This is a genomic window from Mucilaginibacter gotjawali (assembly GCF_002355435.1).
Taxonomy (GTDB): Bacteria; Bacteroidota; Bacteroidia; order Sphingobacteriales; family Sphingobacteriaceae; genus Mucilaginibacter; species Mucilaginibacter gotjawali.
On record NZ_AP017313.1, the window covers coordinates 5,645,769 to 5,703,439 of the forward strand.

The 57,671-nt window shown below is 43.1% G+C and carries 48 protein-coding genes and 1 tRNA gene (1 of these 49 only partly in view); 22 read left to right on the forward strand and 27 right to left on the reverse strand.

Annotated features, from left to right (window positions below; all coding sequences use genetic code 11):
• Nucleotides 1-797: 797 nt before the first annotated feature.
• The 4 genes from MgSA37_RS24885 to MgSA37_RS24900 all read left to right on the forward strand — a co-directional run bounded on the left by MgSA37_RS24885 (nucleotide 798) and on the right by MgSA37_RS24900 (nucleotide 4,147).
• Nucleotides 798-1,535, forward strand: a complete 738-nt coding sequence (locus MgSA37_RS24885) for an intradiol ring-cleavage dioxygenase (RefSeq protein WP_157750728.1) — start codon at nucleotides 798-800, stop codon at nucleotides 1,533-1,535.
• A 26-nt stretch (nucleotides 1,536-1,561) separates the two neighbouring features.
• Entirely contained in the window at nucleotides 1,562-2,098 is a 537-nt protein-coding gene (locus tag MgSA37_RS24890) for a hypothetical protein (RefSeq protein ID WP_096356082.1), read from the forward strand.
• Nucleotides 2,099-2,213: 115 nt separating this feature from the next.
• On the forward strand, nucleotides 2,214-2,573 hold the full coding sequence (locus tag MgSA37_RS24895; RefSeq protein ID WP_096356084.1) for a hypothetical protein: 360 nt from the start codon (nucleotides 2,214-2,216) through the stop codon (nucleotides 2,571-2,573).
• Nucleotides 2,477-4,147, forward strand: coding sequence for a gliding motility-associated C-terminal domain-containing protein (locus MgSA37_RS24900; protein ID WP_157750730.1), 1,671 nt, complete (start codon nucleotides 2,477-2,479; stop codon nucleotides 4,145-4,147). The genes MgSA37_RS24895 and MgSA37_RS24900 overlap by 97 nt, the downstream gene beginning before the upstream one ends.
• Before the next feature lie 159 nt (nucleotides 4,148-4,306).
• Here MgSA37_RS24900 and porM read toward each other — a convergent pair whose 3' ends face one another.
• The 5 genes from porM to porK all read right to left on the reverse strand — a co-directional run bounded on the left by porM (nucleotide 4,307) and on the right by porK (nucleotide 9,699).
• The gene (porM, locus tag MgSA37_RS24905; RefSeq protein ID WP_096356088.1) at nucleotides 4,307-5,842 is read right to left on the reverse strand and encodes a type IX secretion system motor protein PorM/GldM; all 1,536 of its coding nucleotides are present in this window, start codon (nucleotides 5,840-5,842) and stop codon (nucleotides 4,307-4,309) included.
• A 205-nt stretch (nucleotides 5,843-6,047) separates the two neighbouring features.
• A complete protein-coding gene (gene porL / locus MgSA37_RS24910; protein WP_096356090.1) occupies nucleotides 6,048-6,851 on the reverse strand; it encodes a type IX secretion system motor protein PorL/GldL in 804 nt (267 codons plus the stop codon).
• A gap of 25 nt (nucleotides 6,852-6,876) precedes the next feature.
• Entirely contained in the window at nucleotides 6,877-7,503 is a 627-nt protein-coding gene (locus tag MgSA37_RS24915; RefSeq protein ID WP_096356092.1) for a hypothetical protein, read from the reverse strand.
• Nucleotides 7,500-8,411 carry a hypothetical protein gene (locus MgSA37_RS24920; RefSeq protein WP_096356094.1) on the reverse strand — a complete coding sequence of 304 codons (912 nt, stop codon included), beginning with the start codon at nucleotides 8,409-8,411 and terminating at the stop codon, nucleotides 7,500-7,502. The genes MgSA37_RS24915 and MgSA37_RS24920 overlap by 4 nt, the downstream gene beginning before the upstream one ends.
• A gap of 4 nt (nucleotides 8,412-8,415) precedes the next feature.
• Nucleotides 8,416-9,699, reverse strand: a complete 1,284-nt coding sequence (gene porK / locus MgSA37_RS24925; protein ID WP_096356096.1) for a T9SS ring complex lipoprotein PorK/GldK — start codon at nucleotides 9,697-9,699, stop codon at nucleotides 8,416-8,418.
• A gap of 484 nt (nucleotides 9,700-10,183) precedes the next feature.
• Here porK and MgSA37_RS24930 point away from each other — a divergent pair, with 484 nt between their 5' ends.
• The 12 genes from MgSA37_RS24930 to MgSA37_RS29255 all read left to right on the forward strand — a co-directional run bounded on the left by MgSA37_RS24930 (nucleotide 10,184) and on the right by MgSA37_RS29255 (nucleotide 22,514).
• Nucleotides 10,184-11,338 carry a sensor histidine kinase gene (locus MgSA37_RS24930; RefSeq protein ID WP_096356098.1) on the forward strand — a complete coding sequence of 385 codons (1,155 nt, stop codon included), beginning with the start codon at nucleotides 10,184-10,186 and terminating at the stop codon, nucleotides 11,336-11,338.
• Nucleotides 11,339-11,355: 17 nt separating this feature from the next.
• Nucleotides 11,356-12,054 (forward strand): LytR/AlgR family response regulator transcription factor, encoded by a 699-nt coding sequence (locus MgSA37_RS24935; RefSeq protein ID WP_096356100.1) that lies wholly within the window; start codon nucleotides 11,356-11,358, stop codon nucleotides 12,052-12,054.
• A gap of 186 nt (nucleotides 12,055-12,240) precedes the next feature.
• Nucleotides 12,241-12,618, forward strand: a complete 378-nt coding sequence (locus tag MgSA37_RS24940; protein WP_096356102.1) for a response regulator — start codon at nucleotides 12,241-12,243, stop codon at nucleotides 12,616-12,618.
• 53 nt (nucleotides 12,619-12,671) lie between these two features.
• Nucleotides 12,672-12,932 carry a PqqD family protein gene (locus MgSA37_RS24945; protein WP_096356104.1) on the forward strand — a complete coding sequence of 87 codons (261 nt, stop codon included), beginning with the start codon at nucleotides 12,672-12,674 and terminating at the stop codon, nucleotides 12,930-12,932.
• Nucleotides 12,919-13,974 (forward strand): ATP-grasp domain-containing protein, encoded by a 1,056-nt coding sequence (locus MgSA37_RS24950; protein WP_096356106.1) that lies wholly within the window; start codon nucleotides 12,919-12,921, stop codon nucleotides 13,972-13,974. The genes MgSA37_RS24945 and MgSA37_RS24950 overlap by 14 nt, the downstream gene beginning before the upstream one ends.
• Before the next feature lie 13 nt (nucleotides 13,975-13,987).
• A complete protein-coding gene (locus MgSA37_RS24955) occupies nucleotides 13,988-15,334 on the forward strand; it encodes a type III PLP-dependent enzyme domain-containing protein (protein ID WP_096356108.1) in 1,347 nt (448 codons plus the stop codon).
• 3 nt (nucleotides 15,335-15,337) lie between these two features.
• Entirely contained in the window at nucleotides 15,338-17,500 is a 2,163-nt protein-coding gene (locus MgSA37_RS29600) for an urea transporter (protein ID WP_096356109.1), read from the forward strand.
• A gap of 20 nt (nucleotides 17,501-17,520) precedes the next feature.
• A complete protein-coding gene (locus MgSA37_RS24965; RefSeq protein WP_096356111.1) occupies nucleotides 17,521-18,660 on the forward strand; it encodes a hypothetical protein in 1,140 nt (379 codons plus the stop codon).
• Nucleotides 18,648-19,268, forward strand: coding sequence for a tetratricopeptide repeat protein (locus tag MgSA37_RS24970; RefSeq protein WP_096356113.1), 621 nt, complete (start codon nucleotides 18,648-18,650; stop codon nucleotides 19,266-19,268). The genes MgSA37_RS24965 and MgSA37_RS24970 overlap by 13 nt, the downstream gene beginning before the upstream one ends.
• A 159-nt stretch (nucleotides 19,269-19,427) precedes the next feature.
• Nucleotides 19,428-20,348, forward strand: a complete 921-nt coding sequence (locus MgSA37_RS24975; protein ID WP_096356115.1) for a hypothetical protein — start codon at nucleotides 19,428-19,430, stop codon at nucleotides 20,346-20,348.
• 133 nt (nucleotides 20,349-20,481) lie between these two features.
• Entirely contained in the window at nucleotides 20,482-22,188 is a 1,707-nt protein-coding gene (locus tag MgSA37_RS24980; protein WP_232010727.1) for a glycoside hydrolase family 65 protein, read from the forward strand.
• A gap of 14 nt (nucleotides 22,189-22,202) precedes the next feature.
• Complete coding sequence (locus tag MgSA37_RS29255; protein ID WP_232010728.1) at nucleotides 22,203-22,514, forward strand: hypothetical protein; 312 nt, start codon at nucleotides 22,203-22,205, stop codon at nucleotides 22,512-22,514.
• 982 nt (nucleotides 22,515-23,496) lie between these two features.
• Here MgSA37_RS29255 and MgSA37_RS24985 read toward each other — a convergent pair.
• Entirely contained in the window at nucleotides 23,497-24,936 is a 1,440-nt protein-coding gene (locus MgSA37_RS24985; RefSeq protein WP_157750731.1) for a HEPN domain-containing protein, read from the reverse strand.
• A gap of 139 nt (nucleotides 24,937-25,075) precedes the next feature.
• Between MgSA37_RS24985 and MgSA37_RS24990 the strand changes: the two genes are divergently transcribed.
• A complete protein-coding gene (locus MgSA37_RS24990) occupies nucleotides 25,076-25,489 on the forward strand; it encodes a helix-turn-helix domain-containing protein (RefSeq protein WP_096356119.1) in 414 nt (137 codons plus the stop codon).
• A 252-nt stretch (nucleotides 25,490-25,741) separates the two neighbouring features.
• Here MgSA37_RS24990 and MgSA37_RS24995 read toward each other — a convergent pair whose 3' ends face one another.
• The 15 genes from MgSA37_RS24995 to metG form a co-directional block, all read right to left on the reverse strand.
• The gene (locus tag MgSA37_RS24995) at nucleotides 25,742-26,167 is read right to left on the reverse strand and encodes a hypothetical protein (RefSeq protein WP_096356121.1); all 426 of its coding nucleotides are present in this window, start codon (nucleotides 26,165-26,167) and stop codon (nucleotides 25,742-25,744) included.
• A gap of 93 nt (nucleotides 26,168-26,260) precedes the next feature.
• Complete coding sequence (locus MgSA37_RS25000; RefSeq protein ID WP_096356123.1) at nucleotides 26,261-27,265, reverse strand: relaxase/mobilization nuclease domain-containing protein; 1,005 nt, start codon at nucleotides 27,263-27,265, stop codon at nucleotides 26,261-26,263.
• On the reverse strand, nucleotides 27,255-27,650 hold the full coding sequence (locus MgSA37_RS25005; RefSeq protein WP_096356125.1) for a plasmid mobilization protein: 396 nt from the start codon (nucleotides 27,648-27,650) through the stop codon (nucleotides 27,255-27,257). The genes MgSA37_RS25000 and MgSA37_RS25005 overlap by 11 nt, the downstream gene beginning before the upstream one ends.
• 284 nt (nucleotides 27,651-27,934) lie before the next feature.
• Nucleotides 27,935-28,234 (reverse strand): hypothetical protein, encoded by a 300-nt coding sequence (locus MgSA37_RS25010; protein ID WP_096356127.1) that lies wholly within the window; start codon nucleotides 28,232-28,234, stop codon nucleotides 27,935-27,937.
• On the reverse strand, nucleotides 28,231-28,500 hold the full coding sequence (locus MgSA37_RS25015; protein WP_096356129.1) for a helix-turn-helix domain-containing protein: 270 nt from the start codon (nucleotides 28,498-28,500) through the stop codon (nucleotides 28,231-28,233). The genes MgSA37_RS25010 and MgSA37_RS25015 overlap by 4 nt, the downstream gene beginning before the upstream one ends.
• 195 nt (nucleotides 28,501-28,695) lie before the next feature.
• Nucleotides 28,696-29,481, reverse strand: coding sequence for a hypothetical protein (locus MgSA37_RS25020; protein ID WP_096356131.1), 786 nt, complete (start codon nucleotides 29,479-29,481; stop codon nucleotides 28,696-28,698).
• Nucleotides 29,482-29,763: 282 nt separating this feature from the next.
• Nucleotides 29,764-32,268, reverse strand: a complete 2,505-nt coding sequence (locus MgSA37_RS25025; protein ID WP_096356133.1) for a class I SAM-dependent methyltransferase — start codon at nucleotides 32,266-32,268, stop codon at nucleotides 29,764-29,766.
• A complete protein-coding gene (locus tag MgSA37_RS25030) occupies nucleotides 32,252-34,789 on the reverse strand; it encodes a diguanylate cyclase domain-containing protein (RefSeq protein ID WP_096356135.1) in 2,538 nt (845 codons plus the stop codon). Before MgSA37_RS25030 ends, MgSA37_RS25025 begins: the two co-directional genes overlap by 17 nt.
• On the reverse strand, nucleotides 34,782-35,705 hold the full coding sequence (locus MgSA37_RS25035; RefSeq protein WP_096356137.1) for an HAD-IIB family hydrolase: 924 nt from the start codon (nucleotides 35,703-35,705) through the stop codon (nucleotides 34,782-34,784). The genes MgSA37_RS25030 and MgSA37_RS25035 overlap by 8 nt, the downstream gene beginning before the upstream one ends.
• Nucleotides 35,686-36,699: a DNA adenine methylase gene (locus MgSA37_RS25040; protein ID WP_096356139.1), complete on the reverse strand. Its 1,014-nt coding sequence runs from the start codon at nucleotides 36,697-36,699 to the stop codon at nucleotides 35,686-35,688. Before MgSA37_RS25040 ends, MgSA37_RS25035 begins: the two co-directional genes overlap by 20 nt.
• Before the next feature lie 30 nt (nucleotides 36,700-36,729).
• Nucleotides 36,730-37,749, reverse strand: a complete 1,020-nt coding sequence (locus MgSA37_RS25045; protein ID WP_096356141.1) for a CBASS cGAMP-activated phospholipase — start codon at nucleotides 37,747-37,749, stop codon at nucleotides 36,730-36,732.
• A 561-nt stretch (nucleotides 37,750-38,310) separates the two neighbouring features.
• A complete protein-coding gene (locus tag MgSA37_RS25050; RefSeq protein WP_096356143.1) occupies nucleotides 38,311-38,838 on the reverse strand; it encodes an ORF6N domain-containing protein in 528 nt (175 codons plus the stop codon).
• Between the two features lie 58 nt (nucleotides 38,839-38,896).
• On the reverse strand, nucleotides 38,897-40,114 hold the full coding sequence (locus MgSA37_RS25055; protein ID WP_096357732.1) for a site-specific integrase: 1,218 nt from the start codon (nucleotides 40,112-40,114) through the stop codon (nucleotides 38,897-38,899).
• 253 nt (nucleotides 40,115-40,367) lie between these two features.
• Nucleotides 40,368-40,439 (reverse strand) — tRNA-Arg (locus tag MgSA37_RS25060).
• Between the two features lie 480 nt (nucleotides 40,440-40,919).
• Nucleotides 40,920-42,992 (reverse strand): methionine--tRNA ligase, encoded by a 2,073-nt coding sequence (gene metG, locus MgSA37_RS25065; protein WP_096356145.1) that lies wholly within the window; start codon nucleotides 42,990-42,992, stop codon nucleotides 40,920-40,922.
• 112 nt (nucleotides 42,993-43,104) lie between these two features.
• Here metG and MgSA37_RS25070 point away from each other — a divergent pair, with 112 nt between their 5' ends.
• Both MgSA37_RS25070 and MgSA37_RS25075 read left to right on the forward strand, forming a co-directional pair.
• Complete coding sequence (locus tag MgSA37_RS25070) at nucleotides 43,105-44,052, forward strand: S66 peptidase family protein (RefSeq protein WP_096356147.1); 948 nt, start codon at nucleotides 43,105-43,107, stop codon at nucleotides 44,050-44,052.
• 20 nt (nucleotides 44,053-44,072) lie between these two features.
• On the forward strand, nucleotides 44,073-44,480 hold the full coding sequence (locus MgSA37_RS25075) for a DoxX family protein (protein WP_096356149.1): 408 nt from the start codon (nucleotides 44,073-44,075) through the stop codon (nucleotides 44,478-44,480).
• Nucleotides 44,481-44,549: 69 nt separating this feature from the next.
• Here the strand turns inward: MgSA37_RS25075 and MgSA37_RS28430 are convergent, their stop codons facing one another.
• The 6 genes from MgSA37_RS28430 to MgSA37_RS25100 all read right to left on the reverse strand — a co-directional run bounded on the left by MgSA37_RS28430 (nucleotide 44,550) and on the right by MgSA37_RS25100 (nucleotide 52,909).
• On the reverse strand, nucleotides 44,550-44,762 hold the full coding sequence (locus tag MgSA37_RS28430) for a hypothetical protein (RefSeq protein ID WP_157750732.1): 213 nt from the start codon (nucleotides 44,760-44,762) through the stop codon (nucleotides 44,550-44,552).
• 215 nt (nucleotides 44,763-44,977) lie between these two features.
• Nucleotides 44,978-45,679 carry a hypothetical protein gene (locus tag MgSA37_RS25080; protein ID WP_096356151.1) on the reverse strand — a complete coding sequence of 234 codons (702 nt, stop codon included), beginning with the start codon at nucleotides 45,677-45,679 and terminating at the stop codon, nucleotides 44,978-44,980.
• A gap of 276 nt (nucleotides 45,680-45,955) precedes the next feature.
• On the reverse strand, nucleotides 45,956-46,939 hold the full coding sequence (locus tag MgSA37_RS25085; protein WP_096356153.1) for a carboxypeptidase-like regulatory domain-containing protein: 984 nt from the start codon (nucleotides 46,937-46,939) through the stop codon (nucleotides 45,956-45,958).
• Between the two features lie 260 nt (nucleotides 46,940-47,199).
• A complete protein-coding gene (locus MgSA37_RS25090; RefSeq protein ID WP_096356155.1) occupies nucleotides 47,200-48,141 on the reverse strand; it encodes a DUF1735 domain-containing protein in 942 nt (313 codons plus the stop codon).
• 26 nt (nucleotides 48,142-48,167) lie between these two features.
• Nucleotides 48,168-49,709: a SusD/RagB family nutrient-binding outer membrane lipoprotein gene (locus tag MgSA37_RS25095; RefSeq protein ID WP_096356157.1), complete on the reverse strand. Its 1,542-nt coding sequence runs from the start codon at nucleotides 49,707-49,709 to the stop codon at nucleotides 48,168-48,170.
• 11 nt (nucleotides 49,710-49,720) lie between these two features.
• The gene (locus MgSA37_RS25100; RefSeq protein ID WP_096356159.1) at nucleotides 49,721-52,909 is read right to left on the reverse strand and encodes a SusC/RagA family TonB-linked outer membrane protein; all 3,189 of its coding nucleotides are present in this window, start codon (nucleotides 52,907-52,909) and stop codon (nucleotides 49,721-49,723) included.
• A 184-nt stretch (nucleotides 52,910-53,093) separates the two neighbouring features.
• Here MgSA37_RS25100 and MgSA37_RS25105 point away from each other — a divergent pair, with 184 nt between their 5' ends.
• From MgSA37_RS25105 to MgSA37_RS25115, 3 genes are all read left to right on the forward strand, one after another.
• The gene (locus MgSA37_RS25105; protein WP_096356161.1) at nucleotides 53,094-53,426 is read left to right on the forward strand and encodes a PadR family transcriptional regulator; all 333 of its coding nucleotides are present in this window, start codon (nucleotides 53,094-53,096) and stop codon (nucleotides 53,424-53,426) included.
• A 143-nt stretch (nucleotides 53,427-53,569) separates the two neighbouring features.
• Complete coding sequence (locus tag MgSA37_RS25110; protein WP_096356163.1) at nucleotides 53,570-55,216, forward strand: PspC domain-containing protein; 1,647 nt, start codon at nucleotides 53,570-53,572, stop codon at nucleotides 55,214-55,216.
• Nucleotides 55,217-55,757: 541 nt separating this feature from the next.
• On the forward strand, nucleotides 55,758-57,671 hold the 5' portion of the coding sequence (locus MgSA37_RS25115; RefSeq protein ID WP_096356165.1) for an outer membrane beta-barrel family protein. It continues 543 nt past the right edge of the window; 1,914 of the gene's 2,457 nt are visible here — the first part of the coding sequence; its start codon is at nucleotides 55,758-55,760; its stop codon lies off the right edge, out of view.

A 57,671-nucleotide genomic window follows, 5' to 3' on the forward strand; every position in this document is an offset into this window, starting at 1 on the left:
TTGCCAAGCGCTGTAACTATAGACTACTTTACCTTTTTCATCCGACGAGAATCGGACTGCATTCTCAAATCGCTGACTTTCAATATTATATTGCGGAATAAATTACGTACTGACCGAATTACTCACCGCTTTTTTGATACAGATTAATTGCAAATCTTAGGATATAAAGGTACATTATTCATATGATTTTCACAAGGAAAAGACGGTTCAAAAATCAATCATTTGTGAGTTGAGAAGGCGATAGCGTTTTGAAGGCGAATGAAGTCTATTTACAGAAAATGCTCGAAAGGTTCATCATCTTAGGGGAACCGAACACGATATGTTCTCCATGGTTTACGATATTATTAATGTTTCCCAAATTGCGACGCACCGAATTGATAAACATTTTTATATGGAATAATTACAAATCTTACAATATAAAAATACAAAATCCCCTAAACCGTTCCAACCCTAATGAGATATTTTTTTGGTGATAATACAATTGTGTAATTTAAGATTAACAGCCTTGCTAATGAGAATCTGGTAGAAATGCTGCCCCCTTTTTGGCTTTTTTCGAACCAAATGTTGAAAATTTTAAATTAATTGCTGCGATTGAGGGTTCGTTACTGGCTGTTTCATAATGTATTGACAACTTTTGAAGACCGCATACAGCAGCCACTGGAAAAGTTACTTTTTCTTTTAGCCAAGACCGCATATTTAATCCTAAGTAAACGTTCATCGATACATTGTCCCGGATCATCGATACAAAAGAAAGGCCAAACATTGGGTTGCTTAATTTTATATCAATAATTAAGTTTATGGAACGAAAAAAATTTCTGAAAGCATTTGCACTTGCTGCCGCAGCCGGGCCGATGATTATTGATAGCTGCAAAAAAGATTCCTCCGGCGGCAGCTCTTCAACAAGTTCAACCACAACTACAACCTCCTCTTCCGGTTGTATTGTAACCGCCACCGAAACGGAAGGGCCATACCCATATCCTGGTGGTGAACTAACCAACCCGCTTGACAGGTCGGATATCACCGAAAGCCTTGCCGGCATACCACTTTCACTTACTATACAGGTGGTTAATGCTGATAGTAGTTGCGCGGTAGTTGAAAACGCGAGGGTTGATATATGGCATTGCAATAAGGACGGCTATTATTCAGGATATGCTAACCAACCAGGAATTTCGGGCACTTTAAGTTATACCGGTAAAACGTTTTTGCGCGGGTACCAGCTAACCGACGCTACCGGACAGGTAAAGTTTACAACTATCTATCCAGGCTGGTATACCGGCAGGGCTACCCATATCCATTTTGAGGTTTATGTAAACAATGTGATGAAAAAAACAACCCAGATCGCCTTTCCGCAGGCTATTAATGACGCAGTTGATGTATCAACCCTGTATGCCGGATTGGGTGTAAACCCGGTCACGAATTCAGCCGATACCATTTTTGGCGATTCGGCAACTGATCTTGCCAATGAAACCATCATCCTTTCAGGAAGTATCGCCAAAGGTTATTCCGGGACTTATACCATCGGCCTGGCATTATAGTTTGTTTAAGCTTTAATCATTAAATAATGATCCGAGGAAAAATTAAATTGGTTTATAAACAGGAGATTGGCGAAAAAACTGAAAGCGATTTTGAAAAAGCGATCTTCAAGGCGTCCTACCACGAGTTTTTGCTAAAATCGCAGGCATATAACCCCGGTCGGCGATTTAAAACATTTAAAGAAATGCAGGAGGCAGACGGCCGCGCAAATTCCCTTCATTATAAGCTCAGCTTTTCGGTATTGTACTTTATATCACAGCTCAACAATACAATGCCCGTGATAAAAGACAACCTGGGGAACAAATTATGTTTTGAAACACCCCGATTTGAATTGATCGCGTCGCATACAGAAGATATTTCGCAGCATAAAGTGGCAGTTTATTACGAAACCGGGACACTAACCCTGCTGGAGTTTATGGGTGAATATCTCCTTTTATCATACAGCAATAAAGCCGAAAATGAAGCGATGGGCACGTTTGTGGTAAAAATACAGCCCAACCTCTCTATACTAAACTACCAGGGAATAGCACATCCGCAAATGGCGTGGATTGCAAGCCAGCAATAGCATTTTTCATCTACCTATGAAAAGCTTTCATAACTACAATTAATCTACCGGGCGTCTGTACAGCAATGTGCAGGCGCTTATTTGCTGAAAAGCTTTATCAAAACTGGTGTTATCAATGGGAATGAATCTGTACAAAAAATTAAAACTATTAATTGCTGTTAATATCGCTGGCTTTCTTTTAACTTTTAACGCAACCAATAGCAGCGCTCAAAGTCTTGGCGACCCCGTAGTTGATATTACGTTTGGCTCAGGTACAGCAATACATGCTGGAGCTTTAGCAGCCGACTCAGGTTCCACAAGCTATACGTATACCTCGGCAGACTTTCCGAGCGACGGCTACTATACCATTGAAAATACAACCAACTCACCTAATGTTTGGTGGACCACCACCGACCATACCGGAAATACCGGGGGCTACATGATGGTGGTAAACGCCAGCGTATCAAAAACAGATTTTTTTATAAGCGCGAGGTAGATAACCTGTGCGGCGGCACTACTTACCAGTTTTCGGCATGGGTTGGTAACCTGTTGCGGTATAGTGATATAAGCCCGCCTGATATTACTTTTTCCATTGAAACCACCGCCGGTGTCGTGATCCAAAGCTATGACACCGGTCCGGTTGCCCAGCGGACGAGCAGTTTTAAATGGATCCAGTATGCTTTTAATTTCACCCTGCCCGCAGGCACCGGCAACGTGGTCATTAAAATGACCAACAACAGTAACGGCGGCGCCCCGGCCAACGACCTGGCGCTGGATGATATAACTTTCAGACCGTACGGACCTTCGCTGGTAGCTGGTTTTGGTTCAACTACTACCGCGACATCAATAACCGAATGCGCAGGTCAAACCAAATCCTATACTTTAAGCGCAACGGCGCCAACTGGCTATACTACACCGGCATACCAATGGCAGGTAAATACAGGCAGCGGCTGGAAGGATATAACCGGCGCAACCAAATTGTCCTATACCGCTTCGCCAACCACCGAAGGCACCTATGAATACAGGCTGGCGACGGCAGAAGCAACCAATATCAGTTCAGAAAGCTGCCGGGTGGTTTCCAACGTCCTCACCATTACCATTGATTCGGCGCCAACAGTTACAGCATCATCAAACTCCCCGGTTTGTACGGGCAATACGTTAAGTTTAACCTCCACAAGCGGCACCACTTATAGCTGGACGGGGCCAAACGGATTTACATCAACCCGGCAAAATCCAACCATTACAAATATTACAACCGCCGCCGCGGGCGATTATAAAGTTACCGTAACTACAGGCAATTGCAGCGCAAGCGCCACCACCACGGTAAGTGTATATGCACAGCCTACCGCCAATGCCGGTAGCGATGTTACCATCTGCGAGGGCGACAATACCACGTTAAGCGCCAGCGGCGGCACCGGTTATAGCTGGTCGCCGACAACGGGGCTTTCGGACCCCAATATCGCCAACCCGGTGGCCAGCCCAACGGATACGACTACTTATACCGTAACCGTTAGCAACAGCAATGCCTGCACCGCTACGGCTTCTGTGGTGGTAAATGTGCTGCAAAAACCCATCGCCAAAGCAACCGCCTATGAGGAAATAACACAGGGCCAGTCCGTAACGTTAAACGGCATAGCCAAAGGAACAGCCGTAGCCTATTACTGGACACCGAATGAATATTTAAGCAGCGATACTGTGCTGCACCCGGTAGCTACTCCTCCTGAAGACATCACCTACACCCTTCACGTAACGTCAACAGTGGGTTGCGGCAGCGAAGCAACTGCGGATGTTTTTATAAGGGTATATAAAGCTATCACGATACCAAACACGTTTACGCCGAACAACGATGGCATTAATGATGCCTGGAATATTACAGCATTGGACACCTACCCTCAATCTGTCACCCAGGTTTTTGATCGCTATGGAGGCATCGTTTTTAAAAGTACCGGCTATACGAAAGCATGGGATGGTACTTATAATAATAGGCCGGTAGCTGCAGGGACCTACTATTATATCATCGACCTGAAAAATGGGAAAAAGTATTCGGGGTGGGTATGTGTTTTAAGATAAGCGCAAAACTTTATTTTAAGGTTTTGGATCCAAAGAAATTGGATTTATGTTGATCCTATTAATACTGATTTGAAAAGAAAGTAGCCATCTCACATTTATTGGAGATGGCCGCTCTGGTTAGGCTATTTTCATAGAGACCCCGGCAAATTAGTATTCTTTTCAATTCGCTGTTAACGCAACGGGCGCCAGCTGACGTGGTGAACCATCGGGCCCCACTGCTATGATATTATCAAAAATGACATGCGAACCTGGTTTAATAGTATTCAGCGAGGCCCTCATCTCGTCATTTAGACTATTACCATTTGTTACCTGTACGGTTGCACTTTCACGCGGGTTGGCAATGATCATGCTGAATTTTGTGATCCTGAAGCGTGTATCAAAGTCGAAATTATCCAGCGTGGCATAAATAGCATCCTGCGCTTTTAGAGCCACGGTAGGTACCCCACCTCCTGAACGCCCTGAGAACCGCGCAACCGGGTCGGGGATTCTTTTCGCCCTGAATTTAGTACTGCTTAATACCTGGCTTTTGCCAGGCGAGACCTCCGCTGAAACAGTAACCGTTAAAGCGCCGGGATTATAAACTTTTGCAATGTATTTACCGCCCGAGCCATTCAGCGATCCGGAAGACATGCTAACCCTGATATTTTTCGACGGAATACCCGGAACCGACACCGAAACCGGGTTATCCACACCAATATAAAACACATTCATCTTATCAGGCGATACCACTGCGGATGGCCGGGCCACCATGTACTGCTGTTCGGGCGTGGTGTATGTTTTAATGCTACCATCGGTTTGTTTTACCGATATGGTTCCTTTCCAGCTAAAAACGCCTTCCCTCGAGGTATTGACATTATACTCACCCCGGCCATCGGACACATTTATCGGCGAACCGTCAACTTGTATTTCCGGATTAGCCTTTGAATCATAAGCGGTTAAAAAAACCTGTGCTTTGTATGGCTGGCCCTGGATGAGGTAAGAAGTAGGCGCAACGGCTACCGCCTCAAACTTATCCAGGTTTACAACTGCCTGGTCCATTTTCCCGAGGATTTTCTTTACCACCTCCGATTCGGCGTTTTTGTTATCCGCCTGGATCTTTGAAAGAATGGTAAAGGTAGCGGTTAAGGGCACGCCTTCGCCAAAATTCAGCTCCTCCCAGGTGCGGATACTGCCTGAATGATTAACCGGATCATCGGCGCTTAGAGTAAACGAAACCTGTTTGCCATCTTCGCTGCCCAAAAGTTGCTTTAACTTTTCGCGGGTGTCATTTATTTTTTCTTTCAGCGCGAAGGCCCGTTTTTTATTGATCATCACATTATAACCAATATCCAGGTTATCGCGTTCCTTCAAATCGCCGGTACTTTGATCGTAACCATCGCCCTGTTCCGTCAACTCCTTTTTGATATCCACGATATAATCATTCAGGTCCTGGGTTATCTTCTCGGCGTCTTTGGCTTTTTCATAGATCGGTTTTGCCCTCTCGGGCGATTCTTTGAGCCGTGTTTGCTCAAAGGTTTTAAATAATTGCTGTACTGATGTGCCCACGTTATTGGCGGAAGCGGTAAGACTGTCGTTTATAGTTTTAAACGCATCTAAAATTGTCTCCGATACATTGAGGGCCAGCATTGCCAATAAAACCAGGTACATAATATTGATCATCTTTTGCCTGGTTGTTTCTTTTCCTGCAGCAGCCATATCTTTTAATTTTAATTGTTAATAATCAGGTGATTTAAATAGCCTGGATTTTCGTCTTGATTGTTCGAATTTTGCGATTCTTTTGGCGGGAGTCAATCTCCGCAGAGTTGATTCATACGGACATTGCTCCGCCTGTCCACCCTCATTTCCGCAAGCGAAAAAGAGCGTAGCTGCAATTTTTTTAATTCTCCGAACACTCCTGATTTTACATCCGTGGCTGGGTCATGGCCGACAGCATATTGGCATAAAGTACATTCAACGATGAGATGTTTTTGGCCAGCTTATTCACTTCATCCTTAAACAGGCGGCTGTCATCTGCCGATTCGTTCAGGTTTTTAAGGGTATTGCTCAAGCCCTGGTAAAAATGGTTGATCTGCCTCAGGTTGCTGTCGGCTCCATTTAATTCTGCCTCATAAAGGGAATTTAACTGCGATAAATTGAAAGTTAGTTTGGATACCTGCTGGTGGTAGGCGTTCGCATCGTTACTGCTGTTGGCTATAGCAGCCAGCCCGGCAGAAGCCCGCTCAAATGCAATCCCCAGCAAGTCGAATTTTGATGCTGCATGCTGCAGTTTGTTTGAAAAGTCATCCGTAGCCAGCGAAACATCTACGATATTATTGATGCTATCCAGTTTATGGGTAAACCTTTTTAAACCTTCGCCAAGCCCATTGATGGCCTCGGGCGTAACGTCGGCATTCTTTAACAGGCTGTCAAGTGCAGCTGTTTGTCCTGTTGGCATTTCTACTACTCTGCCCCCGGCCACCGGCAACGCACCGTCATAATCAACGGCAAGTTCAGGATATACTTTTTCCCATTCCGGGTCTTGCACAGGCGGGAAAAACCCGAGCGTAAAAAACATTAATGCTTCTACAGTTAGGCCAAGCCCTATCATATTGGTGCCCATTACACCGCCCCAGTGATTTATTTTAAACATGGCGCCAAGAATTACTACGCTTGCTCCCCATGAGATAGCGATATGCAGCCAATTGATTTTTTTAGTCTTTTTCATTTTTTTAAGTTTAATTGTTATTGGATCAGAATTTAATGTAGATGGTTGCCCCTGCGTTCAGGCCGGGTAAAAGCCCGCGCATCCCTGTACTTACCTTATCGGCTTTATTTTGGTATGTTGATGTTGCTGCACTGGTCGGGATAAACCAACCGAAATCCGTGCGCAGGCCTAGGTTATCGGATATGCGGATATTACCCAGCCCTGTGCCAATGTATGGCCTGAATTTGGACATGTAGATATAATAATCGGGCAGCGAACCTATACCCTGCCTGTATACAGTATTTGAAAAATAATAGCTTACCCCTGTTGAAACGAACCATTTGCGGGCAAACCAATCGGTTCTTCCGTATAGCGGCTGCCAGTCGACGATGGCATAAACAGATGTGCGGTCAAGTTGCACCGTTCTGTTATTATATTGAAAACTCAGGTCGGCAGTAGTACTGAACCCCACCCTGGCGTTCAAAAATCTGAGGAAACTTTCGCTGCCCTGTATCCCAAAACCCTGTGTACCCAGCTGAAGGCCGACAGATGCTTTTGGAAATGCGGTGTAATCGGGCAGTACCTGGGCGTTTGCTTTTCCTATTATGGTGAGTAATGCTATTATTAACAGCATTTTTATAAACTCTTTAACTAAATTAATTTGCCTTTTCATTTTGCAGCCTCCTTTTTACTGTCATTAACCCGCGCTATCTTCTTATCGTCGATACCCTTAGGGTTTTTCCAGATATTCTTTCTCAATTCATTTAATTTTTGTTCGATCTTCAGCGCTTCCGGGCTGCCCGGATCAAGCTGCGCCGTTTGCGATCCGGATGGAGAAAACTCCTTTACCAGGCTCGCGGCGAACTTGTGCTGCATAAACACATCGTCGAGGGTGATATTGAAGATGCCTTTATCAGCATCGCTTACATCCTCCTGCACCAGGGCATACCGCAGCTGCGGGAAATAAAGCCAGAATGCCGGTGTGTTTGACATATTTGCCGGCAAGCCTGCCGAACTGCCGATAGACATCAAAGGCGCCAGCCCTATAATCCTTATATCAACGCGCCCCCGCTGCTTGTCGAAAAACACATCCTCTTCAATCCTGAATTTGGTGATCACATCCGGGTTAAACTCGTTGAGCACCATTTTTGAAGACACCTGGTTACCGTCCTTATCAAACTTTGGCACCAGTACCGAATCGGCAAAGCGCTCTTTCGCCTGCTTTGCATTCAGTTTCTTTTTATAGTCATTGCTCATATAAGGAGTGAGTTTCCCTTTTGCTATGCCTTTTAAAACACTTTCCATCAGCGAGTGGCCTGGTATGGTTAAAATGGCATTGCCGGTATCCGTAAGATCGATAATGCGCCATACCTTTGCATAGAGCCGCACGTTGGCCGGATTCATTTTAGGGTACGGAAACGGCCTTGCCTGGCTCAGATCGGCCGACTTAATGTTTTCGTCATAGGCCGGCAGGGTGTCTGTTAAGGTGCTGTCGGCTAAAGAGGTTTGGGCAAAACCCGTTTTAAAACATAGTGCCAGCACAAACAGCGTTGCTGTTATTATTTTTTCTACTTTTTTCATATTCTTAGTTTTTAGCGTATTTCCGTGTTTTTACCTGTTCTCCGGTTAATTCAAAAGCGGCCATCACGCACCTGAAACCGATATAGGAATGTGCTGCATCCTGGTCGTCAAAGTTCCTGGTGTCGGTGTTCAGCATCTCGCCATTATCTTTCCACGAGCCGCCGCGAACCACCTTGCGTTTCATTAGTGGGGGATCTTTTTCGTTGGCATCATAAAGCAAAGCCGGGTTAAGGTCGTTCACCAATTGCGATGAAGAGGGGCTGTAGGCATCAAGCGTCCACTCAGATACGTTACCGGCCATGTTATACAAGCCAAAGGCATTGGGCGTATAGGAGGTTACCGGCAGGGTAAATGTTGACCCATCGCTGGAATAGCTCCCCTCGCCCTGCTTAAAGTTTAACGAAAGCTGATCCTTTCCGTTTTTATCCACAGTCGTCATCACCGTATGAATGACCGTGTCCGACGGATCTGTTTTAGCTTCGGCCGCATATTGCCACTGTGCTTCGGTAGGCAGGCTGAAACTCAGCTTAAAATTCCGCAGGTTTGGGTTATTTTTGATCAGCACTTTTAGCTGTGTGCCTCTCCAGTCGGCATAGGCACGGGCCTGTTTCCAGCTCACGCCAACCACCGGGTTATATTCATAAATCTTATTGGTGAAATAATTAGCATCCATCACCGTCATTTGCGCGTTCGGAAAATCAGCCGACCAAACCGACTCATGCGGATAAACAGCTACGGTATCCATGGTATACTCGCTATTTTTTATGCCATCCATCCGCACGTAATAAAACCGGTATTTAAGCAAAGCCGGATCGGGCATCCGGGCGCCATTGATCATAGTCATCATAGGCGCCAGCTTGTCTTTTATTTCAGCGGGCGCCTTTTTCCAGAGGGGGCTGATCTTTTCAACTTTGCTCCAGTCTATCATTCTTTGTTCTTTATGGGTTGCCCCCACCGTAGCCCCGGTTGACGGCAGAAAGAACGAATCATCGTGCAGGTAATCTGTAATAGCAACCGAATCAGCAACCCAGTTTACAAATGCCTGGTATTGTTTGTTATTAACTTCGGTTTTATCAATAAAAAAAGCGCTTACGCTTACTTTTCGCTGCTCGGCTTTATCATCGTTCAGCATTTTGTAATAAAAAGTACCTGAAGGGATGTACACCATGCCTATTGGTGGTATAAGAGACTTTGCAGCAACTGCACGGGTGTTTGGCGTATTATATAAATTACGCTGGCAGGCGCTGAGCAACAGCAGCAGACCTGTTATTTGAGCATATTTTCTCATTCGACAAATGGATTAATGGGTGAAACAATAAGTCAGAATGATATCATACGCATCTTTTATATGGTGTTAAACAATAACCAAATGTGCCGGTAGCGTTTTATTAAACCATCAAAATATCGATTAAACAATTGAATTTGCCGACCAATTAATTAATGAAATTCTGATGAAACGCATTCGTCTATACAAAAGGCCCGTTCGCCGATAGATCGTTGGCACGACAGTTATTTACGATGATTTTTGAATCGCAAACCCTGCAATTGTGTTTGAGAGTGGATTGTTGGGGAATGTTTCGTTTTTCATAAGTGGGCGCCTGTAGGAGTGCAGGCGCTTTTTTATATCAAACAAATACGAAACGTAAAATATACCGTAATAAAACAATAGCCCCTTATTTGTTGCGGTTTGATTTTAATAATTAACTATAAAAGCAGGATGAAACAAAAAATACTTAAAGCAAAAGCTATTTTTGATATTTATAAAACATAAAATGTTTCGTTCAAAAGCAACCACTTTCTTTATTCACTCGGCTGGCTGGCTCATCTTCCTTGGCTTTCCGCTTCTATTTATGAATAAAACCCAGGAACATCTTACCAACAGTTTTTTTGTATTGCTATCCCCGTTCTACTGGTTGTTTTGTTTAACTTATATTTTTATGTTTTACTTAAATGCATGGTACCTGGTACCGCAATTTGTATTTAAAAAGAAATATTTTTTATATGGAATAATTGTACTTACCCTATCCGGATGCGTATATTATATACAACCTTTTGATAATTTGCTGGGGCATAACCTGCTTAAAAATTCAAAACCAAATACAGTGGTGGCCGGGGCTGACAGTGCAGCCATTAATGCCAAAAACCTTCCTTTTGGGCCTTTGCCGCACCAGGACCTGCGCATGGAGGATCCCCGATTTAAACCATCCAACCACGTCATTTTCATACATCAGTCAGGTAATATTGATATGGTGGGTTTGTTCATCTTTATTATCGTGATGGGCCTGAGCATTGCGGTAGCCACCGTACAAAAATGGCAGCTTACAGAAAAAGTGGTGGTTAAAGCGCAGGCAGAAAAGGCGCATGCCGAACTCTCCTTTTTAAAGGCACAGATCAACCCGCACTTCCTGTTCAATACCCTGAATAATATTTACGCGCTATCGGTAACCAAGAGCGAAAAAACGCCCGAAAGCATCATGAAGCTATCGAACATCATGCGCTATGTTACGGACGAGGTGACGGAGGATCTGGTTTCGCTGAAAAGTGAAATTGACTGTATTAACGATTATATCGACCTGCAAAAACTGCGCATCGGTAAAAAGATCAAGATCAACTTTATATTGGCCGGCGATATCAAAAATCAAAGGATAGCGCCGCTGGTGTTGATGACGTTTATTGAAAATGTATTTAAATACGGCATCAGTAAACACCATAACGCCACCATTACCATTAAACTGATGGTGGAAGAAACCAAACTCATTTTCTTTTGCCAGAATATCATCTTTGAAAAAGGCGCAAACAGCAACCGTAAAGGGATCGGGATCGCCAATACAAAACAACGCCTGGAGCATATGTACCCGGGCAAACATACGCTGGAGATCAGCCGGGATAGCGGTTTGTTTACTGTACGATTAGAAATTGTTTATTAACACCAAAAACACCTTGTATGCAGTTAAAATGTATAGCCATTGATGATGAGCCTTTGGCGATAGAGATCTTAAAAAGGCATATTTCGGAATTTCCGGATCTCAAATTAGTTCAAACTTTTGAGGATGCCATTTCGGGAGCTGAGTTTTTAAAGCACCAAAAGGTTGACCTGATCTTTATTGATATTGATATGCCTGATATTACAGGGATCGACCTTGTACGCTCCCTTACCACAAAACCGATGGTTATTTTTACCACCGCTTATAAAAAATTCGCTTTTGAAGGTTTTGAACTGGAAGCCCTGGATTATTTATTAAAACCAATAAGTATTGAACGGTTTTCGGCAGCTGTAAATAAAGCGCTGGATTATGCAAAATACAAAAACACCGAAGGTAAGGAAGAAGCGGATGCATCGATATACGTTCATTCGGAATACCGGATGATAAAGATCGACCTGAAAGAGATTCAATATATTGAAAGCATGCAGGATTATGTGAAGATCTACCTCAGCAATATTGAAAGGCCGGTGTTAACCCTTATGTCGTTAAAAGGCATTCTTGAAAAGTTGCCGACCGGCGATTTCGTAAGAATCCACCGGAGTTATGCCGTGGCAAAAAAGCAGGTAATATCCATCCACAACCGCAAAGTAAAGCTTAAAACGGCTGAGTTACCTGTGGGAAACAACTATGCCGATTTTATAAAAGAATGGTCGAAATAAGCCTCACCCTAAACCCCTCTCCAAAGGAGAGGGGCTTAAAAAAGGACAGTAAAAGCCCTCTCCAAAGGAGAGGGTGGGGTGAGGCAAAGCCATTTCATCGGCAAATTAGTCCGGTTCGCCGACACATTATTTTTATTTGAAAGTTATAGCCGCACCTTTATGTAAAGTATTTAAAGCGATAACATTATGGGAATATTAGCCAAACAAAAACGGATATTGATACTTGACAACGGTGGCCGTATGTTATCCGTCGTTAATGAAATTATGCAATACGGTGATTTTGATGTGCATACTGTTTATGACCCGAACACGGTTTTTGATAAGGCAAGCCTCCTGCTTCCTGACCTGATTATTTTGGATTACTTATTATTAAACAATGAGTGTGAACTGGTTTGCAGGGATATTAAAGAAGATGACCATTTAAAGAACATCCCGGTTATTGTGGTAACCGCATACAAAAACAAAAAAGTACGGTCAGACGCTTACAAGTGCGATGCTATATTTTTAAAACCTGTTGACATGCAACTGTTCGCCCCCCGGATCGATTACTTAATGGCATCCTGATATTTCGTAAAAACATTACATTTATACCCTGAAATTGAGCAGGCAAAAGCAGAATGAAACTAAAGAAAAATATTGCTACAAGCGAAAGCGGTTTTATATTTAACCCCGCTACGGGCGATTCTTTTTCCGGCAATGCCATGGCTTCAAACGTTTTGCTTGCCATGAAGAATGGCGATACAGAAGCCCTTATCAAACAAAATATATTACAAAAATACGAGGTTAGCCCTGAACAACTGGACCGCGACTGGGATGATTGGATAGTACAGTTAAAAGAAGCTAATTTGCTGGAATCGGGAACCTATGACAGCAAATAAATATAAGAACCTGTGTATTGGCGTAACCGGACTTAACGCAAATGATAACCCCGGGCCCGGCGTAGCTGTGATCAGGGCTTTAAAAGAAGGGCTGGGTATCGGCGTTAAAATTATAGGGTTGTCGTACGAGTCGTTAGAGCCCGGTATTTATATGCATTACCTGGTAAATAAAACCTACCAGGTACCCTACCCCACTGCCGGTACAGAGAGCCTTATCGAACGGATTTGCCAGATTCATGAAAAGGAAGGCTTGGATATGATCATCCCTAATTTTGATGCCGAGTTGTATAATTTTATAAAGATAGCGCCGCAACTAAAAAAAATGGGGATACATACCCTTTTGCCCGCCATCGACCAGCTTTTAATGCGGGATAAGGTAAACCTGGCGGCATTTGGGCGACAAAAAAACTTTTATGTTCCGGCAGATCATCAATTAACAACCGAAGCAGATTTAAAAGCGGCGGCTGAGGAATTGAAATTCCCGCTCGTAATTAAAGGAAAGTTTTACGGGGCTACAGTGGCTTATACATTTACTGCTGCATTAAACGCTTTTCATCAAATAGGATCTGCCTGGGGATACCCCGTCATCGCCCAGCAATACATCAAAGGAACAGAAATCAACATAGCCGCTTTGGGCGATGGCAAAGGGAACAATATCAGTATTGTGCCCATGCGCAAATTGTATATTACCGATAAAGGCAAAGCCTGGGCGGGGGTTACTATTGAGGACCCTGCGCTGATAAAACTGGCAAATAGTTTTGCAAAGGCCACAAAATGGAACGGACCCTACGAAATGGAAATTATGAGAGATGGCGAGGATCGCCTTTTCATTCTCGAAATTAACCCCCGGTTCCCGGCATGGATCTACCTTGCTGCCGCTGCCGGGCAAAACCAACCCGTTTCGCTGGTTAAAATGGCTATGGGCGAAGAGATTATCCCCTTTAACGAGTACGAGGCCGGTAAATTATTTATCAGGCACTCATGGGACCATGTGGTGGATATTTCGGAGTTTCAGCAATTTTCGGCCCGGGGCGAACTATAAAAAAACTGGCATCATGGACAAACTAAAGTACGAGAGACCCTATATAAAAAAACTGACTGCCGGGGCAATGAACAAATTTGGCAGCCTTAGCGGGCCTCAGCCATTTAAGTTTATTGATAATGTGCCGGTTAAAAGCCTGGTGGAAGCTTATGGTTCGCCGTTGTTTGTTATTTCTGAAAAACAGATCCGCCGCAACTACCGTGCAGCTTACCGGGCCTTCAGCACCCGCTACCCTAAAGTACAGTTTGCCTGGAGTTATAAAACAAATTACCTGAATGCGGTTTGCAATATTTTTCACCAGGAAGGCAGTTGGGCCGAGGTGGTATCGGGTTTTGAATATCAAAAAGCTTTGGGCAACGGTGTTCCGGGCAATAAGATCATCTTTAATGGCCCCGGCAAATCAAAAAAAGACCTTTTGTTAGCGATAGAAAATAATTCGCTTATTCATATTGACCACTTGGAAGAGCTTGGCCTTTTGTTATCCTTATGCGATGGCCTTGATCATCAACCCAAAGTTGCTATCCGCGTAAATATGGATACCGGCGTTTACCCGTTGTGGGACCGTTTTGGTTTTAATTACGAAAATGGCGAAGCATGGCGCGCGGTTGTGAAAATCGTTAACTCGGGCAAACTACAGCTTGCCGGTTTACATTGCCACATAGGTACCTACGTACAAACTACCACCGCATTTGGCGTAGCTGCCTCAAAAATGGCCGCGCTCGCCATAAAATGCAATACCGAACTTAAACAGCATATTGAATACCTGGACCTGGGCGGTGGTTTTCCATCAACCAATACCCTTAAGGGCGCTTATTTACCGGGGACGGACACCATGCCCACCATTGATGATTTTGCCGAAGAAATAACCGGCACACTCATCCGGGCAGGGTTTGAAAATGACGACCTTCCCCTGCTGATACTGGAGAGCGGAAGGTTACTAATTGATGATGCCGGTTATCTGCTGGGGACGGTACTTGCCAACAAGCGTTTAAGCGACGGCAAACTGGCTACCATTGTTGACTTTGGTGTAAATATTTTATTTACCTCTTTTTGGTACGATCACCAGGTAAGCCCGGCAGATGATTATAGCCCAACTATCGAAAATACAGCAATATACGGGCCGCTGTGTATGAATATTGATATGATACGGGAAAGCATTAACCTGCCCCTGCTTAAAGCAGGCGACCATGTTGTGGTGCACAAGGTGGGGGCCTATAACATGACACAGTGGATGCAGTTTATTGCCCTGCGGCCAGCCATCGTGCTGATTGATGAACAGGAGCAGGTCCATTTAATAAAAGCGGCAGAAAGCCTGGAACATATTGAAGCAAACGAACATATACCCCGGCATTTGAAATAAAGCGTGAAAAATAGGATTTCATCATTTATTGGGTCAATTTTAAACACCTATGCCATTTTGTTTTTTTCGCAAAACAAAGTGCTGGGAGGCATTTTGCTGCTTGTTTCTTTCGTAACGCCCATCGCCGGGCTAAGCGGGCTCTTTTGCGCTTTGTTTTCATTAATAATAATCAAGATCCTTGGCTACCGGCATGAGAATATCCAATCAGGGTTATACAGCTTTAACAGCCTGCTGCTGGGTTTGGCATTCGGCACATTTTTCAATTTCACACCCTATTATGTTTTATGGCTGGTTTTTGCCTGTTTGCTGGTGGTAATGCTCACCATCATCCTCACCGACAGGCTTGGCAAATTAGGCTTACCCATATTATCCATCCCTTTTATACTATGTTATTGGCTGGTACTTTTTGGCGAAGGAGCTTATTATCATGGCGGTCTTCAGCAAAAAAACGCCCTCCTGCTTATCCATAATGCAGCGGGTACAGGCTGCCTTGTTAACGTTTACCAGTATCTTTCCGTCGGCCTCCCCTGTTATGTTTGTTTGTTTTTCCGCGCATTAAGCGCTGTGCTGTTTCAGAACAATATTTTAACCGGCCTGCTGATTAGTATCGGCGTATTTATTCACTCGCGTATCATGTTCAGTTTGCTGGTTATAGGATTTATCAGCGCACTACTATTTAATACCATAACCCATAACTACCCGGATGGTATCAGCTATTACAATTTAGGGGCTAATTTTATGCTCGCCACAGCCACTATTGGCAGTTTCTTTTTAATACCATCCGCCCGCTCCTACCTGTGGGCCATTTTGTCGGTCCCGGTAATGTTTATTATTACCAACGCCCTTGGCGGCATTATGGCTGTTTATAATTTGCCTGTTTTCGCCCTGCCGTTTTGTGTTATCAATATTACACTGCTCTACTTTCTTTTATTACGGAAGAAGGCCGGGAAATTGCAACTTGTTGGCTTGCAGCATTATTCGCCGGAAAGAAATTTGTACCAGTTCCTTAATCAAAAGGACCGGCTTGATGATTTAAAATACTTTAGGTTTAGCCTTCCTTTTATGGGAAGCTGGACGGTTTCACAAGGCTATAACGGCGATATCACCCATAAAGGAGAATGGGGTAAGGCCCTGGACTTTGTAATTGAAGATGACGACAAAAAAACCTACAGCCATCCCGGCAATTTGCCCGAACATTTTTATTGTTTTAACAAACCGGTGCTGGCCTGCGGCGATGGCGTTGTGGCCAATGTAGTTGACCACGTGGAAGACAATGCCATAGGCGAGGCAAACAAAAAAGAAAACTGGGGCAATACCGTGGTGATTAAACACCTTAACGGTTTATATTCAAAAGTAAGTCACTTAAAAAAAGGTTCCATAAAAGTTAAGGTGGGCGATGTGGTAAAAACCGGCGACCTAATTGGACGCTGCGGCAGTTCGGGTCGCTCCCCCGAACCTCATCTGCATTTCCAGGTGCAGGCTACCGCTTATATCGATGCCAAAACATTAGCTTACCCCTTCGCTTTCTACATGACCGGCGAAGCCAAAAAGCCCCTGATCAATAGTTACAAAATACCTGAAGAAGGGCAAATACTAACCCCTCCTGCTATTCATAAAACCATCCGTAAGGCTTTAGATTTCCAGCCAGGTTACACTGCGGTATTATCTGCAAATACGATGCATGAATCTATTGAGGTTTTCACGGATGAATCCGGCCAATGCTATCTCTATAGTAAAGAGACTGGTGCTGCTGCCTATTTTATAAACAATGGCACGCAATTTTATTTCACCAGTTTTTATGGGGATACAAATTCGTTGCTTTACTATTTTCATTTAGCTGCCTACAAGGTGATCTTTATTAATGATGAGGGTATTTTAGCCAACGATGTGTACCCGGTTCATTTATGCCGCAATAAAATTCAGTTGTGGCTGCAGGACCTGATAGCCCCATTTTACAGATTCATTAAATTGAGCTATCAAAGCAGTAACCTATCCAAAAAAGCCGGCATTATCATCAGCGTTAAGCAGTTCAAAAATATATTCGGCACCACAAAACAGGAAATGGATGCCACTATTGATATTTCGGAAACCGGCATACTGGAATTTAACATTCATATTAACAAAGTTGATATTAAGACGAAATGGGTAAGGGGAAATATTTATTGATATTAATTTTTACAGTTGTTATGCGTACAGGAAGGTGCCAGGAAAGCAATATCCAGGCAGCTGACAGCATTTCAACTGATTTATACAATAAAGGCAGCTGGAGACAGTTGATCAGCTATGGCAGCCAAGCCCAGGCTAACGGCATTAATTTTCCCGGCTTGCGTTTAAAGGTTGCTTTTGCCTTTTTTATCACGGGGAATTACAAGCACGCTTTAAATGAGTACCAGCAATTGTTGAGCAAAGACACTTATAACGAAACAGCACGCTATTATGCCTATTTCTGCTGTAAATTTTTGAATGATGACCTGCAGGCAGCTTATCATGCTTCGTTTATGGATAAGGAAGCGGTGAATAAAGAAGGCCTTAAACCCTATGGGTTGATAGCCGTTGGGGCGGAATCAGGCGTAAAGCAAAACAATGACGTTAACAGGGATAACGGCTTTTATGAGCGGATTACAACAAGTAACCGCTTAAACTGGCGTTTTCAGCTCGACCAATCACTGGCTTATTTTAGCCAGGATATTTTTAAACTGACGAATGATATTGATAATGATAAAACTTCAACCCGTTCGGCCGATCTGCAGAAGGAATATTATGCCAAATTGAGTTATAGCGCCAGTGAAAACCTATCACTTATTGGCTCATTTCATTATTTAAATACTAAGTTTAATAACACAATATATAATAGTAATTTGGGTTTAATAGGATTAAAATACACCGGAACATACACCGACATGCAGGCTGATATTAACTTTGGCAGGCTTGAAAACAAGCCGGTAGAACAATACAATACTAAAGTAATTTATTATCCGTTGGGGAATTTTAATTTATATACAATCAGCAGGGCGTCGGTTTTACATTTAAGAGGGGCCAATAATTTTATCGTCAGCCAGGCCGCCGGCTTTAAGTTAATAAAGAATACCTGGCTGGAGTCGACGGTTATTTTGGGTGATGAGGATGATTATTTTGACGCTGACGGGCTTTATATTTACAATGCGATTGACAAAACAACATTGAGGTGTGGGGAAACCGTGTTCTACCAATTAGGTACACACGCGCAACTGCAAATAAGTTATGCTTTTGAGAAAAAAGCGGATACCTATCAATCAATAAAGTATGACCAAAACTCTGTTACTTTAGGTGTTTTATGGAAATTTTAAAAAGAAGCTTATTCATTTCAATATTATCCTTACTTGCGGTTGCAACGCATGCCCAAAGCAACTCCATTTTACAAAAAGCCTTCCGCAGCAGCTATACCGACGAACTGAATAAAAATTATTCGGCGGCTATTAATGATATATCGCCCTATTATACCGAAAGCAGTTACGAAATAAATATAAGGCTGGGCTGGCTGCACTATTTGAACCAAAACTACAATGCATCGCAAAACTATTACCAAAAGGCGGTAAACCTTAAACCGGGCGCCATCGAAGCTAAATTTGGCTATGTAAAACCCTTATCGTTTTTGCAGAGCTGGGACAAAGTACTGGAACAATACATGGCTATCCTCAAAATCGACCCCAAAAATACGCAGGCAAGCTATTGGGCCGGAGTAATCTACTATAACCATAAACAATACGAAACCTCGACCAGGCTTTTTAAAGTAGTGGCCGACCTTTACCCTTATGACTACGATGGCAATCACATGCTGGGCTGGTCGCTTTTTATGGCAGGCAAAAAAGCCGAAGCCAAAGAGTATTTTGAAAAAGCCCTTTTAATTAAACCCGGCGACGAATCAAGTACCGACGGTTTAAACCGCTGCAAATAGCCATTACCCCCTGTTTTTCCGGATAAAAATCAGTTTATCGGCAAAAAAACCACCTTCATCGACACATCTTTTACCGCGCCAAATTACCGTCATACTTTTAGTTGTGATAAAGCAGGACGCTTTATTATCTGAAACAATTATGAATTAAAAATTTACAAAATGAAAACCAAAATTATTTACCCCTGCCTGGTGATGCTAAGCACCCTGTTTATCCTTTCTTCGTGCAAGAAGGATGTAACGTCAAGTTCAAAAACAACTACCACCACAACAACATCTACCTCAGCAACGGGCGCCATTGCCCTCACTAGCCTGGCCAGCACCGCTACCGGCACAACCGATACCATTTACCTGGTAAACTGCTTCCCGCCTCATGGCAGCAAAGATTCGGTTGCTTTTAGCGCATTGCCTTCTGCTATCGGCACTTATTTAACTACAAATTATTCGGGCTACACTTTTGAAAAAGCCTTTAAAACAACCGACAGCCTTAATGTAGCCAACGGTTTTGTAGTGATCATTAAATATAACGGCAACCTCATCGGCTTAAAATTCAGCACCACCGGAACGTTTGAGAATGTACTGGAGCAAAAAGATGGCGCTAATATGGGTCACGGCGGTATGGGATGGCATGAAGGCGGCCCATTCTGCGACAGGGATGGCAAGCACCGCGATACCATCGCATTATCAGCCTTACCAACAGCGGTATCAACTTATTTTACAACTACCTACCCTACAGATACGTTGCTGCATGCCTTTGTTACGCCTGATACTACTTATGTGCTTATCAGCAAAGACACTGTTCTTTACGCCACTAACATTACCGCCACCGGGACATTCATCAGCCGGATGAAAGTAGCGCCGCACAACGGCAAGTTTGCACAGGTAACACAGGCAAATTTATTGGCCAGCATTACCACTTACTTAACCACTACTTACCCCGGTTATGTGTTCCAGAATGCTTTCTCCGAAAGTTCAAAAGGTTCAATCATTGGGTATAGCGTATTTATTACGGCCAACAGCACCAACTACATTGTCATTTTCGACTCGACCGGCACTTTTGTAAGTGCGAAAGTGGTCCACTAAGCATAGCTTTTCATAATCATAATTAATCCCCCGGTTCCTGGTCATTCAGGGCCGGGGTTTTATTTTATATAATTAAAAAACATCCTGCCTGAAGATTTCGGCGAAACAGGCGATAAACACGGTGGGGCCAATCATGAAAGCAATAGGCCTGACAGGTAAACAACAGCTCCTCTTTATATTTTTTTTCATAATCAATTTTCTAACTGCTCACGCACAGGACCCCTGGAAAATAACCGCGACAAACATTGATCCTGCAAACTATTATGGTGTTACGGTCGCCAACGGAATGATCGGTCTGGTTTCATCACCTGAAATATTTAAGATAAAAAGTGTAACACTTGCGGGTGCCTATGATTCATATGGCCGGGGCAGGGTAAGCAATTTTCTGAATAGTTTTAATTTATTGAACATGTCGCTCGACATTAATGGCAAACGTGCCGAGGCAAGGAGCGTCAGCAACTATAAGCAGGAACTGGATATGCAGCACGGCTGTTTTACCGCAACCTTTGACCTTGGAGATGAAGCTTCAGTAAAATACAATTATTATGCGCTGAGGCAATTGCCTTTTACGGTTTTGATGGATATTACCGTCACTGCTAAAAAAAATATTACGATCAATGCTATAAGTGCCCTGGAAACACCGGATGCTTTGCGCGATGTTCAAAATTATTATAACGAGGTTGGCCCTATCAGCCTGCTTACTTCAACAGCAAAAAGCCCAACCGGCAAGTTGCTGCTTTGCGCCTCAAATACCTTTTTGTTTGATGAAGAACGCGGGCAGGAACCACATGTGACACACGAAATGTGGGATAGCAATCAGCATCAGATGAAATTCAGCAAAGCTATCGCCGCGGGGCAAACTTATCAGTATGCCGTTGCCGGATCATCAATTACGTCCGCGCATGATGCCGACCCGTTGAACCAGGCCGAACGTCTAACCATCTTTGCCAAACTGGAAGGCCGGGAACGCCTGATTAGACTTCATGAAAAAGCCTGGGACGATTTGTGGAAGAGTGATATTAAAATTGAGGGAGATCCGCAGGCGCAGCAGGATGTGCACAGTATGCTGTATCATTTGTATTCCTTTTCCCGAGCCGGCAGCGCTTATGCACCTTCGCCAATGGGGCTATCGGGCCTGGGCTATAATGGACATGTATTTTTGGATGCTGATCTGTGGATGTATCCTGGCCTGCTACTATTACATCCTGAAATTGGCAAATCTTTTGTAGAGTATCGTTACCAGCGCTTAGGGGCAGCAAAGCAAAATGCCTTTGCGCATGGCTATAAAGGAGCCATGTTTGCCTGGGAAAGCGCTGATAGCGGTGTAGAGGAAACACCTGTTTGGGCGCTGAGCGGCCCGTTTGAACATCACATTACTGCCGATGTTGCCATTGCCGCCTGGAATTATTATAGTGTTACCCAGGATAAGCAATGGTTACAGGAAAAAGGCTGGCCGATCCTGTCTGCAACAGCTGATTTTTGGGCAAGCCGGGTGGAAAGAAATGGCCCGGGACATTATGACATTAAAAATGTTGTTGCGGCAGATGAATATGCCAATAATATAGATAACAATGCCTTTACCAACGCTGCTGCAAAGGCCAATTTGCAACATGCCGCCGCCACCGCAAAAGTATTGGGAATAAAACCTGACCCTGATTGGGATACAGTCGCTCAAAATATCCCTGTATTAAAGTCTCCCGATGGTGTGACTAAAGAGTTTGAAACCTATAAAGGTGAAAATATTAACAGGCCGACGTTAACCTGCTGGCTTATCCGCTACATGAAGTTACTGACCCTGCAGGTATTAAAAAAGACCTTGAATACTATGAATCCAGAGTAGATAATGGCCCCGCCATGACGCATGCTATCTTTTCCATATTGTATGCAAGGCTGGGCGACGGAGAGAAAGCGTTCCTCGCATTTAAGAACGGATACAAGCCTAACGCATTGCCGCCGTTTGGTGTGCTTGCTGAATCAGCGGGAGCAACCAACCCATATTTTGCTACCGAAGCAGGCGGATTGATACAGGCTATGCTGAATGGCTTTGGAGGACTGGAGATTACTCCAAGTGGAATTATCCAGGTAAAATCAAAATTACCAGCTCAATGGAAGTCCCTAAAGCTGACAGGGATAGGAATTGATAAGAAAACATATTTGGTAAAATGAAGAGTCTGAATGGCGAGTTCAGGCAGATTGAAGAACTTCCATCCTTGAGAAGGTGATAAACAAAAGATCAATAAAAATGAGGTTGATCTGAATTTTGTTGATGGCATTTCGGGCTGAGATACATAAGACATATTTTAACTAAAAGTCTGTACCTTCTCGCATCATTACGCAGGGAGCGCAGGTTTGAAAGTCGACACCGACAGCATCGTTTAGTCGAGCTTAACCTTCATGATGAATATTGAATTGACTGAAAGTGACTTTTATCTGCTCCGCAGCGTTTTATTTTCGGGTGTGTTTTGCTTATTAATGGCAGAGATTGTCAGAGTGAGCAATGGATGTATTGTTAACGAACTAAATAACAACTCTATCAAACCCCATTTATGGAGACTTTTGCATTCTCCAGGGCGCCAATTTGGTGATTGTACAATGCCTCAGCAGTCAATATTTCTTGTTGAAAATAAGACTTCCAATATAACTCGGAACGGAGTGTCACGATTGCGCACATCATGCCATATTTACCGCTTAGGCACCAAAAGCGAAAGGCGGATGAAATGTCAAGGCCGAAGCGCCGCTGAAAAACAAATAAAAAACGCTTCGTTTATATAGCCTTTACGTTTCATTCCGCCGTCGGTAACTTTGCCGGATACGGTGAAATTGGAATTCATTAGAGGGTAGGAAAAGGCAGGTGTGTTATGAGGAACGAATTTCACTCCTGCCAGAGGCAGCGAGGCGGACGGCGTAATGAAACCCAGTGCGATAGCGCGTGGTGCAATGAAGCCGCCTGCCGTAGCTGCGTGGTTCCAACGAGGTGTATTTTTTAGGCTTTCAGCAGCAAGGCCGGGCAATCAGCTACTGACTACCCGCCATGCCACTTAGGGTCCCTAGCAGTTCTATTTTAAAGGTGTTAAGCAATTGTCAGAAGTAAGGCAGGGCGGATCGGTTATTCGCGCGCCAATACAGCTGAGGGTGTCGACATTTAGCATCATTCCATATTTTTAATAAATTGCTTGTAAATCCTTTCTGCCGAATAATTCAGCTTTTTTACCTGTTCTGAAAGTATTCGTACTGATTCCTCATCCGGGTTAAATGCGCTGTTATATCGTGATTGCGAATAAGCATTTTGCAATAACGTGAATATTTGAGCCCCCTCTGTTGTATCTGGTTCAAATACATTTCTTAATTCATCGGAAAACAATAAGGTTAAACTTAGTAATCTCGATAAATTATGCATTTGCACCCGATAACCGATTACTGCCTGTATGATCCCTTTTAAAACGCTTTCAACCGATTGATGCAAAAGGAAAGCAGCAAGCCTGAAATTATGATCAGTCTTGTAGAGTTCCGATCCCTTTAAAAATTCCTTACCCTGTATTCCCCATCTTTCCCAATTAAACTTTGCCCGTTCCAATAAAAGTTCTTTGCTTATTTCTTTGGGTTCAGGCAGAACCAGCTCCGGGGATTTATAAAGTGTTACCCCATTATTGATGACAGAAGACCAGAAACGTTCGCCGATATTAAGCGATTCCTTTGCACTGTTTGCTTTGTGTACAATCGCATGTACCTTTGCAAGGTATTGGCAGTTGTCTTCTATCTTATTGCTGATTTCGTGTTCCGGCGTCTTTTCTTCGTTGCTTGTTAAAACAAGCAGGTAGAAGGTAAAAGGCGCGGGATGGGTACCTAAATGAATAATCATCTCAACTTGCGGACACCGTTTTAGAATCAGGTTTTTGAGTTCCTCCAGGGCAAGCTTTTCTGCCGGTGTAGGATTTGGCTTTATTGTTCGCAGTTCGATTGGCTCAGTAGAAAATCCTTCTATAGCAGTTCCACTCTTGCTCCGCTTTAATTCCGGCTTTCCGCTTTCCCGCTGATAAATCAGCCATGCTGCCGAATATAATTTGAGGAGGTTTTCGTAAACTGCAATAATCTCTCCGGCATATAAGCCTTCTGTATCCGCATTATTATAAAGCGCCACATGGGACCATTCGTGCAAGTGATCCCGATATGCCTGTGGTTTGATTTTTTTAAATACTTTTTTTACTGCGATATAGGGATTGAGCTGCTCTTTTAGCGTTAGGTTCTTGGGATAGTATTCCCATTGTTCCTTTTCGGCTTCCAATTGCGCTTCGGTCAGCTTCTCCTGTTGATAAGAAAAATTCTTATATGTACACAACAGCAGGAACATTGCTTCCAGCAGCTTTAAATTGAGATCATAAACAAAAAGCAGGGTGCCGGGGCCGTGTCGTTTTTCATTGTAATGCTCATCATTGACTACATAGTAGCGCCATTCCTTTAACCGCTTGCCGTGTCCTTTTACAGAATCTGCGAAAAAAAAGTCAGCGACAACAGACATTGGATTTTCAATCTCGTGCTGGCGAAGTGTTTTTGGGTAATGTTCCCAGGGTGCATATTTGTCGAAGTACATAAGCCATTTCTTTAAACCGGCCTGTATTAACCGGCAGCACAAAAAAAGGCAAGCCATCCCTGTACCGAACCAAAACCATTTGTACTTTACAACTATATGGTTGTTTTGTATCTTTACGTTTTAATAATACATTTGACCTATGGAAGCTACCTTACACATCGGCAGAAAAATTAGCAAAATAAGAGAGTTACGTGGCATGAAACAGGAAACTCTTGCTACGGAATTAGGCATCAGTCAACAGGCTGTTTCTAAAATTGAGCAAAGTGCCGCATTGGAAGACGAGGTTTTGGAAAAGGTAGCAAAGATTTTGGGAGTGACTTCCGCCGCCATAAAAAGCTTTAGTGACGAAGGGGTAATAAACTACTTTAATACCTTTAACGACAATAGTTTTAACAATGGAGCTTACAACGCTTTCAGTTGTAATTTTAATCCAATTGAAAAATGGATGCAAGTAATCGAAGAAAACAAAACGCTTTATAATGAAAAGATCGCTCTTTTGGAACGTCTTCTACAAGCCGAAAAAGAAAAAAACGAAGTCCTTAAAGGCAAGTAGCCAGTTATAAAATATCCAGCTATTTTGTATCAAGATATTTTATTTCCAGCTACTCTGTAACAAGATATTTTGTATCGGGATATTTTATAACCAGATCTCATCTATAAATTATCTTCTTTTACCTCCAACAGCAAATCGGATTAGAGCGCAGCGATTTTCCGTTTTGCCCATTTCAGGTGAGCCTGACGGCTGGATGGGCAGACCCAGGGTGGCAGGTAGTATCCAGCCGTTTGGCGCAACCTTCGCCGCCTGCTATTTCGAAGCGCTATTTTTAGCTTTTTCTTCTGCGACATTTTTGAGGCTGTCTGCATTCTTTTCATAAGCTGCATTAACCTTTCCTGTAGATACGGGGTATAGCGCCTGCATGATCTCAAATTTATCTGCATCGGTTTCAATTCTATGGTTTTCTATCCGGTAACCCACTGCCAAGCCAACAGCAACTGCCGTTATTGCTGTCAAAATGCCTACAACGGCCAGGTAACCCCAGGATTTCGATTCGAAACTGTGATGATGCCTGGTTAAAACGACTTTCGGAATGGCCGTGATCTTTTTATCGAGGGTTTCAAAAACGTTTGCAAATAGCTGTGCGCTGTATTCTTTATGAAAGGTTTCCAATAGCTCATTCGTCAGGTGCGTTTTTCCAATAAGTGTTTCGATCTTTTTTGTCAACGCCTCCATTTTGACACCGTCAAATGATTTTTAACATCTTCATTGTTTTTCTTTATCAGATTGTTTAATACCTCGTCCAGGTAATCTACTTTATCCTTCAGTTCATTTATTCCGCTCATCGCCTAAGGTATTGTTGTCTTTTCTTCTTCTTTTGGGTTCAGGTTCAGGCGCTATGTTTATGCTTATCCCCTGAACAGCCATTCGCAACTGGTCGGCTAATGAGGGTTTATTAGTTTCAGCGGGCTGTCGTTCAAGCGATATTACATCGCTATTATCATAACCGCCTTCGTCGTCATCTTCCGGTTCGTCCCAATCTTCAGCATACCAAGGGTTTTCTTCCTGGCTTTGTTTATTAAAAAATACAGGTTCCCGGAACTGGCTGGCCTGCATGTCAATCGTTTTACTCAAATTGGCAAAACTCAGACTGCGGTCTATTTCTGATCCCTTGAATTTAAATTCGCCTTTACTAAAACTAATACCCTGTATTTCGCCGGTGCCGCTCTTGTACTTGTAATGGAGCGTAATCCCTTGTTTGGCTAATTCCTTTTGCAGTTCGTCCATACTTTTAACTTTACTGCTTGTTACCTTGATAGCATGATACAATTCATATTTCAGCTTGTCCGTCCCGGTCAGCCTTTTTTCATTAACGCTTTCTTTCCCGGCTGAAAGAAAAAAACCATGTTTTATGGTAAGATCCTTGCATACTTTTACATTCCGGCTTTTCATGAAATTGTCCGGGATAGTTTTGCCTTCATTGTCGACCCGGTTATAGATCAGGTGCAGATGCGGGTTTTGACTGTCATGATGCCTGACTATTAAATATTGAGTATTCAATATCTTCATCCGTTCCAGGTATTCTTCAGCTACCTGTACCATCTTTTCATCGGTAAGCAGGGACAGATCATTAGAGCTCCAGCTTAAAGCAATATGTCCTACCGCCATGCCCAGGCTGGGGTTGCTCTTACGCTGCATATTAAAGTCGGCAATGGTATGCGACATCTGATCTGTCCTTATACCGTCAGCATTAAGGATAACCGCATCTTTTTTGGATACTGCGTAGCGGATACAACCTGCAAAGGTTTTACCGATCATGATCTTACCTATCATCTTTATTAATTGCCTTTAATGTCTGGTCAATCTCCAATAACAATTCCCGACATTTTCCGGCTACAGAATGCAGCCCCCACCGGTAGGCCAGTTTCATCAATTGGTTAAGGTTATTGGCTAAGCCCGCCAGCATCCGAAGGAGGCTGAGTTCCTCAGCTTTCAGTCGGGGAACAACCCTTGCGCTTTTTATTGCTGCCCTTACCCAATCACTGGTTTTTATGCCTGCTTCTTTCGCTTTTGAATCCATCATAAAACGCTCGGTAGCCGATAGCCTCACCCTGATATCCAGATCCCGTTTGACGGGCTTTCGCGGTGCGCCGCCTTTGTTTTTATTTTCTTTTTCAGCCAGCGGAAAGCTGGTTTTCTTTTTCCGTTCGAATACCATTTTTGCTACTGCTTAATAGTCAATTCAAGTTTTAATCGCCCTATCCCTTTTTGAAACCAACGGGCGCAAAAAGCAAGTTTGCACTGGTGCTGAAAGCAGCAGGGAGGTTTTTGTGGAACAAAAACACAAACTTGCTCCTTCAAAGTAGCTAAGAATTCTAACAGCCCGGTACTTTGTACCGGGATACATTTTAAAAGCCTGCCGGGCTTCGCCCGGTGCCTCTGCCGAGGCTCCGCATCGTTGCTGTTTCTGGCTCGACTATACCACCATTCTTATTGCATATTTTAGGTGCAGCCTGCGCTTGTAACTAAGGTTATCCTGCTTGCAATATGCTTATCGAACGAGGGTTCATAAATGACGTAATCCTGGCCGATCAGTTCCTTTAAGCATTTATGATAAGTCGCCGGAGACCGGATGCCGGAGATCGACATCAGCCGGCTTCGCGTCACTCTGAAAGGAGTGCTGTATTGCTGTTCCTGCCATAAGGAAAGTATAGCCGTATAGAGACTGATATGAAAAGGACCTAGCCCTTTGTGGCGCTGGATGGCTTTTAGCAATGCCAATTCCGGGGGTGCCTTTTTCATTTGGCACCTCCGTTTTCTAACAGCTTCATGATGTCCTGGTAACGATAGTACATCATACCACCTATTTTGGAATAGGTCAGTGTCCCGTTAATGCGCAGGTTCTGCAGGGTGCCTGGTGAAATCCCTAACAGTTTTCTTACCTCGGCGCTTTTCAGCCATTGTTTGTTTTCTTGTTTTGCATTCCCGCCAAATGCCTCCTTCATTTCCTGAAACAGTTCTGCCTTGAACTGTTTCAGGTCTTCTTTTGTTAAAATCTCTACTTGCATCTGTATTCCGTTTTTTGGTTAACAGGACGAATGTAAAGTGCTGCATAGCTGAAATCATGACCGTCAGATTTCGCTGGTCATGTATAGGAGACGAACAAGATGAGTGTTTTAGACTTTACTAATGGATTTAATGCCAGGTAACTTCCGGAAGAAAAAACAAAGTCTAAGCCGGCAAACAGGATATATAAAAAGGCTTTAGGCTTTATTGCTTTTCTTCGATGCCTTTTTTACGGTCTCCGGTATTATTTTAAACAGCTTGTTTTCCAATGGAATGGATGTGCCCTTCACGCTTACATCGTTTTGTTTATCCGAGAAGTAATTCTTGGTGGTTTCTATCGGGATATCTTTCCCGTCAATTGAAAAGTATTTACTGATCATTTTGTAATATGGCGTTTTGTAATCGCAGCGGAGTAGCTTTCTGTCTGATGGTAATTGCAAGTCCCGCAGTTGCTGAATTAAATCAATCACGGTGGGCAAATGACCTTCTTCTATTCTGATCTTCTGAACCACATCAAATTCTTTTATTTCATTGAGTTGCTTCTCTAAAGCTGCAATCTGGTTTTGCAACCGTGCAATAGTTGCATCTTTTTCTGTATTGACCTCATGCTGCGGACGCACATACCATTGATCAATCGAGTTTAGGTAATCAGTAAATGCCCGTAGCTGCGCCTTTTGTACATTGGTTCGCTCATGCTTTGTTTTCGAATTTGGGTTGTCTTCTTTGATCAAACCCGCAATTCCGTCCTGAACAATATCGCGTACGTGCTTATAAAATTCAACCTCCTCGGACCCTTCATTAACTTTTAAAAAATGCGATAGGTGATATTTATAAAACGCTTCAAATTCATTTTCTTTCCGATCATATAAATTATTCAGGAAATGGCGGTCATAGTGGCCTTTCCACCAGGAAAAGGGCATGCCTATGTCGAACGGGTGTTCGCGCTTTTTGAACCGGGCCAGGGGTTTGAAGTATTCTTTCATAGTGCTGTATTATTGACCACAAGAACAAAGATGATAAAATATAGTTTATGCCCTATAACTCTATGTCTTGCGATTGATACTTCTATGTTGGCGAATACTTGCTTACGAGAATTTTTATTGATACCATTAAGCAAAAAAATGCAGTGAATTTATTTATAATGTTCAGTTATCCTTCATTTTTATGATAATATATAAATCTTGATTCATAGTAAACAAGAAACCGTGAAATACTAAAAATCAAGTGTTTTCGGGGCTAATTTAACTTAATCCATTGTAGTTCTATCATTTCGGCTTCGGTGAAAAATGGATATAATATTCCTTGATCTGTTTAGGCGCCCTTCCACCTTGGCCTTTATATTCATATGGAATTTCAAAGGATTCCACCGAACACTGCGTTCTGGCCACGACCTCATAAATGATCTCCAAACAGTCAGCCGCGGCACTGTTGGAATAGCTCCAACCACAGGAACAGTCATTTTCGAGTAAAACGGTAAACATGCCTAAAAACTCCCGCTTAAGTTTGCCCACATCCCTCGTAAAGAAATTGGACCGGAAACGAGCTCCGCTTTTTTTATCAGGTATCCGCCCCAGGCCCGTGAGGTTATAATATTTGTAATCTACCAAGGTTTCCAGCACATGATAATAGCGGCTGTATTCATCACGTGTATAGGGTGCATCAATGTATACAAACTTGTTCTGCGTTTTGAATTTCTTGACGAAACCTGCTACCGCTTTGGGCCAGGGGCCATCAATTGGCTGGATCAGCGATAATTGCTTAGACTGGCTTTCATGTGCAAAAGCCCGCAGCCTCGCTTCAAATTCACTCAAGACCGAAAGGCTGCGCTGTTCGACTAGGCGGATGAACTCATTGTCGGACAAGCTAGCTGCATCCTTATATTTCGGTTGGGCAAAATGACCAGCATAGGTATTACCGACCGCGCTTACCGTTGCGATCATGGCGCCTAGTGCCCAGATCCGCTCTCCGGGATCTTGCAATTGTTCGATCGCATATCTTAAGCTATCGATCTGCAGCGACTGTTTGACCCCAAAAAAAATATTGCTATAGGCGATCGCAAAAAGTTCGAATGGTACGTCCTGCCCCTGGCTTTGTTTAACGCGATAGTGTTCTTGGTAGTCCGGGTTGTCAAAGGCATACTGACGACAAAATTCACTGTAAGCCAGCTTATTATCCGGGCCGATGCGTCGGTGAAATGCGTCGTCTTCGGCGATGAGCGCGGGCTCGTACCACTTTTCCGCCTCCAACAGGTTCTGAATTATGTAGGGCCTGAGTTTTTCCAGTACCAACTCGGCTTTAGCTGTAGAGAATCCGCTTCCCTGGACTACCGCTAATATCCGGCTGAAACTCATAGCGTCAGACACCCAAGTCGGATAACGCATCGCCAAGATACTGGACACGGCGCCCGCGCCGCACATCAAGTCTAAAGCCACATAAGAACTGGGCACGAGGGATTTGATCGCCGCAAAAAGGAAATGGCGGAGCGATTTTTTTGAACCCATATAAGAGGCGGAATTCGCAAAAATGGTCGCCCGCGCGGATTCGATAGACAAGTTGTCCACATTGGCTTGTTCGAACAACAGCTTCAGTTTGGCTGAACGGATGGTCACCCGGACACTTTCGCCGATTGGGAAATAGATGGGACTGATATTCGAACGATCATCATCATTATGGATCAACAGTGCGATCAATAGCGCCGGATTGAATTCTTCATGAGATAACCTGTTCTCCCGACTGAATTCAAGCCGAATACCGCCGCAATCCAGCACGTAGATCTTATCATATAATTCTAGGCTGCCATATTCCCAGGTAGCTATTGTTAAAAAGCTAAAGAAAGGTTTCAGGCGTACTACATCTGCTTTTAGGAACACCAGCGATCCTTCCAATTCGTAACTTGGCAGCAGTGCATAACGGATCAGATATTTTAACAGCTGACCGGTCTCGATCTCCGCATGGAGCAAACCGGCGATAATATCTTGTGTCTCCGCTTGGCTGATAAAGGGGCTGGCCGTTTTTCGGAATTGATAGATTTCACTCTTGCCATAGGTAGCTACCAGCGCGACTTCCGCTCTAACCGATTCGAAAAATTCCAAGGCGTTCTCCAGACCGATCCGCTTGTGAAAATTGGCTATGACGATCCCCCCGATTCGGAGTTTTTGCCAGATCAATTCATAAGTAGTGCGTCCTTTGATGAAATGAAAGCTATACGACCCGAATACCGCATCAAAATAATAATCTTCATGCCGCGCCAAGGTCCGGGCATTCAGCATTTGCAGGCCCGCCTGTTTGGACAAGCTCTCCATTTGTGGACTGATATCATGACCGTAAAGGCTGATCCTTGACCAGGTAGGATTTTCTTTTTTGACGATAGCTGAGATCCCGGAACCTGAACCCAGGTCAAGCACTTGGAGCACTGCCTTTGCCGGGAATTTCGCTTCAATCCGAGTGAAATACTGGGCGATCAGCTCGCTGTTCAATTTTTTATCGATCAGGTGCTCATATCTAGACGAGATATAATCAAAGAAAGAGCGATAGATTTCGTCTGTCTCTTCCCCGTAATCAAAAAGATAAAAATCATCCATCACTTTCATAACCAGCGGAAGGGCCAGATCCGTCATAAAAGCCTCAATTGCCCCAGCCTGTAGCTGAATGACTTGGATGGAACGGTAAGTTACTACACGGCCATCGCTCGCGGTGACCTCCTCGTGGTTTAAACGGTAACCGGCTGGTAGGATGAGGTAACCATAGGAATGATCAGATACTGGCGTCATTGATAATGCTTTTAGCGATTGCCTGACCTTGTTCATCCATAAAAATATGTAAACTACTCGCGATATAGGAAACTTTATCGAAAGTAATATTGATACCCTTCGCGTTCATTCTTTCCTGGAGCAGGGCCTGAATATGTTCGCCATATTTGACCGAGCCGTACAAACTGTATGGAAAGCCGACTAAGGCTTCTACCGTACGCCAAGTATAGCTGAAAACGAGCCCTACCGACTTCGTGTTCCTGACTCGGGGAATAATCCGCACAGAAACAAGTCCGAGGGGCTTCAGGTCATCGGGCTTGATCTGGTTCGGAATGATTAGAATTGCCCGTCTGGTTGAATATTGCTTGTGGATCGATTCTTCGATATGTTTTAGAACGGCGTCCAGCTGTTTATTCAAATGAACAGCGAACAGACCATCCTCCTTAAGGAACAACTTTTCAAAATAAGTTTCAAATTTTTCCTTGTCGGCCCGGTAGTAAAAAGGGATAAGATCCCTAGTCGGGTTGGATAATTCCACCTTAAAATCTATCAGCTCGCCCAGGAATCCACGTGCCTGGTCGCGAATACTGTTACTGGCTGTGGAGAGCCTGGCAACTTCCAGCATCAGGGGGTAAGCTTCCGCCAGGGTTTTGACCTTAAAACCATCTTCCGCTGTAAGGGCATAATCCTTGATGCGAACATCTTTTTGCAAAAATACCGGCGGCCTGTCATCGGCAGGCATTAGCTGCTGTGTGACGATATCCTTACCATCGGTGACCAGTACTGCATAGGCTTTGGCGATCTGCTCTATCGAGTCATATTGTTTAACCGCATCCTTCAGCCGGGTCCTGGTATTATCAATCGCCGAATGCGTAGTACGGATCTTATAGGTGATCGTTTCGATGCCTTGCTTATCGAGTTTACCGGCTGCGATCCGCTCCAGCCATTCTACTGTATTGCTGCCATACTGTCGTTCGCCGATGATGTATACAAATTTGATGTTCGGGTCAGCGTTGATCTGGTTGACCACTTTTGCTAACGCCAGTTCCCAGAAATCCGGCAGGCCGCCGCCCATGCTTGGGCGGTCATCGACGGTAATAATATCACCAAAAATGCGCTCAGGGGCATTGAGCTCATTATGACCTATCCTGACCAATATCGCCACTGGCACGATCTCATTTTGGAAGAACGTACCGATCTTCAATTCGATAGCCGACGTCGAGGCCAGGCTTAATACCTCATGTTTATTCGAAAACAAGGCTATTGCAGTGCCGGTATTCCGGATCTCGTAAAAATGCGCGTCACGTCCAGCAACATCTTGCATGACGATACCGCGATTGACAGAGATCAGGATATCAAAGGCAGAAAAGTCCTTGGTATAATCCGGGACATCTGTGTACTCATGAAACGCGGCGCAATTTTCCGTATAGCCTGGCTGAATCCAATCTAGGACCTCGCTGATCGTGCTTAAGGGTTGGCCGGCTGAAAGGATTCGCACGACCTCTTCCGTGATCAAATTTAACCAGACATTTCTGAATATTCGTTTGGCCGGCGAAACTTTTAAATTGAGTTTGCTGGCATTTGCAGTAAATTCATTGAGTGGCGGAATGTCGAGTGTGCTCTGCGCCGCATTATGTAGATTCGCGGTCCGGTAGCGCTTTTTGCCTTCCTCGTCCTTAGCAGCCTGCTCGGCAAACTTAATCTCGGATGTAAAGGAAAGGTCATCATTGGTTTGCGTATACCGGATATTGATGCCGACCGTGATCTCCGACTCCAGTTTTTTACTTCCCTGTTCGGTCGGGATCTCGAAGGAGCTGGACTTGAGCGTTTTTTGGAAATCATAGGCGAAAGCCAATCCTTCCTCGATATACATGGTAAAGAGTAGGATAATGAACTCATCCCCTTTGTCATGCAAAAGGATGGCAGGTTTATCGATTACAAACCGGGTAAACAGCGCTGCCATTTGTAACAACACGAGGTCCCCCGCGGCATCGCCATGGGTCCGGTTGAGATCATGGAACTGGTCGAGATCACAATATAAGATCGTGATGTAATGACATTTGCTTTTATAGAAGGATAAAGTAGAGTTGATCAGTTGCCCGGTCCCAGGTACGAGCTTTGTCCAGATACGTGTGTTCTCGTCACGTGAGGAGGTTTTCCAGAATGCCTCAATCAGCAGCCTGACCAGACGTGTGACCTCATCCTTATCCGTACCATCCTTCTCTATATTCTTTTTATACCAAATGGAGTATTCGTAGCGGAACCAGTTATGACCATCAAGGTATTGTGTGTTGAGATTATCGGCTGCCTGTCCCGCCGGCACCTGCTCATATTCAAAGATCACGCTGTTCTGATCGTTAGATTTGATCGTGAACTTAAGGCCAGTGATCTTCGAGTTGGGATGACCGATCACCTTGTCGAGAATGACCGCAAAGTCGGCGTATGTAAATAACGCGCTTCTTAAAAAGCCGACTACTTCCGTGACATAATCCTGCCACTTACCGGCACTATGTTCGAATACAAAATCAGTTAATTTATTCATCGTGATAACGTTTAGATTGCTTGATGAGCCTCAGTACTTCGATGACACCAGAGGCTACGTTGTGACTGCATACATATTTCGCGGCGCTGATCGCACTGTCGGTGCCATTAGATACCGCGATGCCGGTGCCCACCCAGCTTAGCATCTCGACATCGTTATCATTGTCACCGATGGCGGCAAAGTCAATGGCGGAAAGTTTGAGCGTGTCGGCGACAAAGCGCAAGGCCTCGGCTTTATTGCTGCCGGCTGGCCGGATCTCTATGTAAGCGAAACCGCTGGATGTGACCGATATTTCGGGCATGGCCGCCAATCGCTCCAGGATGCGCTCTTTATCACCGGGAATGATGTTACGGATATCGATCAGTATAGCGGACGGGGCATTCACCAGGTATGAGGCATCAAACTCCCAGATGATTGGCATTTGGTTAAACTCCGTGGCGAGCGAACGGTCACGACCGAATCCCAATACATATTCCAAACGGTCCAAGGTGTCAAAAAGATCTTTTTCCTTACCTACATAATAATAGGCAAAAACATTGACCGCAAACAGATCGCTCAGCGCGGCGATCTCGGTTAACACCAGATTCGGGATCGTCTTCCGGTACAGTACTTCATAAGTGTTGTTATTGATCACCACCGAACCATTATATAAAATGATGGGAAGGTCGCGGGTGTGGTAAAGTAGCCTAATGGCCGGTTTGGCGCCGGTTAGGGTACGCCCAGTAGCTATGATCAGGCCGGTTTTATTACGTCCGTAGTTCAGGCGTTTTATCAGCCAGATAATATTCTCCCAGACCTCGAGTACAGCAGAGCCTGAGATGGTACCATCTAGGTCCACGGCAATCATCTTGATCCTTGAAAATGATTGAAGTTGACTCAGGTCGGCTTGGGCTATATCACGCAGGCCTTTGTTCATTGTGGATCAGGTACAATAAAGTGGATGACTTGCGCTCGGCCCGTTTGGTAGAATAGCCGAGGCTCTGGATATCAATGCGGGTTGTTGAGGCATACTGCTGAAATACCGCATCCAATTTGGATTGTGGGATCAGCCCGTTCGGACAATAATGGAAAAGCAGCAAATTATAATCGGCATGGGCCAAGATATCTTCCAGCGACAGTAGTGCGGATGAGGCTCCGTAAAAGTCTGAAGGAATGTCCAGGTCGAAATGACAGACGCCGGCTTTGCCCGTCACCTGAGGTGTAATACCGCGGGCGATGGCCTCCGGCAAATGGTAATAGCCATGATACCTGCGGTCGTTGTATGGCGGATCAAGATAGATAACGTCATAATGCCGCCGTTTGATCAGTTCCAGCGCATCGCCAAGGTCAGATTCGCCAGCAAAAGCTCCGTTCACCGGCATGATGAACTCAAAGCGGAATTCCCTGGAGGCCTTGATCGAAAACTTTTTCAAATATGCATAATAAGTGCCGGCGGTATTCGCCACCCTGTCCATCGATTCAATGAGCGAGGCCATCAGGAAAGCATATTCCTGAAAGGTGATCAATCCCCTTTCCTGAAACGAGATAATTTGTTGCCAACAGGCTTCGATCCTAGCCGCATTCGCCAGCGTAAAATATTGCCGCCGAACGGCAAAATTTTCAACGAACCAGCCGGACACGTCCGGGATTTGGTTTAAATAGGTTGGTAGACCCATTGCATCGGTAATGCTTAAGGTTGTTTTGACGGCATTAAATGATGGCGGCTCATTGAACGCAAGCTTGGCAACCTGGATATAATGAGCGAATAATAGAAGATCACCAGTATAGACGTGGAACCCTTTATGCTTGAAATAAGCACCTACCGTCGATGTCCCGCCGAACGGATCACAGAAAGTCCCTGCCGTCCGGTATGGGGATACTGAACGGAAAATCTCTTCGATAGAACTGGACTTTGAACCAATGTAGCGCATTTTTAATGATTAAGGACGATAGGGTTAAATTTAATTGAAAAATTCTTTATTGATTTCCGGTTGATGCTTATGCCATAAGTCACGACCGATGTCCGACAAATACGCTAACTTCCCGGTTGAGGTCTCATCCAGTTCAATTTTGGTTTTGCTGTTCATTTCGGCGTCGGCACGAATGTAAGTAAAACTGTCGGGATCGCTTTTGCCCAGCCCATTTTTCATAATGCTGATTAGGTTTTCCACCTCTTGTGCCTGCGCCTGCAGGAATACTTCGATCAGGCGGCTTTTCCGCATCCAGTAAAAAAGGCCGTAATTGGACCGCTGCTGCTGATCGAAACGCCGCAAATGCCCGGTTCCCAGGGACAGCATGCGGATATTTTTCAGGGGCACATTAAATGATCGCTGTACCTCAATCAGGCAACCTAAACTTGGGTTATTGGCAAAAACACCGCCATCGATATTGTGCAAAAAATCTGTTTTTTTTCCGTGCAGGTTTTTATAATAGGCGGAGAAGGGTTCAAAGAAAGTGGGTGCCGCGGAGGTAGCCATAGCTGCCATGTACGCCGGCAACTGGTGATCGCGCTCGAGTAAAGGATGATAAGCTGACTTCAGTACCCGTGGACAACCCTTATTCAGATCGTAGACGGGGATCGCCACATGCGTCTTGCAATCCCCGATCAGCGGATCTGTACCACCATGATAGGATGCAAAAAGCTCGCGAACGATTTGTTCTAAGTCAGTCCGTTCGTGCTTTGCATAAAACACCCTGCCCGCCCATTTTTTATTTCCGAAAATAATCTTGCTTTTTGTCAAATAAAAATCCAGTATTTCTTTGGCTGGTATGCCAAATGCAATTGCGAGCGCTATGATACCGCCTGTCGATGTCCCGGTAATCAAATCAAAACACTGCCATAACGACTTTCCTGGATATTGGGTCTGCAGTTGCTGTTCCATTTCGCTCAGTAGCCGTGCCGGTACAATGCCGCGCACTCCGCCGCCGTCGATTGACAGAATTCGTAATGGTTTGTTTAATCTGTTATTGGAAGTTGACATTATCTATGTTTGACAAATGCTTAAAGGTATAAAACCATTTGGCTAATCTATAATCATCTGGCAGATTTATGACCTTAATGTTAATTGATACTACCTACTCTACATTAGATAACTATTTATTATGTATTAATTGTTCTGCAATAGATTTATAGTTGATTGAAGCAATTATAGCCGAATCCTAATTCTTTTCCTGCGGTTTGTTTGTGATTTACCCATCAAAATATCCTAACGCTAATATAATTAATTAAACTATTGTCAGTAGCTTAAATAAGCAGCTCGGGCACCGTCATTGAAAACGACTCCCGGCCACTCCAAGGTAAGTGACAAGCCTAAAATCGATGGGGGCACGTTGTCTACTTTTTGACCTGGAAAGCATCGGAATTTTACTGATTTTTTTGAAAAATCATAGTAAATGTTTAACTTTATATCACAATTGCACCTTGCGTCAGCAAGGTGGTGAGTAAAGCGGTGAGTGCGAAATGAAACCGCTATAAGATATTGAATACCAAATCGATAGAAAGATAAAAATATTCCCCTACGCTATAGTTGCCTTCTAATTCGCTAAAAGCCATCTGGTTTAAATCCAATTCTGTTACGTTCCGGTAGGTCTTGCTTTTTCTCTATAAGTTCATCAAGATACCTAAATACAATCTCCATGTTTTTATCCTGATTGTCTAATTTGTTTTTGATTTTTTCAATCTCCAAACGCAGATCGGTATTATCAATAAACATCTGCCTGATACGAATAAAAATTCTCATTATTTGGATGTTTACGGCGATTGCCCTATCGCTATTCAATATACCTGACAGCATTGCAACGCCTTGTTCAGTAAAAGCATAAGGTAATTTTCTTGTGCCGCCCCAACTTGATATCACAATTTGTGATTTCAAGTTTGACCATTCTTGTTCGCTAAGTTGAAACATAAAATCTCCCGGAAAACGCTTTATATTTCTCGCGACAGCCTGATTTAATGCACCTGTTGAAACTTGGTACAATTCGGCTAGTTCTTTATCTAACATAACTTTTTGATTTCTGATGTAGTAAATTTGATTCATCACTACTTCATCAGGCTTTAATATTGTTTCCATTTTAATATTTTTGAGATAACTCTAAGGCCGAAAAATTCGGCCTTAGAGTCAATTATTTTTAGATGGTTGCGTATTTCTTTTTTAACAGAGCCATATCCTTGCTTACCTTCAAGTCTAAAACCTTTGCATAATGCTGTGTTGTCTTAATACTGTTATGTCCTAACATTTTGCTGACACTTTCAATAGGAACACCGTTAGATAGTGTTACGGTAGTAGCAAACGTGTGCCGTGCCATATGAAATGTAAGCGTTTTTGTAATCCCGCATATATCTGCGATTTCCTTTAGATAACTATTCATTCTTTGATTACTTAAAACCGGTAAAACCAGGTTTTTATTTGCGCATTGTGGGTGATCTTCATACTTGTTGACAATGTCGACCGCTAAACTTAGCAGGGGTATTCTCGTACTTGTGTCTGTTTTTTGCCTGGTGGTAAATATCCACTGTTCGCCATCGACACCTTTAGCTATTTGGTGCTTTTGAAGCTTCTGAACATCTGCGTAGCATAAACCTGTATAACAGCAGAAAACAAATACATCTCTCACTTGTCTGAGCCTTTCAATCGTGATATTCTTAACAACAATTGCTTCCAATTCTTCGGACATTAAAAACTCTTTTTCTTTTGCTTTAGCCTTTGATCTATAATTGATAAAAGGATTATCGGTTAGCCATTTGTTAGCCAGGCAATAGTTGACAATTTTCTTGAGATGTTTTACATATTTAGCCGCAGATACTCCGCTGCATTTACACACTGTTTTTAAGTAGAATTCATAATTGACGATAAAGGCATGGTTTAACTTTTTAATGTCGATATCGGTTTTTCCAAATTGATGCAGGACGAACTCAGACAAATGCTTAAAAGAACTGCGATAACTTTTAAGGGTATTGGCTTCAAAACCATTTCCAATTAAAGCTTTCACCTGTTCATTGTGCTCATTGAATAATTCAACGATAAAATATGCTTTATCAGAGCGGCCAATAAACTGATCCCGTAGCCTGTCCGCTGTGACATCGTCTCCGGCAGTTATCAATTGCTGATGCGCGTTAAATACTTTGGCTTGCAGTGTGTCTAAATAGCTATTTAAAGCCCTTATTTCTGATTTAGTGCCGATACACCGTCCGGCATGACTATTCCAAACAGAAGGCTCACAATCCCTGCCAGCGGATACTTCTGCACGTTTCCCGTTAACGGTAATGCGCATATAAATAGGCTTAGGACCCGAATCATAGATTTTTTGTTTTTTTAAATAAAAAAGTAGACTGAAATTCGTTTTCATGATTACAAGCATTAAAAAGTTAAACAAAAGTAGGCTTGCAAGCAATCTGAATCAAGATGTTCACCTTTTGAACAGCTTGAATATCAATAGATTATGACGAATTCGGTGAGTAGTAGTCCGACCCTTTAAGTACTCACCGAATTACTCACTTTTTTGGTGGTATTTGGTGCATATTTTGGTGTTTTGACTAAAAAACAAAAGCCTGCAATCATTTGATTTGCAGGCTTTTATCATTTTTTAACATTGATTTTAGTGGTCCCGACGAGAATCGAACTCATATCTAGAGTTTAGGAAACTCCTATTCTATCCGTTGAACTACGGGACCAGGTGATTTACGAATTTAGAATTACGATTTTAGATTTACTGTTGCGCTAAAACCAAATTTCCGCAAAGGTGCAAATAATTCTTAACTCCGGAAAATAAAGCTGCAATTGTCTAGTCCCAAAACACGAAATAATTGACTATCAGCAAATTGCAACAATGTCGGTAAAAAACAAATTTGATATTGGCTGACTATCAATCACTTAGCTAAATGCAATAATTTACTGAAAGATGAAACACGCTGATAATGAGCGTGTTTCATAGCGTTCCGCGGTGTTCCGCGCGTGAAAAAATGGAACGCTGGAACGCTTGCATCGCCTGCTCAGGGTTTGAACCGGCGGGAAATTAAAAATTTTAGGCTCATTAATACTTTTAAATTTTTCGGACTTAAGACCCAGGACTAAGCGTCAATTCATAGCTGACAGTCCCTATTTCCCCTATTCAACCTCAAAAAGCTTAAAATTATTTAATGCGCCTGCCCTGGCTACCTAATCACAGACCCATTATGCATATCCTCTCCAGGCAAAACAAAACTCAATTTACCTTCGGCATTTTCGGCCATCAGGATCATACCTTGTGACAGGATGCCCTTTATTTCACGGGGTTCCAGGTTCACCAAAACGCTTACTTTTTGCCCGATAATGGCTTCCGGCTCAAAATATTCTGCTATGCCGGATACAATGGTACGCTGGTCGATGCCGGTATCAATGGTTAATTTTAATAGCTTTTTTGTTTTGGCTACTTTTTCCGCTGTTAAAATGGTACCAGTGCGGATATCCATCGCTGCAAAGCTTTCAAAATTGATATTTTCCTTTGCAGGCGCCACTGTTGCCTGTTGTTTAGGGGCGTTGGCTTCCTTTTTATCAAACAGCTTTTGCATCTGGAAATCGATCACATCATCCTCTACCTTTTCAAAAAGCAATGCCGCCGGGTTTAACTGGTGGCCGCTTTCAAAGGCGATCTCCTCATTAAATGCGATAGCGCTATAAGGCAGGTTGAGCATGCCCAGTATCTTTTTAACCGTATTTGGCAAAAATGGCTGCAGGCAGGTAGCTAAATGGCCTATCAATATCAAACTATTGTGTAATGTTTCTTTTGCGCCGTCCGGATTTGTTTTGATGGTTTTCCAGGGCTCGTTCTCGGTCAGGTAACGGTTACCCAGGCGGGCTATCTCCATTACCGATTGCAGCGCCTGGCGGAACTTATAGGTCTCCAGGGTTGCCTCTAACTCGTCATATAGCCTGCCGGTTTCAGTGGCCAGGTGTTTATCAGTTAAAACTACTTTACCGCTTTCGCTTTCAATTTTACCGCCGTAAAACTTATGCATCAGTATCATTACGCGGTTTACATAATTGCCCAAAATGGCCACCAATTCGTTATTTACCCGGGCCTGGTAATCTTTCCAGGTAAATTCGCTGTCGCTGGTTTCAGGGAGGATTGATGTCAGTACGTAACGCAATTCGTCCTGCCTGCCCGGGAATTCTTCCAGGTATTCGTGCAGCCATACGGCATGGTTGCGCGAGGTTGAAAGCTTATCGCCCTCTAAATTCAAAAACTCATTGGCCGGCACATTCTGCGGTAAAACATATTCGCCGTGCGCATGAAGGATTGAAGGAAAAATAATACAATGGAATACAATATTATCCTTACCAATAAAATGCAGCAGGCAGGTATCATCCGCTTCATTTTCCTGCTTTTTCCAGTATAGTTTCCAATCTTTGCCGTTATCCAGTGCCCATTGCTTGGTAGCCGAAATATAACCTATCGGCGCATCCATCCACACATATAATTTTTTTCCTTTAGCCTCTTCCAGCGGAACATCAATGCCCCAGTCCAGGTCGCGGGTCATGGAGCGGGGTTGTAAACCTGATTTTAACCACGATTTGCATTGCCCGAATACATTCACCTTCCATTCGCCCTCCTTGGTATCTATCCATTTTTCCAGCCATGGCTGGTATTTATCCAAGGGCAAAAACCAGTGCTTGGTCAGCTTCAATACCGGCGGTTTACCGCTCAGGGTTGATATCGGGTTAATCAGGTCGGTTGGGTTTAAGGATGTACCACAGTTCTCGCACTGATCGCCGTAAGCGTTAGGGTGTTTACAATTGGGGCAGGTACCTGTGATATAGCGGTCGGCCAAAAACTGCTGAAAATCTTCATCAAAATACTGTTCCGAAAACTTTTCAATAAACTCATCTTTCTCGTACAGGTTTAAAAAAAACTCCTGCGAAAGATCGTGATGGATGGGCGACGAGGTCCGGTGATACATATCAAACGCGATCCCGAACTCTTCAAAACTATTTTTTATCTGGTTATGGTATTTATCAATAATGGCCTGGGGCGTGGTACCTTCTTTTTTTGCTTTGATGGTGATGGCTGCGCCATGTTCATCAGATCCGCAAATAAATGCCACATCCTTTTTCTTGAGGCGCAGGTAGCGTACAAAAATATCGGCAGGGATGTAAGCTCCCGCCAGGTGGCCGATGTGCAGCGGACCATTGGCATAAGGCAGAGCCGATGTAACCGTAAAACGTTTATATTTATTCAGATTGGACATGTAATCTCGTTATTGAGGCAAAGATACTTTTTTAGACCGGAAGTCCGAAAGTCCGGAAGTCGGAAAGAAAAAGTTAAGAAAGAAAGTCCGAAAGATTTTATATTATTGATCTATGCAAACATCCGCAGCTTCTTCCGGACTTTCGGACTTCCGGACTTCCGGACTCATCCCCCCTCCCTTAAAAAAAGGCGACAAGATTGCCATCGCCTGCCCGGCAAAAAAACTGCCTGCGCCGATGACGGATGCCATAAAGTTGTTGGAATCATGGGGATTGGAAGTTATTATGGGGGAAACGCTTAATCTGTCATACCACCAGTTTGCCGGTGACGATGAACAGCGTGCCAGCGATTTTCAGCGATTTATTGACGACGACAGTATCAAAGCCATTGTTGCTGCACGAGGTGGTTACGGGACAATCCGGATGATCGACAAGGTTGATTTCAGCCGTTTTACGGCAAATCCAAAATGGCTTGTTGGTTTTAGCGACATCACCGTTTTGCATACGCACTTGTATGCCAATTATGGCGCACAAACCATCCACGGCCAAATGCCGGTGAATATCCCCGATGCTTCGGCGCATTCGCTGGAAACCCTAAAACGGGCTTTATTTGGGGAAACGCTTAGCTACAGTTTTAAATCCAATCCATTAAACCGGCCCGGCAAATCCATTGGCATTTTAATTGGCGGTAATTTATCGTTGCTGATTGCAGTTTCAGGCTCCGTATCCGACCCTGATTACGCCGGAAAGATCCTGTTTATTGAAGACGTTGGAGAGTATTTATATTCCATCGACCGGATGATGCGGAATTTAAAACGGGCAGGCAAGTTGAAAAACCTTGCGGGCCTGGTTGTAGGCGGATTTACTGATGTAAAGGATAATGATATCCCTTTCGGGCAAACCGTTCCCGAAATTATAATGGAAGTGGTTAAGGAATATGAATACCCCGTTTGTTTTGATTTCCCTGCCGGCCATATTCCTGATAACTGCAGCCTTATTTTCGGAAAAACAATAGATTTGCAAATAAACAGCGACGAAGCAACGTTGTCTTTTACTAATTAACTAATCTCCAATCACTATACATGGCACTTTTCAGCGGTCTTGGCAATTACAAAAACTTTGGTTTACTGGTTATCCGGGTTGGTTTGGGTATTATGTTTATCTATCACGGGTATCCCAAATTAGGAGGTGGCCCAAAAATGTGGGGCGAATTAGGCAGCTCAACCAAATATGTCGGCATTCATTTCTGGCCTGTGGTTTGGGGACTATTGAGCGCCGCTGTTGAAACATTCGGAGGTTTTTTACTGATCATCGGGCTGGCATTCCGCCCTGTATGCCTGTTGCTGCTGATCAACCTTTTAGTAGCTGCAGCCATGCATTTTGGCAAGGGCGACGGGCTAGAGGGTGCAGCACATGCTATTGAGGACGCCATTGTGTTTGCGGGCCTGCTGTTTGTTGGGCCGGGGAGGAACAGCGTCGATAAGAAGTGAAGGCCTACGACACAGTTGAACAGTGCAGGCAAAACCCGCACTGCCCTGCTTTATCTGTTGAAATTGAAATTATGGGCAATATTCGCCACCAGTGCAGACTACTCCTGAATTTAAACAGGAATACTCCCCGCAAAAAGCCGATGGATCTGACGATGCACAAGTTCCGGCAATCATATAGTCCGAAGTGGCGGTATCCCGGCAATGCCAAATGTATTTCATCAGAACACCGCCTGTTACCTTTTTCATTTCTGCTCTTGAAAGTGGCTTCATTTCTTTTTTCATTTTAATGTAAGTTTAGTTTAATGCTCCCTCTATTTAAGTCAGAGGATTTAACTTTAAAATAAGGTCGCAATAAATACCGGTTAAAAATAATTTATTACACCAACAGGGTTATTGTATATACCAACTACATTATTACACTCTAAAAACAAGCGCGGCTACCAAACAAAAAGCCCCGGGACAAAAATCCCGGGGCTCCTGCCAATACTTTTTAAACTTTATTTATTCAAATAATCGCCAAGTTTCCGCAAATAAATATCATTAATAGGCTCATCATTGGTAGTAAAAAAACTATTTAGTTTATCCAGTTCATTTTTAAAAACCTCCCGCAGGGACTTCTTTTTTAAACCCATCTTTTGCGGGGCCCCTCCATTCATAGTAACGAAGTACGTATAGTCGTCCACGTATTCGTCATAATTGTTGCCGGTTGACGTCATCCCCTCATTATGGTAATTGTTTTTTACAAAATGAGTTATGGTCAGTTTATAGATCTTGTACTTATTTCCATCCGCGATAACCTGTACAAAATGTGCCGGGTCAATAATGGGCATAAGGATAAAGTTCTCTGGATAATCCTGTTTATCATATAGGGTAAACGATTTAATCTTTGAATCATCAACCTGGATAGCTGATTTACGGTCTTTTGTAAATAGCAAAGCACCGTCAACCTTATTATACGCAAACCCGTAAGATGGATCATTATAAACCGTGCCATCAGTGCTGATCAATACGCCCTTTACCCAATCGTCAAAAAGATACTGGCTGCCATGGGTAACCTCTGTATAAGTAAAAACAGGCAGGATTGACGATGACGCGCCGCTGCTATAAAGTATAGGATTGGAATCAGCACTGCCGGACTGCGAAAAAACCGAAGAAAGAAATGCAAACCAGGCAATAATTGTTAAGCTTATTTTTCTCATAGAACTGACTGTTGACGGGTATATGATAAAACGTTATAATTTCCTGATCAAACCAAAGCGCAATCCGCGATAATGATACGAATATGGAACGTCATAAGCACACGGCTTATTGCAGGTTGTACCAGTTGATCAAATAGAATGTACTTTAAATTAGCAAGCCACCAATAAAAATAAAAAGCCGTTATTATCAGGCTAATAACGGCTTTTGTAATTTATTATGTGTTTTGCAACCAGAGCACCATGCGGCTTCAAAGAAACGGCGGGCTCATGATATAATTATTGATTCATAAAATCACCCAGACTACGGATGTAGGTGTCATCTATAGAACCATCATAGGCAGAGAAAAATGAGTCGACCTTTTTGCCTTCACTTGCAAACACTGTCTTTATAGCTTTCTTTTTTGGGGCAAGCTCCTGAACCTGTTTGGTTTGTACGTTGTAAACATAGTAGGTATAAGTATCTACATACTCATCATAATTATTACCCACAGAAGTCATACCATCAGTATGGTAGTCATTTTTAACAAACTTAGTGCTGGTAAGTTTATAGATCTTATAATTCTTACCTTCTGACAACAACATTGGATAATGTGTTTTATTGATCTCAGGCACATATACATAAACCTGTGGCTGGCTCATATTATCATACAAAGTAAAAGATTTTATCTTTGAAGGATCAATTTCAATGGCTGCATGTTTGTCTGTAGTAAGCAATAAACCACCATTCAATTTATCATAATTGAACCCGTACTTAGGATTTTTATAAACAGAATCCTGTTGGTCAACCACAAACCCACTCACCCAGTCGGTAAAAAGATAACGGCTGCCTTTAGTTTCCTCTACCGGATGAAAAGTAGGCAAAAACGCACCCGCAGCATTGGTGTTATAAAGTAAAGTATTGGCTACACCATTATATGCAGTATAATTATTAAAAGCAGAAGGGGTTTGGGCCTGAACATCAGCGTTAGTTTTCTCACTTTTTAAAACAACAAGAATGTTGCTATTCCCATTTACCGAAATAACCTTTTTTTCGTATCCTGCAGAAGTAATTAAAAGCGTTGCATTAGCACTGGCCTTCAGGCTAAATTTGCCTAATGAATCTGTGCGGGTAGCGGTATTGTCAGCTTTATCCTGCACATAAGCCAAAGGCACGTAGTTTCCTATATCATCCTTAACACTGCCATTAATGGTAAGTGTTTGTGCAGCCGCGATTTTAAAAACAAAACCAGACAGCAAAAAAAGTATTGTTGTTTTCTTCATGACAATAAAAATTATACTATAAAATTAATAATTAAGATAAAAATACAAATATTCCGGAAAAATTATGTACCCCCGTGAAAGGTTATAGTGTTATTACGTATAAAAATACTAGAAATTACAATAGCAAAACAATTTATTTTAAATAAAAACTGAAAGACAAAAAAGGATATTTCACGGGTAAGCACAGCCTTTGAAAGCACCATGCACCGAAAAAAAAAGGCCCCGAAAAATCGGGGCCTTTGTATGCATATTAATAAAAACTATTGATGAACATATTCGTCAATAATTGCACGTGACGCTGTTTGGAAATAAATCCTGAACAACTTCAATGATTGTGCATAAGTATATTCTACACCGGAATTAAACACAAGTGTTTTGGGCACAAACATAGGGCTTGTTACAACTGTTATATTGGTAGCCCAAGGCCCGCTTGAGATATCATCCGGCAAAAATCGAACTTTCCAGTTGGAATATGTCGCAGTTGGCCCTGAACCTGTTTTCGTAAACGTAATATCATAACGAGGCCCAGTATAGTAATCGGTACTGACTGTCAATTCGGTGGGGCTTACCGGGCTCATAATTACTTGCCCATGGTCTACCCTGTTCGATGAAGGCGACGTTGTACTATCAGGAGTTTCCCACCTGGTGTAATAATGCTCATAAGTTCCGGCAAAATCATTACCGATAAAGTGATAGTAATGAGCGTTAAAGTTTCCACTTACAACACCATTTGAAGCGCTTACCAATTTAATCGGTAACATGTAGCTTTTTGAAGGATCAAGCTGGTTCTTGTAAACAGTCACCAAAACAGAATCCAAACGACCACCGGCCGGTATTGTTCCTGACAGCTTTGCTGCGTTACCTTTAAGGTCTGTGATCTTATACGAACCAGCTGGCATTTCCAGATATGTAATGGCCGTATTAGCTGTATTATAAGCAGTCAACAACGAATTATCAACAGCAATTGTATAATTAGTTGCCGTTGATAAGGGCTTGGCAGAAGCCACGTTAATGCCAAATGCCATCGTAACCGTATCACCAGCTGTGGTTACTGCATCCCTGCTAAAATATTGAAGGCCCGACCAGGGTAATTCTATAACCGTTCCGATCCCGGAAAAATCCGTATTTGGCTTATCCTTCAGGCACGAGGATATAGAGAGCGAAAACGCTGCCAAGACTAAAATAAATATTATTTTTTTCATTTTCTTTAAAATTTAAATTTACAAAATTATGGCATCCAAAATATCTTCGAATTCAAGGCTTCCGTTCCGGTGCCGCCATCAGGTACATTCGCGCTGTTATAGCTCAATTCGCTGGTAGGATAAGGGAACCGGTATGGAATATGATCAACGGTAACACCCGGATACGCGGAAACTGGTATTCTAGGAATACCCAACCTTCTGTAATTGCTGTATGATTCAAGCGGGTCAAGGCTATTGCAAGCAGCCCATTCCTGGGTAATGATAGCTTTAATCGGATCAGAAGCCAATGCGAAATTAGCAACCGGATCAGCTTGTGCCATGTACGCGTCAGCAGTCGCTTTATCAGATCCTAATATGCGGAAAGACTCTTCTACACCCGCCTTATAAGAATCGGCAGCCGATCCGGCAATATACCCGCGTTGCTGTGCTTCGGCAAGCAAAAATAAGCTTTCGAAAGCCGGGATAATCGGCGAAGATTCGCTGGCGGATGCATTTAAACCAAAACCGGTAAGGCCTGAGATCACACTGTTTGCTTCGTTACCGTTCTGACTGCCGTATAGCCGTCCATGGATCATACCATCGGCATCTGCCGGCAGGTAAAACATGGTATCGCGCAAATCGTTATGGGCATGGTAAAAGTCTACACCATATTTATTTGCCCTGAAATATTTCTCGTTATATCCGGGTTGACCAGTAGAAGTTTTTACCACATCAATATACAATGGATTTTCAGCATTGTCAGCAGCGCTTGAATATCCTGGATTGATCGATGCGTCTTCGCCAGCGCCTAAGAAGTCATCAGCGGTATAACCCGACAATGCCGATTTTACACCTGCATCGCCCAATGAGCCATTTGCAGAACTGGCAGTTTGGCGCATCAGCATTTTTAGTTTTAAAGTATTGCCGAATTTTACCCACATGCCCATATCTCCCTTGAACATGATATCATAGTTTCCCGGAGAAACAGCTCCCGGGTTTGCCTTGATGGCAGCCACAGCCGAGTCGATTTTTGCAATACATGCCTTGTAAATAGTAGCACCGTCATCGTATTTGTAGGAGAAAGTGCTGTTTGGCACTAATGCTCCGGTATAAGGCGCTTTGTTGTAAAGATCAACAATCCGCTGATAAACAAAAGCGGTCATAATCATACCAATGGCTTTGTAATTAACCAGAGTAGCATCTGTTGATGAAGCTTTAATCAACTGGTGGTAATTACTCAGGTTATTAAACCCCATATCCCAGTTACCCGCACCGGTACCGCTGGTTAGCTGGTAAAGCACGTAAGTATTACTTGGGGTATAGGCCCCGCTTTGTGTCCAGTAGCCCATCCAGTTATTGATCATATCCTGGTTGCCCCCAACGCCACCAACTGCTGAATACATCAGGTTGGCTGTACCGGATAAACTGGCAGACAGTGAAAATTTCGGAAGAACACTTGAAGGTGCATTCGGGCTGGTGCCATTTATATCAAATGTACCTTTCTTACATCCAGCCACTCCTGCTAACACTGCTGCTGCCGATAGCAGGGCAATGTTTACTTTTCGCTTAAATATCGTTATTGTTTTCATTTTTGTTAATCTTATAAAGTTACAGACAATGTTGTACTGAATATCCTTGTTGGTGGCAACTGGTTTAATGAGGTAGTACCTACACCGTTACCTGTATCATTGCTAAATTCAGGGTCAGTAAACTTATTAGTTGATGGAACGAACATTAATAGATTACGTCCGGAAACTGTTATTGTAACAGCTTTCACAAATTTTATGTCGCTTATTAATTGTTTCGGCAATGAATAAGATAAGGCAACTTCACGTAGTTTCCATGCAGCAGCACTGGTAACATAGTTAGCATCTATACTTTGGTATAAAGTTGGCCAAAAGTTAAAGTTGCCATCCTGTACTTCCACGTTAGTATTTGGTACATAAGCTCCGTTAACCAGGTACTCTGAATTGGGGAACACAAAACGCTGACGGCCTGCAATGGCTGAAGTAATACTGGTACCGCTATGGTCAAGCGTAGTACCCAGGTTTGAGTTGTAGATAACATAACCACCGCGATAGTCAGCAGTCATTTGGAAAGAGAAGCTCTTATATTTAAATGTAGTACTGAAACCTATCAGGTCTGAAGGAACTGATTGGCCAAGGATGCTTAATTTACTTGCCCTGGTTGGTAAACCTGTGTTAGGGTCAACAATTACCTTGCCGTTAGCAGGATCGCGGGTCCAGTCGTAACCTTCGAGTTCAGGATAAGAATGACCTACCACTGCCCATGCAGCGTTGCCAATCGGCAGGGCGTTAACACCAGAAACTATACTTTCAACATTGCTTGACTGGTGTGTCCAGTTAACGCCTATTTTCCAGTTAATGTTTCCTGTTTTAATAACAGTACCGCTCAAATCAAGTTCCAAACCTTTGTTGCTGGTGTTTGCAGCGTTTAATAATGCTGTAGTGAAACCTGAAGCGCCTGAAACGTTGGCAAACACGATACCATCTTTAGTTTTTGACTGGTAGTAAGAAGCGGCCAGATTGATGCGGTCGTTTAAGAAACCTAAGTCTAAACCAACTTCATCTTCAGTAACTTTTTCAGGTTTAATATTCGGGTTAGCAATCGTTGTATTGAGTGAGTAACCCGCTATACCGGAGCTTGCATAAGGGAAACCGTATGCAGCGCCCAAAGTAGGGTCGGTACGGTAAGCACCGAAGGCTATGTATTGAGAACCATTGGCAAGCGGCGAAACGTTACCAGTTAAAGAGTGTGCATAACGTACTTTAGCGAAATTCAAGACACCATTGTCTGTCATTCCTTTAAACATTTCACTTAAAACAAGTGATCCGTCGATATCATAATAAGGGATGTAGTGGTTAGCTTTTGATAACCTTGAGTCAAGGTCAGTCCTGAATGAACCGTGTACATAGGCAAAATCTTTGTACCCGAAAGTACCTTCCGCAAAATAACCGATCTTACGGGCTTCATAGGAATATTGCCCGCCTACACTAGGGGTTCCGGAAAAGTTTTGGGTATTGTAAGGCAAAGTAACCAAAGCTCCCTGATTGATAGGTGTATTGGTGATCTTATTCTCGATGTAAGCGATACCTGCTGTACCATTAAAGCTGAAATCTTTCGCAAATTTGGTATTAAAGCTTGCAAGGAAGTCAGAAGTGAACAGCAAATTGTTAAAATCATCTAAACCATATGATGGCGGCGCATCATTGGCAGAATATTTTGTACCTGAATCTTCCGCCTTAACTATACCGGTACCTTGTGAGTTTGAATAATAAATAGTATCGTTTGATTTTGAAAAGTCGCTGTAGGTGATGCCCGCATCTTTAACTTCAGACCTGGCCTGGATGTTCTCTAAAGATGAACGGTAAGTTAAGCTAACCCATTTCCAAGGTTTCAGGGTTAATGCTACGTTGGCATTGATGTGGTTCTCAATATCAAGGTATCTTGTTTGAGCGATGATCTGTCCAGGGCTATAATAATAGTCATTATAATAGGTGTCAGGATTGCCGTATTTGCTGTCAACATTTTTCAGGTCAGCAACAGGAACGTGTAAAGGAGACTCTAACAAGTCATCATAAACACCACCGCTGTTGGTTACATTTTTATTAACATAAGTGTAAGTAGCTGAATACGTAGCTGAGAAGATGCCGTATTTTTTATCGCCGCCGATGCGGAAGATATCCCTGCGGCCAATATCATGCGGTGTTACGCTGGTGCTGTTGATGTCCTGTGCAGACATGTGGAAGCTGCCGTTCTCATCACCTGAATCGTAAGAAAAGTTCTGGTGTGTGGTAAGACCTGTATTGAAAAAGTCTCTTTTTTGGTTCTTAACCGCAGCATAAGGTACCATTTCAACTGATCCATCAGGAAGCGGACGACCCAGGGGAACCATTTTACCGTTAAATAACGGACCGTAACTCTGGTTTTCGTAAGGAATGTAAGTTCTAAGGTCGTTAAAATCATTTACATAAAGCTCACCACCGTTACTACCGAATTGGTTTTGGAATTTCGGCAGGTATGAAACAGTTTCGATATCAGCAGTAGATGATAACGTTACGCTGGTTGCCCTTGCACCATGTTTGGTGGTGATAACGATAACACCATTAGATGCATCAGAACCGTAAACAGCAGAAGCTGAAGAGCCTTTCAGCACGTCAGTTGACTGGATGTCTTCAGGGTTCAGGGTGCTGATGTCACTGTAATAGATAGATCCGTCAACAACGATCAGTGGTTGGTTGTTACCCAGTAACGACCTGTTACCACGGAGTGTGATACGGGTTGGCGCAAATATACCTGCATTAACCGTATTTACCTGCAAACCAGAAACCTTACCTGTTAAACCATTTGCAACACTGATAGGCTTTGCGGTATTAATGTCGGCGCCGGTTACTTTAGTGGTAGAGTAACCTAAAGAAGCGGCCTGACGCTGGATACCAAATGAAGTAACAACAACTTCAGTCAGCTGCCTTGAAGCAGGCACCAATTTAGCGTTTAGTACAGCAGCTGTACCTACCGGTAATTCAAGTGGGGTGTACCCAACGAATGTGAATACCAACGTTGCTCCTGCCGGAACTGACAGTGTATACTTACCTGCCACGCTGGTCTGGGTACCTATAGAGGTCCCCTTTAATTTTACTGTTACTCCCGGAATGGGTTGACCATCATCAGAGGCCGTAACCGTACCAGTAACTGTACGGTTTTGTGCAAATACCTGTGTAATGCATAACATCAGGAAACACAAACTTACTAGTAGAAGTTTTTTCATGTTTGTTAATAATAAGATCAGTTAATAGTTAATTAGTTATAAAAGTAGTGTTAGCTTATCAAAAACACAAATAAAATGTTAAAAAAGTTAAAAAAAGTTAAAATTTTAACACTATTTGAGGCTTTATAAAAAATTATAGTACTATGTATTGCATAATACAATCTAAAACATATATCTTTGTGTTATGATTGTTGAAAACACACAAACCCAAATGCGGAAAGGAATACTGGAGTATTGCATACTTTCCATTATAGCAAAGGGGGAGACTTACGCTTCGGATATTATCGCGGAGCTGAAAAAGGCCCAACTGCTTGTTGTTGAGGGTACTCTATACCCTTTGTTAACCCGTTTAAAAAACAATGGCCTGCTTACCTATAACTGGGTTGAGTCAACATCCGGCCCACCCCGCAAATACTATGTACTGTCAGACGAAGGGCGGAACGTCCTGAACCAATTAGATAAAACATGGGAAGAATTAGCATTTGCCGTAAAGACAGCTATCGGGGACAGAAAATGAAGGTGAAAGCCTTAAGCGAAAAGGTGAAAGCAAAAATGTAAAAACGGTAACATAAACGAAAATATAAAAGCTCTTTGCTTTAGTCGTTAAGCTTTTAGCTCAACAAATGAACTATTGAACCAATGAACTAAGAAATAATCATCATGAATAAAACAATTATCATCAATATAAACGGCATAGTTTTCCACATAGAAGAAGATGCCTACGAAATTTTAAAGAACTATATGACGGATGTAAAACGTCATTTCTCTAACTCGGCCGACAGCCTTGAAATTACCACCGATATTGAAAACAGGATTGCCGAAATGTTTTCGGAAATTCTGGCTAAAGATAACAGGCAGGTGATAGTTGACCAGGATGTGCACTCGGTGATTGAACAAATGGGCTCCGTTGCTGATTTTGAGAATGCAGAAGAAGACGCAAAACATGAATCTAGCTCCTATGGCTACACTTTGGAAACCCGCAGGCTCTTCCGCGACCCGGATGATCACCTGGTTGCAGGCGTTTGCTCGGGCATAGCCAACTACTTTGATATTGATGCCGTTTGGATAAGGCTGGCATTTGCCATTTCCTTCGCTTTTGCCGGTACCGGTTTGATATTATATATTATATTATGGATAATAGTACCAAAAGCGATCACCCGTGCGGACAGGATGTCCATGAAAGGCGAAAAACAAAACCTGCAGGGCTTTAAAAAGAATTTCGAAGACGAGCTCAGCTCTATGAAACAAAACCTGTCAAACTTTGGAACCGAAGCAAGGCCCTTTGTTTATAAGGCCCGTGATTTTGCAGGCGATTTTTTTCATCACCTTGGTAAATTTATCGGCGGAGCCGGCAAGGTGTTTGTAAAAATACTTGGGGTTTTGATACTTTTAGCCGCCTTTGGCTTTTGCGTTACACTCATTGTTATGCTGATCGCTATCCTTGGATTTAAGGCCGGCAACCCGCACGCTTTTTTTCCTTTCACTATTATCTCTAACGAACACGCTGACAATGTTTATTTATGTGCATTTTTTGCCGCATTTATCCCGCTGCTCAGCATTATACTGATTACTTTAAAAGGTATATTTAATGTAGGCAGCATCGGCAAATCAACCGGGACGGTTTTTTTAGTGATCTGGCTCTGCTCGTTAGGGATGCTGGCTTACTATGCGGTTAAGATTTCATCCAACTTCAGGGAAGAAGCAACCTTCACGCAAACCATTAATTTAAAGACGACCAAAAGCAACACCTACTATATAGACCTGAATGACATCAAATATTTTTCGCATGATGACAGTGTGCGCCTGGATATTAAAGACCATTTCCGTAATATGGTAGTAATTGACGACCGATACAATGATTTCCATAACGAGCCCAACAGCGTGAGCCTCGCTATTGAAAAAGCCGATGTAAAATACCCGGAACTGGTAGAAAAATACAGTGCCAAGGGTGGTAACTATGAGGATGCCCTTTTTAACGCCCGCAGCACCAGTTATGTGTTTGCCCAGCAGGATTCCATTTTAAAATTTGACTACTCGCTGCGTAAAAGGCCCGGTATCTCATGGCACGATGAAGAAGTGGAGCTTACTTTAAAGGTTCCGTTAAATTCAAAAGTGGTAATTGACCATAGAATGCGCAATTATTTAAGGAATGTTGACCTTTATGACTGCGACCAGGCGAACAAAAAGGATAACCCCAATACCTCGACTTTTATGATGACCGACAACGGCCTGCAATGCAAAGTTGATACTTTGGTTACCGCAAAAAAGGATAGCATTAAAACCGATAGCGCACTGAAAAAAGAATAGACAGGATAATCTGCAGTATAAAGCGGCCTGCATTAGCGTATCTTTTACGTTTCTGCAGGCCGCCCCTTTTTTTCAATCGTTTACCGACAAATCCCGGCAATTCACCGAAAAAGCAAAAAATGATGTAACCATCACTCTATTTTTTGCATCTTATAAACAACATTAAGAAAACCACTGTACAGCCTGTAGCCTTAATTTTGGTTACAGCTTGCAAAAACGGGCAAAACCGGATGTGTTATTATTACAGGAAGGGTTGTAATTAAAAAACAAACAAAGAACAAAAAGCCCGCTAGTCACCAATAGTTAACTATTGGTCAAAAAAAATTTAGAAATAAAAAAAGGCGGGGTTCCTTTACACAAAAAAAGAAAAACGATGAAATTCAAATACCAATATTAAAATAAACAAGCTGCCCTGCCAGGCTAAATAGAAAGTCCCCCAAAAGGTTCCAAAAAAAAGGGGGAAATCACACAAATTATCCAAAAGAAAAAAAAGAAAGAAAAATTCTAACAGGAAAACTATTGCCCAAAAATTAACGCAAACATGAAAAACATCTATACAAAATCGATACAACTATTTTTATTGCTCCTATTAAGCGCTGGCTTTGCCATGGCACAAAACAACAAACCAGCAGCTGCAATTTCCGGCCAATTACTTGATGAAAACGGCAAACCAATGGATTTCGCAACAGTGAGCCTGCTAAAAGCGCAGGATTCAACCGTTGTTAAAGGAACCTTAAGCAACGAGAATGGCGCCTATACATTTGATCATATCAATTCAGGGGTATATATAATTAAGGCCAGCGTTATTGGCTATGCCAAAGCCATCAGCAAGGTTTTTACATTAACAGGCAATGCCGCTAATTTTACAGTACCGGCTTTAAAATTGCAGCCGGCCAGCCATTCATTAAATGCTGTAAATATTACTGCTTCAAAACCACTTATTGAGCATAAGGTTGACCGTACTGTAATGAACGTTGAGAACAGCATCCTGGCGGCGGGCAACTCGGCTATGGACATTTTAGAAAGAGCGCCTGGCGTTTCTGTTGATAAGGATGATAATATCAGCCTTAAAGGCAAACAGGGTGTAACCGTTATGTTAAACGGCAAGCTTACTTACCTCACTGCGGCCCAATTAGCCACGCTGCTTCGCTCGACAGACGGTACCACCATAAAATCCATCGAGATCATTACTAACCCATCAGCGAAATATGACGCGGCAGGAAACTCTGGCATTATCAATATCATCCTGAAAAAGAACAAACAGACAGGCACCAATGGCAGCCTGACCGCCGGGGCAGGCTACGGTGCTTATGGAAAGGATAACGAGAACTTAACGTTGAACCATAAAGAAGGTAAACTGAATGTTTTTGGCACTTTTAGCCATAACGACAATAAACGCATCCAAAACATCGGCGTTAAGCGTATCATCCCGGATACTGCCGGAAGCGCCCCAACCTATTTCAACCAGGCAAGCCCCTTGCTTGAAGCCGATCACAATAACAGCTACCGCATAGGGGCCGATTATGACCTATCCACAAAAAACACCATTGGCTTTGTAGCAAGCGGCTACTTTAACGGCGAGCAGGACAATATTGATGACCATACCTATATCGGCAAAAGCTTTAACCAGGTCGACTCGTCGCTGCGCACAGTGTCAGGTATTCATCAAACTTTCCATAACATTGCCTTTAATTTAAATGACAGCTGGAAAATAGATACAGCCGGGCAGGAATTGAGCGCTGACCTGGACTACTCGCAATTTAAAAACAACTCTGTCGCGCAATATGTAACAGATTATTACCTGGCCAACGGCGGTACACAACAACCGCAATGGTTTTTAGGAAACCACACCCCATCAACCATTAACATCCGCACCGGGAAGATTGATTATGTAAAACCTATCACCAAAACTTTAAAGTTTGAATCGGGCTTAAAATTCAGCGACGTTAAAACCGATAACGACCTGATGGAAAAAGATGCACCCGGTAACCCTTATTTAAGCACCAACCATTTTGTGTACGATGAAAAGATCGATGCCGGTTATATTAACTTTAATAAGGACTTTAAAGGCTATTCTGTACAGGCGGGTTTAAGGGCCGAGTACACCAGTTCAAACGCGCATGGCGATTCGGCCAACGTAGTATCAGTTATCCCAAGGCATTACCTCGACTTTTTTCCAAGTCTGTTTATCAGTCATGATTTTAACGATAAAAACGGGATCACTTTCTCCTACAGCCGCCGCATCGACAGGCCTCAGTATGACAACCTTAACCCCTTCATCTTCCGCCTGGACCCATATACTTATCAATTGGGCAACCCTTATTTAAGGCCACAGTACACCAATAATTATGAGCTGAACTATACCTATAATAAAAGCATTACCCTAACATTGGGCTACAGCAAGACGACCGACGTGATCACTGAAGTGCCCGGCACCGACCCGGCTACCAAAGTA

Excerpts from the sequence above, each read along its gene's own strand:
- porM (WP_096356088.1), bottom strand. The coding sequence starts at position 5,842 with ATGGCTGCTGCAGGAAAAGAAACAACCAGGCAAAAGATGATCAATATT.
- MgSA37_RS24920 (WP_096356094.1), bottom strand. The coding sequence starts at position 8,411 with ATGAAAAAAGTAGAAAAAATAATAACAGCAACGCTGTTTGTGCTGGCA.
- MgSA37_RS25025 (WP_096356133.1), bottom strand. The coding sequence starts at position 32,268 with ATGACGCCAGTATCTGATCATTCCTATGGTTACCTCATCCTACCAGCC.
- MgSA37_RS24970 (WP_096356113.1), top strand. The coding sequence starts at position 18,648 with ATGGAAATTTTAAAAAGAAGCTTATTCATTTCAATATTATCCTTACTT.
- MgSA37_RS24885 (WP_157750728.1), top strand. The coding sequence starts at position 798 with ATGGAACGAAAAAAATTTCTGAAAGCATTTGCACTTGCTGCCGCAGCC.
- MgSA37_RS25095 (WP_096356157.1), bottom strand. The coding sequence starts at position 49,709 with ATGAAAACAATAACGATATTTAAGCGAAAAGTAAACATTGCCCTGCTA.
- MgSA37_RS25080 (WP_096356151.1), bottom strand. The coding sequence starts at position 45,679 with ATGAGAAAAATAAGCTTAACAATTATTGCCTGGTTTGCATTTCTTTCT.
- MgSA37_RS24940 (WP_096356102.1), top strand. The coding sequence starts at position 12,241 with ATGGGAATATTAGCCAAACAAAAACGGATATTGATACTTGACAACGGT.
- MgSA37_RS25085 (WP_096356153.1), bottom strand. The coding sequence starts at position 46,939 with ATGAAGAAAACAACAATACTTTTTTTGCTGTCTGGTTTTGTTTTTAAA.
- porL (WP_096356090.1), bottom strand. The coding sequence starts at position 6,851 with ATGAAAAAGACTAAAAAAATCAATTGGCTGCATATCGCTATCTCATGG.
- MgSA37_RS25105 (WP_096356161.1), top strand. The coding sequence starts at position 53,094 with ATGATTGTTGAAAACACACAAACCCAAATGCGGAAAGGAATACTGGAG.
- metG (WP_096356145.1), bottom strand. The coding sequence starts at position 42,992 with ATGTCCAATCTGAATAAATATAAACGTTTTACGGTTACATCGGCTCTG.
- MgSA37_RS25030 (WP_096356135.1), bottom strand. The coding sequence starts at position 34,789 with ATGAATAAATTAACTGATTTTGTATTCGAACATAGTGCCGGTAAGTGG.
- MgSA37_RS24965 (WP_096356111.1), top strand. The coding sequence starts at position 17,521 with ATGCGTACAGGAAGGTGCCAGGAAAGCAATATCCAGGCAGCTGACAGC.
- MgSA37_RS25005 (WP_096356125.1), bottom strand. The coding sequence starts at position 27,650 with ATGGTATTCGAACGGAAAAAGAAAACCAGCTTTCCGCTGGCTGAAAAA.
- MgSA37_RS28430 (WP_157750732.1), bottom strand. The coding sequence starts at position 44,762 with ATGAAAAAAGAAATGAAGCCACTTTCAAGAGCAGAAATGAAAAAGGTA.
- MgSA37_RS24890 (WP_096356082.1), top strand. The coding sequence starts at position 1,562 with ATGATCCGAGGAAAAATTAAATTGGTTTATAAACAGGAGATTGGCGAA.
- MgSA37_RS25100 (WP_096356159.1), bottom strand. The coding sequence starts at position 52,909 with ATGAAAAAACTTCTACTAGTAAGTTTGTGTTTCCTGATGTTATGCATT.
- MgSA37_RS25045 (WP_096356141.1), bottom strand. The coding sequence starts at position 37,749 with ATGTCAACTTCCAATAACAGATTAAACAAACCATTACGAATTCTGTCA.
- MgSA37_RS25050 (WP_096356143.1), bottom strand. The coding sequence starts at position 38,838 with ATGGAAACAATATTAAAGCCTGATGAAGTAGTGATGAATCAAATTTAC.
- MgSA37_RS25040 (WP_096356139.1), bottom strand. The coding sequence starts at position 36,699 with ATGCGCTACATTGGTTCAAAGTCCAGTTCTATCGAAGAGATTTTCCGT.
- MgSA37_RS25070 (WP_096356147.1), top strand. The coding sequence starts at position 43,105 with ATGCAAACATCCGCAGCTTCTTCCGGACTTTCGGACTTCCGGACTTCC.
- MgSA37_RS29255 (WP_232010728.1), top strand. The coding sequence starts at position 22,203 with ATGACGCATGCTATCTTTTCCATATTGTATGCAAGGCTGGGCGACGGA.
- MgSA37_RS24915 (WP_096356092.1), bottom strand. The coding sequence starts at position 7,503 with ATGAAAAGGCAAATTAATTTAGTTAAAGAGTTTATAAAAATGCTGTTA.
- MgSA37_RS24995 (WP_096356121.1), bottom strand. The coding sequence starts at position 26,167 with ATGGAGGCGTTGACAAAAAAGATCGAAACACTTATTGGAAAAACGCAC.
- MgSA37_RS24950 (WP_096356106.1), top strand. The coding sequence starts at position 12,919 with ATGACAGCAAATAAATATAAGAACCTGTGTATTGGCGTAACCGGACTT.
- MgSA37_RS24955 (WP_096356108.1), top strand. The coding sequence starts at position 13,988 with ATGGACAAACTAAAGTACGAGAGACCCTATATAAAAAAACTGACTGCC.
- porK (WP_096356096.1), bottom strand. The coding sequence starts at position 9,699 with ATGAGAAAATATGCTCAAATAACAGGTCTGCTGCTGTTGCTCAGCGCC.
- MgSA37_RS24980 (WP_232010727.1), top strand. The coding sequence starts at position 20,482 with ATGAAAGCAATAGGCCTGACAGGTAAACAACAGCTCCTCTTTATATTT.
- MgSA37_RS25055 (WP_096357732.1), bottom strand. The coding sequence starts at position 40,114 with ATGAAAACGAATTTCAGTCTACTTTTTTATTTAAAAAAACAAAAAATC.
- MgSA37_RS24975 (WP_096356115.1), top strand. The coding sequence starts at position 19,428 with ATGAAAACCAAAATTATTTACCCCTGCCTGGTGATGCTAAGCACCCTG.
- MgSA37_RS24990 (WP_096356119.1), top strand. The coding sequence starts at position 25,076 with ATGGAAGCTACCTTACACATCGGCAGAAAAATTAGCAAAATAAGAGAG.
- MgSA37_RS24930 (WP_096356098.1), top strand. The coding sequence starts at position 10,184 with ATGTTTCGTTCAAAAGCAACCACTTTCTTTATTCACTCGGCTGGCTGG.
- MgSA37_RS25110 (WP_096356163.1), top strand. The coding sequence starts at position 53,570 with ATGAATAAAACAATTATCATCAATATAAACGGCATAGTTTTCCACATA.
- MgSA37_RS25000 (WP_096356123.1), bottom strand. The coding sequence starts at position 27,265 with ATGATAGGTAAGATCATGATCGGTAAAACCTTTGCAGGTTGTATCCGC.
- MgSA37_RS24895 (WP_096356084.1), top strand. The coding sequence starts at position 2,214 with ATGGGAATGAATCTGTACAAAAAATTAAAACTATTAATTGCTGTTAAT.
- MgSA37_RS24985 (WP_157750731.1), bottom strand. The coding sequence starts at position 24,936 with ATGTACTTCGACAAATATGCACCCTGGGAACATTACCCAAAAACACTT.
- MgSA37_RS25020 (WP_096356131.1), bottom strand. The coding sequence starts at position 29,481 with ATGAAAGAATACTTCAAACCCCTGGCCCGGTTCAAAAAGCGCGAACAC.
- MgSA37_RS25015 (WP_096356129.1), bottom strand. The coding sequence starts at position 28,500 with ATGCAAGTAGAGATTTTAACAAAAGAAGACCTGAAACAGTTCAAGGCA.
- MgSA37_RS25010 (WP_096356127.1), bottom strand. The coding sequence starts at position 28,234 with ATGAAAAAGGCACCCCCGGAATTGGCATTGCTAAAAGCCATCCAGCGC.
- MgSA37_RS24945 (WP_096356104.1), top strand. The coding sequence starts at position 12,672 with ATGAAACTAAAGAAAAATATTGCTACAAGCGAAAGCGGTTTTATATTT.
- MgSA37_RS25090 (WP_096356155.1), bottom strand. The coding sequence starts at position 48,141 with ATGAAAAAAATAATATTTATTTTAGTCTTGGCAGCGTTTTCGCTCTCT.
- MgSA37_RS25035 (WP_096356137.1), bottom strand. The coding sequence starts at position 35,705 with ATGAACAAAGGCCTGCGTGATATAGCCCAAGCCGACCTGAGTCAACTT.
- MgSA37_RS25075 (WP_096356149.1), top strand. The coding sequence starts at position 44,073 with ATGGCACTTTTCAGCGGTCTTGGCAATTACAAAAACTTTGGTTTACTG.
- MgSA37_RS24935 (WP_096356100.1), top strand. The coding sequence starts at position 11,356 with ATGCAGTTAAAATGTATAGCCATTGATGATGAGCCTTTGGCGATAGAG.